At 40.7% G+C, this 57,671-nt stretch carries 54 protein-coding genes, 1 other RNA gene and 2 pseudogenes (2 of these 57 cut by a window edge); 29 read left to right on the top strand and 28 right to left on the bottom strand.

Features of this window, described 5'->3' with window-relative positions:
* The 3 genes from estB to rubA all read right to left on the bottom strand — a co-directional run.
* Positions 1 to 550, bottom strand: the 5' portion of a protein-coding gene (gene estB, locus ABZP31_RS11050) for an esterase EstB (RefSeq protein WP_005019072.1). 395 nt of this gene lie to the left of the window's left edge; 550 of the gene's 945 nt are visible here — the first part of the coding sequence; it begins with the start codon at positions 548 to 550; its stop codon lies beyond the left edge, outside the window.
* Positions 551 to 609: 59 nt separating this feature from the next.
* Positions 610 to 1,788, bottom strand: a complete 1,179-nt coding sequence (locus ABZP31_RS11045; protein ID WP_262463289.1) for an FAD-dependent oxidoreductase — start codon at positions 1,786 to 1,788, stop codon at positions 610 to 612.
* A gap of 70 nt (positions 1,789 to 1,858) precedes the next feature.
* Positions 1,859 to 2,023 carry a rubredoxin RubA gene (gene rubA, locus ABZP31_RS11040; protein WP_005019074.1) on the bottom strand — a complete coding sequence of 55 codons (165 nt, stop codon included), beginning with the start codon at positions 2,021 to 2,023 and terminating at the stop codon, positions 1,859 to 1,861.
* Positions 2,024 to 2,607: 584 nt separating this feature from the next.
* Between rubA and ABZP31_RS11035 the strand changes: the two genes are divergently transcribed.
* Positions 2,608 to 3,150 carry an adenine phosphoribosyltransferase gene (locus ABZP31_RS11035; RefSeq protein ID WP_367156803.1) on the top strand — a complete coding sequence of 181 codons (543 nt, stop codon included), beginning with the start codon at positions 2,608 to 2,610 and terminating at the stop codon, positions 3,148 to 3,150.
* Between the two features lie 26 nt (positions 3,151 to 3,176).
* Here ABZP31_RS11035 and ABZP31_RS11030 read toward each other — a convergent pair whose 3' ends face one another.
* Positions 3,177 to 3,686 carry a YqiA/YcfP family alpha/beta fold hydrolase gene (locus ABZP31_RS11030; RefSeq protein ID WP_005404380.1) on the bottom strand — a complete coding sequence of 170 codons (510 nt, stop codon included), beginning with the start codon at positions 3,684 to 3,686 and terminating at the stop codon, positions 3,177 to 3,179.
* A 245-nt stretch (positions 3,687 to 3,931) separates the two neighbouring features.
* On the opposite strand from ABZP31_RS11030, the gene lysS reads away from it, so the two are divergent.
* From lysS to cysN, 4 genes are all read left to right on the top strand, one after another.
* The gene (gene lysS / locus ABZP31_RS11025) at positions 3,932 to 5,461 is read left to right on the top strand and encodes a lysine--tRNA ligase (protein ID WP_248135176.1); all 1,530 of its coding nucleotides are present in this window, start codon (positions 3,932 to 3,934) and stop codon (positions 5,459 to 5,461) included.
* A gap of 153 nt (positions 5,462 to 5,614) precedes the next feature.
* Positions 5,615 to 7,069: a capsule assembly Wzi family protein gene (locus ABZP31_RS11020; RefSeq protein ID WP_248135179.1), complete on the top strand. Its 1,455-nt coding sequence runs from the start codon at positions 5,615 to 5,617 to the stop codon at positions 7,067 to 7,069.
* A gap of 257 nt (positions 7,070 to 7,326) precedes the next feature.
* Complete coding sequence (cysD, locus tag ABZP31_RS11015; RefSeq protein ID WP_005019079.1) at positions 7,327 to 8,250, top strand: sulfate adenylyltransferase subunit CysD; 924 nt, start codon at positions 7,327 to 7,329, stop codon at positions 8,248 to 8,250.
* A gap of 20 nt (positions 8,251 to 8,270) precedes the next feature.
* On the top strand, positions 8,271 to 9,884 hold the full coding sequence (gene cysN / locus ABZP31_RS11010; RefSeq protein WP_248135182.1) for a sulfate adenylyltransferase subunit CysN: 1,614 nt from the start codon (positions 8,271 to 8,273) through the stop codon (positions 9,882 to 9,884).
* 189 nt (positions 9,885 to 10,073) lie between these two features.
* On the opposite strand, the gene ABZP31_RS11005 is transcribed toward cysN, so the two are convergent.
* Complete coding sequence (locus ABZP31_RS11005; protein WP_248135185.1) at positions 10,074 to 12,476, bottom strand: glycerophosphodiester phosphodiesterase family protein; 2,403 nt, start codon at positions 12,474 to 12,476, stop codon at positions 10,074 to 10,076.
* A 305-nt stretch (positions 12,477 to 12,781) separates the two neighbouring features.
* On the opposite strand from ABZP31_RS11005, the gene ABZP31_RS11000 reads away from it, so the two are divergent.
* Together ABZP31_RS11000 and ABZP31_RS10995 are read left to right on the top strand one after the other, a co-directional pair.
* Positions 12,782 to 13,777, top strand: coding sequence for an NAD(P)H-quinone oxidoreductase (locus ABZP31_RS11000; RefSeq protein WP_248135188.1), 996 nt, complete (start codon positions 12,782 to 12,784; stop codon positions 13,775 to 13,777).
* 167 nt (positions 13,778 to 13,944) lie between these two features.
* Positions 13,945 to 14,451: a hypothetical protein gene (locus ABZP31_RS10995; protein ID WP_005019085.1), complete on the top strand. Its 507-nt coding sequence runs from the start codon at positions 13,945 to 13,947 to the stop codon at positions 14,449 to 14,451.
* A gap of 343 nt (positions 14,452 to 14,794) precedes the next feature.
* On the opposite strand, the gene ABZP31_RS10990 is transcribed toward ABZP31_RS10995, so the two are convergent.
* Both ABZP31_RS10990 and ABZP31_RS10985 read right to left on the bottom strand, forming a co-directional pair.
* On the bottom strand, positions 14,795 to 16,117 hold the full coding sequence (locus tag ABZP31_RS10990; protein ID WP_248133794.1) for a hemolysin family protein: 1,323 nt from the start codon (positions 16,115 to 16,117) through the stop codon (positions 14,795 to 14,797).
* A gap of 124 nt (positions 16,118 to 16,241) precedes the next feature.
* Positions 16,242 to 17,234, bottom strand: a complete 993-nt coding sequence (locus ABZP31_RS10985) for a LysR family transcriptional regulator (RefSeq protein WP_005019090.1) — start codon at positions 17,232 to 17,234, stop codon at positions 16,242 to 16,244.
* A 577-nt stretch (positions 17,235 to 17,811) separates the two neighbouring features.
* Here ABZP31_RS10985 and ABZP31_RS10980 point away from each other — a divergent pair.
* The gene (locus tag ABZP31_RS10980) at positions 17,812 to 19,416 is read left to right on the top strand and encodes an isocitrate lyase (RefSeq protein WP_005019091.1); all 1,605 of its coding nucleotides are present in this window, start codon (positions 17,812 to 17,814) and stop codon (positions 19,414 to 19,416) included.
* Positions 19,417 to 19,493: 77 nt separating this feature from the next.
* Here ABZP31_RS10980 and ABZP31_RS10975 read toward each other — a convergent pair whose 3' ends face one another.
* Both ABZP31_RS10975 and ABZP31_RS10970 read right to left on the bottom strand, forming a co-directional pair.
* Positions 19,494 to 19,991, bottom strand: coding sequence for a copper resistance protein NlpE (locus ABZP31_RS10975; protein WP_248130390.1), 498 nt, complete (start codon positions 19,989 to 19,991; stop codon positions 19,494 to 19,496).
* A gap of 221 nt (positions 19,992 to 20,212) precedes the next feature.
* Entirely contained in the window at positions 20,213 to 20,356 is a 144-nt protein-coding gene (locus tag ABZP31_RS10970) for a hypothetical protein (protein ID WP_005019096.1), read from the bottom strand.
* A 283-nt stretch (positions 20,357 to 20,639) separates the two neighbouring features.
* On the opposite strand from ABZP31_RS10970, the gene ABZP31_RS10965 reads away from it, so the two are divergent.
* Positions 20,640 to 21,221: a 1-acyl-sn-glycerol-3-phosphate acyltransferase gene (locus ABZP31_RS10965; RefSeq protein ID WP_101161161.1), complete on the top strand. Its 582-nt coding sequence runs from the start codon at positions 20,640 to 20,642 to the stop codon at positions 21,219 to 21,221.
* A gap of 242 nt (positions 21,222 to 21,463) precedes the next feature.
* Here ABZP31_RS10965 and ABZP31_RS10960 read toward each other — a convergent pair whose 3' ends face one another.
* Entirely contained in the window at positions 21,464 to 21,787 is a 324-nt protein-coding gene (locus tag ABZP31_RS10960; protein ID WP_248133795.1) for a hypothetical protein, read from the bottom strand.
* Between the two features lie 143 nt (positions 21,788 to 21,930).
* The gene (locus ABZP31_RS10955; RefSeq protein ID WP_005019100.1) at positions 21,931 to 22,692 is read right to left on the bottom strand and encodes a 3-oxoacyl-ACP reductase; all 762 of its coding nucleotides are present in this window, start codon (positions 22,690 to 22,692) and stop codon (positions 21,931 to 21,933) included.
* Positions 22,693 to 23,012: 320 nt separating this feature from the next.
* On the opposite strand from ABZP31_RS10955, the gene ABZP31_RS10950 reads away from it, so the two are divergent.
* The gene (locus tag ABZP31_RS10950) at positions 23,013 to 23,249 is read left to right on the top strand and encodes a hypothetical protein (protein WP_248133796.1); all 237 of its coding nucleotides are present in this window, start codon (positions 23,013 to 23,015) and stop codon (positions 23,247 to 23,249) included.
* A gap of 19 nt (positions 23,250 to 23,268) precedes the next feature.
* On the opposite strand, the gene rsmD is transcribed toward ABZP31_RS10950, so the two are convergent.
* Positions 23,269 to 23,820 (bottom strand): 16S rRNA (guanine(966)-N(2))-methyltransferase RsmD, encoded by a 552-nt coding sequence (gene rsmD, locus ABZP31_RS10945; protein ID WP_248133797.1) that lies wholly within the window; start codon positions 23,818 to 23,820, stop codon positions 23,269 to 23,271.
* Between the two features lie 2 nt (positions 23,821 to 23,822).
* Complete coding sequence (mrdA, locus tag ABZP31_RS10940) at positions 23,823 to 25,835, bottom strand: penicillin-binding protein 2 (protein ID WP_248133798.1); 2,013 nt, start codon at positions 25,833 to 25,835, stop codon at positions 23,823 to 23,825.
* A gap of 238 nt (positions 25,836 to 26,073) precedes the next feature.
* Between mrdA and ABZP31_RS10935 the strand changes: the two genes are divergently transcribed.
* The 4 genes from ABZP31_RS10935 (at position 26,074) to ABZP31_RS10920 (ending at position 29,003) form a co-directional block, all read left to right on the top strand.
* Complete coding sequence (locus ABZP31_RS10935; protein WP_111281859.1) at positions 26,074 to 26,586, top strand: hypothetical protein; 513 nt, start codon at positions 26,074 to 26,076, stop codon at positions 26,584 to 26,586.
* Between the two features lie 60 nt (positions 26,587 to 26,646).
* Complete coding sequence (locus ABZP31_RS10930; RefSeq protein ID WP_005019113.1) at positions 26,647 to 27,960, top strand: hypothetical protein; 1,314 nt, start codon at positions 26,647 to 26,649, stop codon at positions 27,958 to 27,960.
* 106 nt (positions 27,961 to 28,066) lie between these two features.
* The gene (gene adk, locus ABZP31_RS10925) at positions 28,067 to 28,726 is read left to right on the top strand and encodes an adenylate kinase (RefSeq protein WP_005019114.1); all 660 of its coding nucleotides are present in this window, start codon (positions 28,067 to 28,069) and stop codon (positions 28,724 to 28,726) included.
* 91 nt (positions 28,727 to 28,817) lie between these two features.
* A complete protein-coding gene (locus ABZP31_RS10920; RefSeq protein ID WP_367156801.1) occupies positions 28,818 to 29,003 on the top strand; it encodes a hypothetical protein in 186 nt (61 codons plus the stop codon).
* A 7-nt stretch (positions 29,004 to 29,010) separates the two neighbouring features.
* Here ABZP31_RS10920 and nth read toward each other — a convergent pair whose 3' ends face one another.
* The gene (nth, locus tag ABZP31_RS10915; RefSeq protein ID WP_248130387.1) at positions 29,011 to 29,727 is read right to left on the bottom strand and encodes an endonuclease III; all 717 of its coding nucleotides are present in this window, start codon (positions 29,725 to 29,727) and stop codon (positions 29,011 to 29,013) included.
* A complete protein-coding gene (locus ABZP31_RS10910) occupies positions 29,724 to 30,524 on the bottom strand; it encodes an RnfABCDGE type electron transport complex subunit B (protein WP_005406811.1) in 801 nt (266 codons plus the stop codon). The genes nth and ABZP31_RS10910 overlap by 4 nt, the downstream gene beginning before the upstream one ends.
* 336 nt (positions 30,525 to 30,860) lie before the next feature.
* Between ABZP31_RS10910 and gdhA the strand changes: the two genes are divergently transcribed.
* On the top strand, positions 30,861 to 32,204 hold the full coding sequence (gene gdhA, locus ABZP31_RS10905) for an NADP-specific glutamate dehydrogenase (RefSeq protein ID WP_005019118.1): 1,344 nt from the start codon (positions 30,861 to 30,863) through the stop codon (positions 32,202 to 32,204).
* Between the two features lie 67 nt (positions 32,205 to 32,271).
* Here gdhA and ABZP31_RS10900 read toward each other — a convergent pair whose 3' ends face one another.
* The 3 genes from ABZP31_RS10900 to rlmH form a co-directional block, all read right to left on the bottom strand.
* The gene (locus ABZP31_RS10900; RefSeq protein ID WP_248130386.1) at positions 32,272 to 33,375 is read right to left on the bottom strand and encodes an META and DUF4377 domain-containing protein; all 1,104 of its coding nucleotides are present in this window, start codon (positions 33,373 to 33,375) and stop codon (positions 32,272 to 32,274) included.
* Positions 33,376 to 33,533: 158 nt separating this feature from the next.
* Positions 33,534 to 34,310, bottom strand: a complete 777-nt coding sequence (locus tag ABZP31_RS10895) for a class III extradiol ring-cleavage dioxygenase (RefSeq protein WP_248130385.1) — start codon at positions 34,308 to 34,310, stop codon at positions 33,534 to 33,536.
* Positions 34,311 to 34,427: 117 nt separating this feature from the next.
* Positions 34,428 to 34,907 carry a 23S rRNA (pseudouridine(1915)-N(3))-methyltransferase RlmH gene (gene rlmH, locus ABZP31_RS10890; RefSeq protein WP_005019124.1) on the bottom strand — a complete coding sequence of 160 codons (480 nt, stop codon included), beginning with the start codon at positions 34,905 to 34,907 and terminating at the stop codon, positions 34,428 to 34,430.
* Between the two features lie 154 nt (positions 34,908 to 35,061).
* On the opposite strand from rlmH, the gene ABZP31_RS10885 reads away from it, so the two are divergent.
* Positions 35,062 to 36,012, top strand: coding sequence for a M28 family peptidase (locus ABZP31_RS10885; RefSeq protein ID WP_034428966.1), 951 nt, complete (start codon positions 35,062 to 35,064; stop codon positions 36,010 to 36,012).
* A gap of 259 nt (positions 36,013 to 36,271) precedes the next feature.
* On the opposite strand, the gene lon is transcribed toward ABZP31_RS10885, so the two are convergent.
* Entirely contained in the window at positions 36,272 to 38,698 is a 2,427-nt protein-coding gene (gene lon / locus ABZP31_RS10880; RefSeq protein ID WP_248122086.1) for an endopeptidase La, read from the bottom strand.
* Between the two features lie 152 nt (positions 38,699 to 38,850).
* Positions 38,851 to 39,432, bottom strand: a complete 582-nt coding sequence (locus ABZP31_RS10875) for a 5-formyltetrahydrofolate cyclo-ligase (RefSeq protein ID WP_248130384.1) — start codon at positions 39,430 to 39,432, stop codon at positions 38,851 to 38,853.
* Positions 39,433 to 40,298: 866 nt separating this feature from the next.
* Here ABZP31_RS10875 and ABZP31_RS10870 point away from each other — a divergent pair.
* Positions 40,299 to 41,607: pseudogene (locus tag ABZP31_RS10870) on the top strand (amidohydrolase).
* Positions 41,608 to 41,687: 80 nt separating this feature from the next.
* Here the strand turns inward: ABZP31_RS10870 and ABZP31_RS10865 are convergent.
* The gene (locus ABZP31_RS10865) at positions 41,688 to 42,716 is read right to left on the bottom strand and encodes an AraC family transcriptional regulator (protein ID WP_248133799.1); all 1,029 of its coding nucleotides are present in this window, start codon (positions 42,714 to 42,716) and stop codon (positions 41,688 to 41,690) included.
* A gap of 114 nt (positions 42,717 to 42,830) precedes the next feature.
* Positions 42,831 to 44,036: an alkane 1-monooxygenase gene (locus tag ABZP31_RS10860; protein WP_248133800.1), complete on the bottom strand. Its 1,206-nt coding sequence runs from the start codon at positions 44,034 to 44,036 to the stop codon at positions 42,831 to 42,833.
* Between the two features lie 834 nt (positions 44,037 to 44,870).
* On the opposite strand from ABZP31_RS10860, the gene ABZP31_RS10855 reads away from it, so the two are divergent.
* Positions 44,871 to 45,632, top strand: coding sequence for a TSUP family transporter (locus tag ABZP31_RS10855; RefSeq protein WP_034679780.1), 762 nt, complete (start codon positions 44,871 to 44,873; stop codon positions 45,630 to 45,632).
* 187 nt (positions 45,633 to 45,819) lie between these two features.
* Entirely contained in the window at positions 45,820 to 45,930 is a 111-nt protein-coding gene (locus ABZP31_RS10850) for a hypothetical protein (RefSeq protein ID WP_016801167.1), read from the top strand.
* A 193-nt stretch (positions 45,931 to 46,123) separates the two neighbouring features.
* Here ABZP31_RS10850 and ABZP31_RS10845 read toward each other — a convergent pair whose 3' ends face one another.
* Positions 46,124 to 46,654 carry a LysE family translocator gene (locus ABZP31_RS10845; protein WP_367156800.1) on the bottom strand — a complete coding sequence of 177 codons (531 nt, stop codon included), beginning with the start codon at positions 46,652 to 46,654 and terminating at the stop codon, positions 46,124 to 46,126.
* Positions 46,655 to 46,738: 84 nt separating this feature from the next.
* Here ABZP31_RS10845 and ABZP31_RS10840 point away from each other — a divergent pair, with 84 nt between their 5' ends.
* Positions 46,739 to 47,707, top strand: coding sequence for an IS30 family transposase (locus tag ABZP31_RS10840; RefSeq protein WP_014538385.1), 969 nt, complete (start codon positions 46,739 to 46,741; stop codon positions 47,705 to 47,707).
* Between the two features lie 7 nt (positions 47,708 to 47,714).
* On the opposite strand, the pseudogene ABZP31_RS10835 reads toward ABZP31_RS10840, so the two are convergent.
* Positions 47,715 to 47,846 (bottom strand): annotated as a pseudogene (locus ABZP31_RS10835) (LysE family translocator); the annotation flags it as partial.
* A 138-nt stretch (positions 47,847 to 47,984) separates the two neighbouring features.
* Here ABZP31_RS10835 and ABZP31_RS10830 point away from each other — a divergent pair.
* On the top strand, positions 47,985 to 48,455 hold the full coding sequence (locus ABZP31_RS10830) for an Lrp/AsnC family transcriptional regulator (RefSeq protein ID WP_034679778.1): 471 nt from the start codon (positions 47,985 to 47,987) through the stop codon (positions 48,453 to 48,455).
* 42 nt (positions 48,456 to 48,497) lie between these two features.
* On the opposite strand, the gene ssrS is transcribed toward ABZP31_RS10830, so the two are convergent.
* The 3 genes from ssrS to ABZP31_RS10815 all read right to left on the bottom strand — a co-directional run bounded on the left by ssrS (position 48,498) and on the right by ABZP31_RS10815 (position 49,624).
* Positions 48,498 to 48,681: non-coding RNA, 6S RNA (ssrS, locus tag ABZP31_RS10825), on the bottom strand.
* 101 nt (positions 48,682 to 48,782) lie between these two features.
* On the bottom strand, positions 48,783 to 49,067 hold the full coding sequence (locus ABZP31_RS10820) for a cell division protein ZapA (RefSeq protein ID WP_005019143.1): 285 nt from the start codon (positions 49,065 to 49,067) through the stop codon (positions 48,783 to 48,785).
* On the bottom strand, positions 49,064 to 49,624 hold the full coding sequence (locus ABZP31_RS10815) for a hypothetical protein (protein WP_034679775.1): 561 nt from the start codon (positions 49,622 to 49,624) through the stop codon (positions 49,064 to 49,066). The genes ABZP31_RS10820 and ABZP31_RS10815 overlap by 4 nt, the downstream gene beginning before the upstream one ends.
* A 64-nt stretch (positions 49,625 to 49,688) precedes the next feature.
* Between ABZP31_RS10815 and ABZP31_RS10810 the strand changes: the two genes are divergently transcribed.
* The 5 genes from ABZP31_RS10810 (at position 49,689) to ABZP31_RS10790 (ending at position 54,594) form a co-directional block, all read left to right on the top strand.
* Positions 49,689 to 50,318: a UPF0149 family protein gene (locus ABZP31_RS10810; RefSeq protein ID WP_005027221.1), complete on the top strand. Its 630-nt coding sequence runs from the start codon at positions 49,689 to 49,691 to the stop codon at positions 50,316 to 50,318.
* Positions 50,319 to 50,389: 71 nt separating this feature from the next.
* Positions 50,390 to 51,715 carry a Xaa-Pro aminopeptidase gene (gene pepP, locus ABZP31_RS10805; RefSeq protein WP_034679824.1) on the top strand — a complete coding sequence of 442 codons (1,326 nt, stop codon included), beginning with the start codon at positions 50,390 to 50,392 and terminating at the stop codon, positions 51,713 to 51,715.
* A gap of 24 nt (positions 51,716 to 51,739) precedes the next feature.
* On the top strand, positions 51,740 to 52,948 hold the full coding sequence (ubiH, locus tag ABZP31_RS10800; RefSeq protein ID WP_034679772.1) for a 2-octaprenyl-6-methoxyphenyl hydroxylase: 1,209 nt from the start codon (positions 51,740 to 51,742) through the stop codon (positions 52,946 to 52,948).
* Positions 52,945 to 54,186, top strand: a complete 1,242-nt coding sequence (locus tag ABZP31_RS10795) for an FAD-dependent monooxygenase (RefSeq protein WP_034679771.1) — start codon at positions 52,945 to 52,947, stop codon at positions 54,184 to 54,186. Before ubiH ends, ABZP31_RS10795 begins: the two co-directional genes overlap by 4 nt.
* A gap of 147 nt (positions 54,187 to 54,333) precedes the next feature.
* Positions 54,334 to 54,594, top strand: a complete 261-nt coding sequence (locus ABZP31_RS10790; protein ID WP_005019153.1) for a hypothetical protein — start codon at positions 54,334 to 54,336, stop codon at positions 54,592 to 54,594.
* 74 nt (positions 54,595 to 54,668) lie between these two features.
* On the opposite strand, the gene rsmI is transcribed toward ABZP31_RS10790, so the two are convergent.
* Positions 54,669 to 55,511, bottom strand: coding sequence for a 16S rRNA (cytidine(1402)-2'-O)-methyltransferase (gene rsmI / locus ABZP31_RS10785; RefSeq protein ID WP_005406719.1), 843 nt, complete (start codon positions 55,509 to 55,511; stop codon positions 54,669 to 54,671).
* A gap of 12 nt (positions 55,512 to 55,523) precedes the next feature.
* Between rsmI and ABZP31_RS10780 the strand changes: the two genes are divergently transcribed.
* The 3 genes from ABZP31_RS10780 to ABZP31_RS10770 form a co-directional block, all read left to right on the top strand.
* Positions 55,524 to 56,474: a penicillin-binding protein activator gene (locus ABZP31_RS10780; RefSeq protein ID WP_005027209.1), complete on the top strand. Its 951-nt coding sequence runs from the start codon at positions 55,524 to 55,526 to the stop codon at positions 56,472 to 56,474.
* Between the two features lie 20 nt (positions 56,475 to 56,494).
* Entirely contained in the window at positions 56,495 to 56,899 is a 405-nt protein-coding gene (locus ABZP31_RS10775; protein WP_005027205.1) for a YraN family protein, read from the top strand.
* A gap of 81 nt (positions 56,900 to 56,980) precedes the next feature.
* Positions 56,981 to 57,671, top strand: partial view of a BON domain-containing protein gene (locus ABZP31_RS10770; RefSeq protein ID WP_005027202.1) — the 5' portion only. 5 nt of this gene lie beyond the right edge of the window; 691 of the gene's 696 nt are visible here — the first part of the coding sequence; the start codon lies at positions 56,981 to 56,983; its stop codon lies beyond the right edge, outside the window.

Raw genomic sequence — 57,671 nt, 5'->3', positions numbered from 1 at the left:
TGCCAATCAGGCTAAACAGCTGTTTTGGAAAAGGAGGGGGAAGCAAAGGCTGATTATTGCTGGTAAACATCAAGCCTAACTTTTCGACCTTATCCGGATAGCGTGCTGCAAGAATCTGCGCAATCATACCACCCATTGAAGCACCGATAACATAGGTTTTTTCCAGCCCCATTCTTTCAAGCAGTAAAGCTACATCATCAGCCATGTCATAGAGGGTATAAGGTGCTCCCTGATTCTGTAGACCAAGCGCAAAACGTCCCATCAGCTTAAAAGTATTTAAACGTGGACCTTTATGACGTATCTTTGATGAAAGTCCAATATCACGGTTGTCAAAACGAATTACCCGATAACCTTGGTCAATTAATGATTTACAAAAGAAATCCGGCCAATATAAAAGCTGCGCACCTAGTCCCATAATTAACAGAATAGTTGGATGTTCAGGTTTACCGCCAATCTCTACATGAAGTTCGATTCCGTTGCCTAAATCGACCCGAGTTTCATGCATAAAAGAAGAATAAGGTGAAGCTTTAAGTTGAAAATTACTATTCATAAAACCACTTATCTCCCGAAACAGCGGTATTGACTGAAAATCACTTGCTTATTTATGCGCTAAACCTGAGGCGGAATCAAGTCAGGGACCTGTTTTGCCAGGTTCAGGCGCTGCTTGCCTGCTGTTGGACCAAGTAAAACAAAACCACGTAATGTTCCTGAAGCATCTACAGCTTTTGCAATCAGACCATCTTCAAACTCTTCATTTTCCCAGGAGACTTCAATATCTAAAGGGGCAGGAAGAACAGTAAGAGGGGCAGCCGGAGTTTTTACTGCAACGGGCATAGCCGGATAATGGACGTGAGTATGCTCGCCATTTAAGGTTTTAGCCAGAGCCCGTGCCTGTTGCATAATCGGCATGACATAAGGGAGCAGGGTTCCATTTACCTCGGCACAGTCACCTACGGCATAAATATCAGGCTGACTGGTTTCCAGCAGGCCATTTGTAACTATACCGCGACTGGTCTGAATTTGGGCTGCTTTCGCCAGTTCAAGGTTTGGCTGCAAGCCAATTGCAGAAAGCACGATATCAGCCTCCAATACTTTTCCATTTGCAAGACTCACAACATAGTCATCATTTTCAATTTTATTAACCTGCTCTACAGTAGTATTAAACACAAACTTGATACCGGCCTGTTCCAGTTTATGCTGGAATGAACTGGCCACATGCTGAGGTAATAAACGGCCAAGCGGTTGTGAGGACAGATCAATCACAGTAACGCCGTGTCCGGTATGCTGCAAGTCATTGGCAAATTCACAGCCAATTAGACCCGCACCTAAAATCACAACACGCTTATCTTTACGCGATGACAGATTTTCACGGAATGTACGGTAGTCGATTAATGAATTTACGACATGAATATCTTCACTGGCGTTCCCGGCAATATTCAGGCGAACCGGATTAGCCCCAACGGCCAGAATCAGCTTGGAATATTTCTGCTTTCGGGACTGCTGATCTTTTTCAATGAGCAGTTCATGCTGCTCAGGATGAATTTCTTTTACCCAAGTAAAGGTCTCAATCTGCATATTGAGCTGGGCCGCCATTTTCTGTGCATCACCCAATGGAATCTGTTCAGGTGATTTATTACCTGCCAAGGCGTTTGAAAGAGTCGGTTTAGCATAATTTACTGCATCATCGGCACAAATCATCACAAGTTCCTGTTCAGTATTTAATTTACGGAACTCCCGTGCAAGGGTATAGCCTGCCATCCCTGAGCCGATAATGACGATAGGGTCCATATTTTTCTCCATGTTCAATAAATTATGCTCGATGTAAAAAAGACCATGTCGGGCATGGTCTTGGTATTATTTAAACTTCGATCATCTCGAAATCTGCTTTAGATACCCCACAATCCGGGCAGGTCCAGTCATCCGGAATATCTTCCCATTTTGTTCCCGGTGCGATGCCATCTTGTGGCCAACCTTGAGCTTCGTCATAAATCCAACCACAAACGATGCATTGGTACTTCTTCATCTGTATCTCCAAAACTGCTGGGCCAAAAGACCTGGCAGGAAAAACAAGCAGCTATTGTTAAATCTTTAAAATTATAAACATTCAGGAATGTTCATCTTGCCATAAATTTTTACGCTGTTCAGCAGTCAAAGTAAAGCAAATACCGGAGTTTAACCAGTTTGAAAACTGAGGTAATGGCAGAGTAGGTCAAAAGGAGGGGCAAACAGGCAATATTTTGTACTATCTATTCCTAAATGACTGAATCTGTAAGGATATAAAAATATTAATTGTTTTAAAAATTATCAAATATCAAATATAGGATCATTCATTATTTTTAATAAAATATCTAATAACAGACATGAGACTAAAAAAGCAGAAGCGTAGATAATAAGACCATAGTCTACTAGCTAGGCAGCGATGATTCATTTATTTTAAAGATAGGTAAAATTTTATTTAAAAATACCTTTAATTAAAATTAATTAAATTCAGACACTTATATTTTTTATTTTTTTGATTATTAAATATTCTGCATTAGATAACTGGCTATAACCTGAATAAAAGCATAAAATTCATGCATTCTTTTTCGTTTTTCCAGATTCTCTCCCATGACCAGTTTGCATACAACATTGTGGACTCATATCCGCACGGTACAAGATTTCCCTAAGCCCGGTATATGTTTTTACGACCTGACACCTTTATTCATGCAGAATATTGCCGCTTTAACAGATGCTTTAATTGCTAGCATTCCGGCTGAAGCACTAAATGAAGTCGACAGTTTCCTGGCGGTAGAAGCACGTGGTTTTGTTTTGACCAGTCTTTTAGCCCAGCGTTTAAATAAAGGTTTATTACTGGTGCGTAAAGCTGGCAAATTGCCGCCTCCAGTAGTGGGTGTTGGTTATAGTCTTGAGTATGGCGTAGACCGTCTGGAAATGGCTGATGGTATTGCACCACAGAAAGTTATTATTGTTGATGACGTGCTGGCTACAGGCGGTACTTTAAAAGCTGTAAAACAGCTTGCTGAAAAATGTCAGCATCATATTCTTGGAGCAAGTATTTTACTTGACCTGCCAGATTTACATAGTGATTTAGGAGTTAATATCTGGTCTGTTCTGGATGAACGTACCCAGCCTGAAGCACAAGTCGCCTAAAATTTATTCTTATAAAGCCGGATAATTCAAATAGGTTGTAAAAAATGGTTCTCCAGATGATGCAACAGCTGATTTAAATTATCCGGATTAGACAGGCGGTGACAACCACCTTCTACTGCTTCAACCAGCATAAACTGTTCCAGATATTCTTGTGCTTCCAGCATATTCAGCTCTTCATCACCCAGTTCAAGATATGCAATTTTGGGTGCATCAGAATCCAGATCTGTCTCATTAATAGATGGATAATCTGTCCGGAATTGTGGTTTTAAACTGGGATTGGCAACCAGTGCCGGTAGCTTGAATAAGGCCGACATCTTTAATGCCCAGTACGCACCCAGGCTATGTCCTACCAGCACATCTGGCTGAATTTTCTGGATTATTTCCTGGTAAAAGTGAGCAACTGTCTGATAGTTCAGATTACGATAATCCACTGTAATACAGCATTTATTTTCTGACTGAAGTGCATGGAACTTGGTGGATTCCCGTGAGGAATCCAGCCCATGCATAAATAATATCTTTAATGTGCACTTATTCATTTAATTTACTTCAAATCGCTATCCAGAAATATCCAAGATATCCGTTATCTTTTCTTGTCCCTTCCGGTAGGTAGTTTAATTTTGCGCCTGTCGCTTGGCTGTTAGCTATTGGTCTAGATTAGATCAAAGTCTAAGTAAAATGCATTGATGAAATTATTTTGCTTTAGCGTGATGCAAGGCATACGAAAAATGTAACCAATCTGCTATGCTATGTGACTTCTTTTTATACTTGAATCGAGGCAGAGATGACGCAACATAACGCTCAATCGACTTCTGAACACACTATTTCCGAAAACGATTTAATTGCACAGCGTCATGCCAAACTAAAACAGATCAAAGAGCAGGCCGAAGAGACTGGTAAGAGTCCTTGGCCAAATACCTTTAAACGTGAACATTATGCGCAGGATCTACAGGATCTTTTTGCTGGCAAAACCAAAGAAGAAATTGAAGCTGGTGAAAAAGTTTATGTGTCTGTAGCAGGGCGCGTGATGCTGAATCGTGGCTCCTTCATTGTCATTCAGGATATGACTGGCCGTATTCAGCTTTATGTTGCACGTAAAGAATTAGATGAACAGACTCTTGCAAGCATTAAGGGCTTGGACCTTGGTGATATTATTGCTGTACAAGGTTACATTGGGCGTTCAGGTAAAGGAGATCTTTATGTTCATATCGAACATTTTGAATTACTCACCAAATCGCTCCGTCCATTGCCTGATAAGTTTCATGGTTTAAACGATACTGAAGTTAAGTATCGTAAACGTTATCTGGATTTAATTGTTAACGAAGAAACCCGTAAAACATTTGAAATTCGTGCCAAAGTTGTTGCAGGCATCCGTAGTTACCTGAACAGTGAGCGTTTCATGGAAGTTGAGACGCCGATGATGCATGTCATTCCTGGTGGTGCTTCAGCACGTCCATTTGAAACTCACCATAATGCGCTGGATATGCCACTCTTTCTACGTATTGCGCCTGAGCTTTACCTAAAACGTTTGGTTGTGGGCGGCTTTGAACGAGTATTTGAGATTAACCGTAACTTTCGTAATGAAGGGGTATCGACCCGACATAATCCGGAATTTACCATGATCGAGTTTTATCAGGCTTATGCAGATTATAAAGACCTGATGCAACTGACCGAGAATATGCTGGAAAAACTGGCGCTCGATATTCTGGGAACAACCGATGTGCCTTATCAGGGAGAAGTTTTTAACTTCAAAGGGCCATACAAGAAAATCTCGATGTTTGATGCCATTCTTGAGCATAATCCGGAATTTACACCAGAGAATGTTAATGACCGGGAATTCTTGGCAAAATTTGTTTGTGAAGAACTTAAAGAACAGGTGAAAGCTGGTTTTGGTTTAGGTAAGCTGCAAACAATCGTGTTTGAAGAAACAGTAGAAACCAAACTGCGCCAGCCGACTTTTATTACTGAGTACCCGGCAGAAACCTCTCCATTGGCACGCCGTAATAATGATAATCCTCATATTACAGACCGTTTTGAATTTTTTATCGGTGGTCGTGAACTGGCCAATGGCTTTTCAGAGCTGAATGACCCGATTGATCAGGCAGAGCGTTTCCAGGCTCAGGTTGAAGAAAAAGATGCAGGTGATGATGAAGCAATGCACTATGATGCAGAGTTCATTGAAGCTTTAGAATATGGCCTGCCACCAACCGCCGGAGAGGGAATTGGTATTGACCGTCTGGTAATGATTTTTGCAGATGCGCCAAGTATTCGTGATGTAATTTTATTCCCACACATGCGTCGTAAAGATGTCTGATTACTAAAATAAAGAGAAGCCTGCTGAATGCAGGCTTTTTTATATTCCAAGATTTAGTTATAGATATGTAAATAGCCGAATTTACAATGTTGAAAAACCTAAACGAAATCTTTAAGGTTGGTAACAATAATTACACCTGAGCATGACACTACAATGTTTTTAAAAAAAGTTTTGGGCCTTTCCCTTTTATCGGTCCTGTCTTCTCCTGTCTGGGCACAAGGTCTGGTCCTCAATAACCAAGATTTGCGTACTGATCTGAACTGGTTAAACCAACAAGGTGTAATTCAGATCAGTACTTCAACTTGGCCGCTGAGTGGAGATGAAATTCAACGCGCTCTTGCACAAGCTAATATCAAAAATACTACTCAGCAAAAAGTAATTGATTCTGTACTCAATACTCTAAAAGCTGACAATAATATGCTAAAAGCCGGGCTATTTGCTGAAACTGACCAGAAGGTTCTACCACAAGCTTTCGGCGACAAACAGAAAGCCCAGTATCAGGCCGCGCTTGAATTCAATGCAGGAGGAGAAAACTGGGATGCGAAAGTCCGGGTGAATGCAGAGAAAGATCCGCAAATTGACAATGGACAGGATGTTAATGTCGAAGGTTCCTATATTGCTGGTAAACTCTGGAATCAGTGGGTAATTGCCGGTCAGATCCCAAGCTGGTGGGGACCAGGACATGATGGCAGTCTGATTCGTGGTGATGCTAGTCGTCCTGTTATTGGTGTTACTGCTCAGCGTGCAGTACAAGATTCTTTTGAAACACCATTACTTTCATGGATTGGGCCTTGGCAGTATCAGGCTTTCGCAGGTCAACTTGATGATTACTCTGCAGTACCAGATGCGAAACTGATTGGACTGCGTGTGACAGCTCAGCCTTTACCTTATCTCGAATTGGGGGCATCCCGAATGATCCAGTGGGGAGGAGAGGGCCGTCCAGAAAGTTTAAGTTCGCTTTGGGATGCTTTCGTTGGTAATAAAGATAATGGGGGAACAGGTGAGCCTGATCCTTCTAACCAGCTTGCAGGATTTGATGCACGTCTGAATCTTATACCACTTTTAAATACACCGGTAGGTATTTACGGTCAGTATGTGGGTGAGGATGAAGCTGGAGGCTTGCCATCAAAGAAAATGTATTTAGCTGGTGTAGACTACTCATCCGTCTATAAAAACCTGCCATTTCAACTTTATGCCGAGTGGGCAGATACTCGAACCAACGGCGAGGTTCGAGGTGTTTCTTATACTCATAGTACTTATACTGACGGTTACTATCAGCATGGCTATCCTTTAGGACACGCATTGGGAGGCGATGCTCAAATGGTCTCTATTGGTGGAGATATTCGCTTTGATATTATGAACCGTTTAAGTGGACGCGCCCTGGTTGCAAAAGTTAATCAATCTGAACGAGGTGCGAAAAATAATTTAGCTTTTGCACAGGATGATGAAATTAAGGCAGTCGATTTAACCTGGACCCATTATATGCAGCCTGATATTCCTTTAAAACTGAATGGCTGGCTAAGTGATTCAGATGCGAATGGTAATGATGCCGGTGTATCAGTCGGAATCGAGTTTCCGTTGGATCGTGCTTGGGCAGCATTTCGCTAGTTGTGTCTAAAAGAAAAGCCTGCTAAATGCAGGCTTTTTTATTGTTCGCTATTCTAAATAACTGATGAACCCAGTTAGTTCATTGTATAGGTTTTATTTAATGCACAATTTATAACTTCTTATATGAAAACCAAGAATATACATATCACAAAAGAAGCAATAGCCCAGACTGGCAAATCACTATAATGAATATAGTTCGTCAGATGCGTAATAAGCATCGATCCAAGTTTTAATCAAGATAGACATCCGGAGTTGTTATGGCAATCGTTCCTCCAACTGAGGAAAGACTTACACATCTAAAACAGCTTGAAGCTGAAAGCATTCACATTATTCGTGAAGTTGCTGCCGAATTTGAAAATCCGGTGATGTTGTATTCTATTGGTAAAGATTCTGCGGTAATGCTTCATCTGGCTATGAAAGCATTTTATCCAGCTAAGCTTCCTTTTCCGTTACTGCATGTAGATACCGGCTGGAAATTCCGTGCCATGATCAAGTTCCGTGATGAGATGGCGAAGAAACTGGGTCTGGATCTGATTGTTCATCAGAATAAAGAAGGCCGCGATGCCGGAATCAATCCGTTTGACCAAGGCAGTTCAAAATATACTGATATCATGAAGACCCAAGGTTTAAAGCAAGCTTTGGACAAATACCAGTTTGATGCAGCTTTTGGCGGTGCACGTCGTGATGAAGAAAAATCACGTGCTAAAGAACGCGTCTATTCATTCCGCGATTCTAAACACCGTTGGGACCCAAAAAACCAGCGACCAGAACTCTGGAATATTTATAACGGTAAAGTAAATAAAGGTGAAAGTATTCGTGTCTTTCCTTTATCAAACTGGACCGAGCTTGATATCTGGCAATATATTTTCCTTGAAAATATAGAACTTGTACCTTTGTATTTCTCTGCTGTACGTCCAGTGGTAGAACGTGATGGTACACTGATTATGGTAGATGATGAGCGTATGCGCCTGAAAGAGGGCGAAGTTCCACAAATGAAATCTGTACGTTTCCGTACATTAGGCTGTTATCCGCTTACAGGGGCTGTGGAATCTACAGCAGCAACCTTGCCGGATATTATTCAGGAAATGCTTTTAACCACCAGCTCCGAACGTCAGGGTCGCATGATTGACCATGATGAAGCAGGGTCGATGGAAAAGAAAAAGCAAGAAGGTTATTTCTAAAAATTTGTGGAGCGTGATGTATGTCTCATCAGTCTGAACTGATTAGCCAGGATATTCTGGCTTACCTTAAACAGCACGAGCAAAAAGACCTTCTACGCTTTTTGACGTGTGGTAATGTTGACGATGGTAAAAGTACCTTAATTGGCCGCTTATTATTTGATTCAAAGCTGATCTATGAAGATCAGTTACAGGCAGTAACCCGCGACAGTAAAAAAGTCGGCACTACAGGGGATGCACCGGATCTGGCTCTTCTGGTTGACGGTTTACAAGCAGAACGCGAGCAGGGCATTACGATTGATGTCGCTTACCGTTATTTCTCAACAGAAAAGCGCAAATTCATTATTGCCGATACACCGGGACATGAGCAGTATACTCGGAATATGGCAACCGGTGCCTCGACCTGTGACCTTGCCATTATTCTGATTGATGCACGTTATGGGGTACAGACCCAAACCCGCCGTCACAGCTATATCGCCAGCCTGTTAGGTATTAAAAATATTATTGTTGCCATTAACAAGATGGACCTGGTGGACTTTTCTGAAGCCCGTTTTAACGAGATCCGGGCTGAGTACAATGATTTTGTTAATCAGCTGGGCGACCGTAAACCGGCTAATATTATCTTTACGCCGATTTCAGCATTAAATGGGGACAATGTAGTCAATCCATCAGCCAATACCCCATGGTATAAGGGCCAGACCCTGATGGCGACGCTGGAAAATGTAGAGATCAACCGTAATTCTGCTAAGCAGGAATTCCGTTTTCCAGTGCAGTACGTAAACCGTCCAAATCTGGATTTTCGTGGATTTGCTGGTACGATTGCATTAGGCACGGTAAATGTGGGTGATGAAATCATTGCCTTACCATCAGGTAAACGATCAACAGTCAAAGAAATCGTGACCTATGATGGTAATCTTGAGCAGGCAGTTGCAGGGCAGGCAGTCACTTTAACCTTGAATGATGAGATTGATATTTCTCGCGGTAACCTGATTGTTAAAGCAGGTGACCAGCCAGAAATCTCACGTTCTGTACGTGCTACCGTCGTATGGATGACTGATCAGCCTCTTGTAAAAGGCAAGCTTTATAATATTAAGCTAGGCACACAAACTGTTCCAGCCAAAGTCACCGAGATTAATTACCGCGTCAATGTGAATACGCTTGAGCAAACTCAGGTAGAACAGCTTGAACTTAATGCAATTGCCAATGTAACAGTGGAATTTGATGCACCTGTAGTCTTTGACCGTTACCAGGACAGCCGCTATACCGGTGCATTTATTTTTATTGACCGTCTGAGCAATGTGACAGTTGGCGCAGGTATGGTTGAATCTGCCGTTGAGTGGAATGCCAATGGCAAGCCAGTTACTGCAGAAGACCGTGCTGCACGTTTAGGTCAAAAACCTGCGGTTGTGAGTGTAAATACACAAGTACTTGAACATGCTCAAGGGCTGGAAAGTCTACTCATGCAGCAGGGCATAGTTGCACTTGCTAAGGTTGGCTTAACGGCAGAGCAGGCAATCCTGTTACGTGAAACAGGTATTGTAGTGATTACAGATATTACAGAAGGTGCTGATGTTAAGCTCAATTTAGATACGGTTGAAGATCTGGCTGATAAAATTGTCGAATTAGTTCGTCTATAAGACTCAACTATTTTAAAAAAACCCGTCTTAATGGCGGGTTTTTTTATTAAAAGCATACTTATAAAAATATTAAATTTCCGTGTTGAAAACTTTTATTTTAATCGATGGATTTCTAATTTGATTACTTTTACTTATACATCAGAAAAACCAAACCGGCGAACCAGTCTGGTTTTTAATTTAAAAAAAAGATTACTGAACATTTACCTGTACAGGTGGCGCATAAATTGTATATTGACTGGTTGTGTCAATGTTATAGGTATAGCTCGGCATAACGTAAGCTGTCCCTTTCTCAGAGAAACTCAGTTGCCCTTGCGCATTCTGGCTGTATTTTCCGGAAGTAGGTAATAGCAGCATCTGACTCAGAGCAATATTGCTAACTTGGCCTTTCTGCGTAATCTTTTCACCCTTAATACTGACAGGCTTGCCAATGCTGGCATTAACCTGAGCAGGGACTTTGAGTTTTACTACAAAGTCTGATGCATCATGAGCGTAGTCAGTGGTTAAACCATGAGTTCCTGCAATATACATCCGGTTGAAATCGGCCTTATTTGTACGGAAAGTCCATGGCCAGAATGTTACACCCCGGTCTTTGGCCATGTTCATTAAATTGGTAGACAACCCATTATAGGATGGATTAAAGGTAGAGGAATACTGCTGCGTTGCATCTAGGATACGACGTGTATTGACTATATCGCTTTCTGCGGTAGGAGTGTTGGTTAGAAAACCGGTAGACACACCCGGTAAAATATTTTTCATCTTTAAAAGTTGAGACCCATTAAAACTGATCACCACGACTTGATCATAAACATCATGTTTATCTAACAAAGCTTTTAATGCAGGTACAATTTCTGGTTTGGAACTCTTGATTTCAATAAAATGCATCACATTCTTATGAGTTTTTAAAGCGTCCAGAAATTCCTCTAAAGTAGGTACAGTACGGTTATAGCCTAGTGTACGAAGCTGACGTACTTCAGCTAATGTCATATCTTCAATATTACGGTCTACACCAGTTGTGCGTTTCGCTGAACCATCATGCATAATGATAATATGACCGTCAGTAGTCAGATAGATATCGTTTTCAACTGCATCTGCTCCTACTTCAACCGCCTTTAATGCACCTTCTAGAGTATTTTCATCATCAAGTGCCGGTATACCACGGTGACCGGTAATAAGCGGTTTGCGAAGCAGAGTATTTGGTTTCATACTTTTCATGATGTTCTGAAATACATCAGGAGAGGTAGCAATAATTCCATTAACCCCGCTTGTAAGAATCCTGGCAGCCTTTACCGGATCAGTAGTGGTGCTATAAGCCCACGGTGTAAGCAATAACCGTTGTAAATGGCTAACAGTGATATCATTCACAAGCTGCTCAGGTAAAATTATAATTTTTGCCAAAGCCGTATTGGTGTTATGAGTAATAGTGACAATATCTTTTACGCTATTGGTCAGGTTTAGCTGTTTTGAATAATCCAGTGCAGTCCGTACTGTGGGCAGGCTGATACGAGCTTTACGTAGTAGCTCAACGTTGTCTGAACTTAACGTAATGTCTGCAATATCAACTGAATCTGAAAATACCTTTAAATGTTCAATTGTTGACTCGTTTTTAATGCTGAACAGGGGCATGGTGTTACGTTTAGGATCACCTAAATAATCTTTTAGAGAAGTGATTTTTTTATTGGATGCATCAAGAATATTTAACTGATCGTCCAGCTGATAATGAACTTGGCTTACAGCATTTGAAATCACTCCTTGAGTTGAGGCGGGTTGAATCAAAGTGGGTGCCATAGAAACCGGCAGGCTCTGCTCGGCTATAGGCGTAACTTTATTTGATTCAGGCAAGGCATCCAACTGTTGGGTAACCCTGATACTATCTACGCGCATCAAGAGACCCGCAGTTGAGAGCCCTATTCCGCCCTGGTTCAGGTTGTAAGGTAAAGTGGTATCGTGGATCAGATTATTATCCAGATAATGGCGTACCCGGTTGCCGGATACGACTACCGTGGCTTTATAAGTTCTATCACCTTCGATATTTTCTTTATAGGCCCCTTTTTGTAACACATTCCATGCATTGGTAGGCTGTCGTAATGCCAGTTCTACACCACTTGCTCCAGTTGCCTCGGCACGGATTGCAAACTGGTAATAAGGCGTAAATGCCGGTTCACTTAAAGCGTCAGCTGCACGATACATAATACTGCCCCAGCGGGTAGCATTATTTTTTTCAGGGTAGCTAAACTCAATATCGATCCGATAGTCGCGTAATTTATGAAATTCTTCAGGCAAGATAACCGAAGTCATCTGGGTATCATTAGCCCGGCCATCAATAAATAGACTGCTATTTTCTATATAAACTTTTCCTGCATTTGCTTTAGGGGCAATCCAGCCTGCCGGAAGTGCAGACAGCTGGTCAAAATTTTCATCAATGTAAATTTTGGGTTGTGGTACTTCTTCACTTGGGTTAGTGGGGGTTGGAGCTGGAGGAGTCACTACTGGCGTATCATTCGAGCCGTTATTTCCACTTGAGTCGTGATCATCATTACAGGCGACAAGGCCCAGAACCAGCAAGATAGTAAAGCTCAACTTGGCAAATTTCATGAGTAACCTCAGTTTTAGTTATAGTTCGGGCCAGAAGGCTAGAGCACTAAAATGACAAGTAGATGGATTCAGCAGTTATTTAAAAAATTCTTACATATTAAAGTTTTATTAATTTCATATGGATGAGACACAAGTATGCTGATAGCTAATGTTTTATGCGGGGAATGTAAATAAGTGGAGTGAAAACCGGTAATCTGCCGGTTGCTGTTTAAATGTGTACATAAATCCAGCTAAGCTTCATTGTGGCAAATTTATATGTTCAAATAGCAGCTAGAAACTTGAACAGTAACAGATAGGGAAAGATCATGTCACAGCAAACCACCATGCAACAGGTCATTATTACTGAACCGGGCGGCCCAGAAAAGCTGGCCTATGAAAGTGTTGCTATTCCAGTACCAAAAGCTGATGAAGTTTTAGTCAAGGTTCATGCTTTCGGAATTAACCGGCCAGATATCCTGCAACGTCAGGGACTTTATCCGATGCCTGCAGGGGTCACTCCGGTTCCTGGTCTGGAAGTGGCTGGTGTGGTCGAAGCAGTAGGTAAAGACGTAACTCAATTTAAAGTAGGTGATCCGGTCTGTGGACTCACCAATGGTGGCGGCTATGCCGAATATTGTGTAGTACCTGAAACCCAGACCCTGATGGTTCCAGAAGGAGTCAGCCTAGTTCAGGCTGCTGCTATTCCAGAAACATTTTTTACGGTTTGGGCTAACCTGTTTCAGATGGGTAAAGCCAAAGCAGGAGAAACTGTACTGATTCATGGTGGCACCAGTGGTATTGGTACTACAGCCTTAATGTTATGTAAGGCACTAGGCATTAAAACTTTCGCTACAGTCGGCAGTGATGAAAAAGTTGCAGCAATTGCGCATCTGACAGATGCGATTAATTATAAAACCCAAGACTTTGAAAGCTACATTACTGAGAAGACTGACAAGAGCGGTATAGACGTGATACTGGATATTGTTGGGGCACCCTATCTTGAACGTAACTTGAACCTGCTGCGTAAAGATGGTCGTTTGGTTTATCTGGCCTTTTTAGGTGGACGTAAAGCCAAAGAAATAAACCTTGGCCATATTATGATGAAACGTCTGACTATTACTGGTTCGACCATGCGTGCACGCAATACTGCAGAAAAACAGACGATTACTGAAGGTCTAAAACAGCATGTCTGGCCTTTATTGGCAAAAGGTGAGTGTTTGCCAATGATTTATCAGACCTTTAAGTTCGATCAGATACAAGATGCTCATGCAGCAATGGATACGGGCGAACATGTAGGCAAAGTTGTAGTAGAAATACTCTAATCTGTATTTCTGTTATTAAAAAGCCGCCCGTTAGGCGGTTTTTTCTCACCATGAAATTTAAAATAGAGAGAAACATGAATTTAAATACGGTCCCATATCTAAAATCACATTTTCAGAAGTCATTTTATGTCAAAATAAGCGTTTAGTATATTGTCCAAGGACTTTCCATGACTGAACACTCTTCCGAACAGCTTAGCGATATTGAAAAACTGGATATTCTAAATGCCATGAAAAATGATGCCTTAGATACACAGGCAAAAGAAATCATTCGTTCCGGTGGCAAGGCTGGACGTCAGGAAAGTCATCGGGATGCTCTGATTGCACTGAATCAGGCTTTTGAAAATAATTTTGTTGAAGCGGTAACCCTTGCACTAAACCTAAATGAGGCCCAAGCCAAAAAAATTCGCTATAAGAAAGACCGTATTCGTATTCTTAAAGCACACGGAATCGATTATATGGCAATTGATGGGGCACAAACTGCTCAGGTATTGGCACAAGTAGCTCAGGCAATTACTCGCGAAGAAGCAGTAGTGACTCATGACCTGCATAATATCTTTCCATTCTGGAAAGAAGGCTGGCCAATGGTACAGTTTGACAATGCCTATAAAATCTTATCAGAAGATATCCAGATTCATTATGAGGCAGTACTCGATACTTTGCTGAATCTACAATAAATCATTTCATACAAAAAGAGCCAGCTGGCTCTTTTTTAATGTCCTTATAAATATGATTTTATAATTATTTATAATTTATAAAAACTGCATAATTAAATCGGCCAGTTAACTGAAAATCATATAGTTCCAGTTGATTGCTTTAAGGCGGTTAAGCCAATTAGCCGACTGCTTAAGTTTATAACTATATGATGTCAACGAAGCTCAAGAAAAATGAGCTAGCAAGCCGTAAAGCTTAAATAACTTCTCTTTATCTAATCATTTATGCCACACGTTAGATGGCAGAAAAAATTAGAGAAATACAGGTAGGTAAATCGCCTATTATTTTTATTCCTATACAACTCTCTTATTCCTGCTCTGTAGAAGGCGCAGCGTTTGGTTCCAGCATACGAGTCACTAGAAGCTGGTCTATTTTGAAATGGTCAACATCTACGACTTCGAACTTGTAGTTGGTATAAATTACTACATCGGCAGGGCGTGGAATCTTGCGGAGCTGGTACATCATAAAACCAGCTAAGGTTTCATAGTTGTCTTCATCTGGCATTTCATCAATTTCGAGGGCATGTTTCAAATCTTCGATGGGGGTACTGCCATCAATTAACCAGGAATTATTATCCCGTTTAATGATTTGCTGTTCTTCTTCAAGTGGCGTCACCCAATCCCCCATAACAGTAATCATAATGTCACTTAAAGTAATTACCCCGACCACCAAAGCATATTCATTAATAACAACTGCAAACTTTTCTTTGGTTGAACGAAAACGGTCAAGCAGTTCAGAAAGCGTTAGCGAATCTGGTATGGTCAATACAGTACGTATGGTATTTTCATTGAGTTGAAGCAGGGACTGGTTATTTAAAATTCGTACCAATATATCTTTGGCGTCTACATAGCCAATTACTTCATCGATATGTTCATTACAAACCAGAAATTTTGAATAGGGATATTCTGCCAGTTTCTGACGAATGCTGGCTTCGGACTCTTTTAAAGTAAAGTACACCACATTTTCGCGGGTGGTCATACTTGAGGGTACGTTACGTTCTTCTAGCTCAAAAACATTTTCAATAAAATGATGTTCCTGTTTTTGCAGGACACCCGCCTGTGCACCTGCATCCATTACGGCAGAAATATCATCAAAAGTAATATTGTCTTCCCTAGTGGTATTTACTTTAAATAGCCGAAACAAAGTATTGGCAATTGCATTAATAAACCAGGCCAAAGGTTTACAGATCTTGATAAAAATCTGTATAGGGTTAATCACCGAAACAGCAATTTTCTCAGGCGCAATCATGGCCAAACGTTTTGGCATAAGATCTGCGAACAGAATAAAAAGTGAAGTTACCAGCGTAAAGGAAAGAGCAAAACCTATCGTTTCTGTCCAGGGCCCTTCATAAAAACGGTCAATCAGATTTACAAAATAAGGGCGGAAAGCTGCCTCACCCAAAATACCACCTAAAATTGCTACCGCATTTAGACCAATTTGGGAGGCTGCGAAAAAGTCTGCCGACTGCTCTTGTAACATTAAAACTTTAGTTGCGCGCTCGTCTCCGGATTCTGCCAGAATCTTGAGCTTGACCCGACGAGCGCCAGCCAGTGCAATTTCAGTTAATGAGAGAAAACCTGCACCAATGATCAGGAGAATAATGATGACAATATTTTGAAAAAGGCTCACAAGACACCTGTGTGATTCATCGTTATTATGAAATTGTTTTAACACAAAAAAGGCTTAAGGAATAAGAATTCTCCTTAAGCCTTAGAGTATAAACCGAAAAATAGAAAATAAAGAAATTTACTCTCTAGTAATGAGGTGATAATTGTGAATTATTCATCAGAAATTCTCGGTTTTCATCTTCAATCATCTGACGGGCTACATATAAAATTAACTGACGTAACCAGCGATGGGCAGGGTGATGATGCAAAAGCGGGCACCATGCCATCTTCAGCTCAAACTCAGGAATATAAAATGGCGGATCTTTAATAATCAGATTTTGGCTTTTCGCCTGTAGACGTGCGATACGTGTTGGTAATGTCGCAATCAGATCAACATTTGCAGCCAGGAGCGCCGGCATCTGGTAATGCCGGGTAAAAACTGAAATCTTGCGTTTCTGGCCAATACGTTCTAAAGCTTGATCAATCCAGCCCAGCCCGGCCTGCTTCTCAGGATTCACCCCAAAACCAACGCCCATACCTGTTTTAGACACCCAGATATGCTGGGCATCCAGATAACTTTTCAGGTTCAGATTGTTCATGGCGGGATGCTTGTTATTCAGCAGACAAGAATAACTGTCACGCCACACCAGTACCTGATGAAAACTCTGTGGAATCTCATTAAAACGGTTAATGGCCAGGTCAACTTTACCTTGCTCCATATCACGGTAAGACACATCGCTTGGTGTTAAGAAGTCCAGTACAACATTGGGTGCTTCTGAACGCAAGGCCTTGACCAGACGTGGCACCAAGGTTGCTTCAGCATAATCTGAAGTCATAATACGAAATACGCGATTAGACGTATAAGGACGAAATTCGGTACGTGGCTCCAGAATCATGGAAAGATCAGCCAGCGCATCACGAATACGCGGCTGTAACTCTAGAGCACGTTCAGTCGGGGTCATACCCTCAGATGAACGGATCAGCAGTGGATCATTGAACAGGTTACGTAAACGACGTAAAATATTACTCATGGCGGGCTGGGTTACCCCGAGTTGTTCTGCTGCACGAGTTACATTTTTTTCGCGAAGAAGGACATCAAGATAAATTAGTAGATTCAGGTCTACCCGCTCAAGATTCATAAAATAAATACCGAAAATAAAAATGTTAAATCATATTGAATTATGCCACAGTTAAATATATTTGTGCTAAAAGCACTGAAAAATTCAGATAAATAATCTGAATAAGTTTAAAAGGTATTAATCAGTAAAAATCCAATTTTATTGATTAGAATAATTATTTAACTTTAAATGGAGTAAAAATTTAAAAGTTCAATCTATATACAAATGTATTTTTATAAAAAACCTTAAATGATAATTTTTTCTCTTAATTTGTAAGCCCTGCTTGGAACTATAAAAGCACTCCACTTAAGTCTAATAAACAAAAAATGGCTAAATACTAAACATTAAAAGTCAAATCTTATTTTAAATAATTTAATAAAAACAATGATATAATATATTGAAACATAATTATAATACGACTTTGATCTAGGTATTTTCTAAAAAAATATTGAAAATCAATGGAGAATATTGGATTAATTTTTTTATCACCACTAAGCTGTGTTCATCGTAACGAAGTGTTCTAAATCTAAACAAATTATACCGAGTATGATTTAGTACCTCGATTGATGAACTCCTAAAATGAATACAGGAAAATATCATGACTACATATCAAACAGCGATAGATGCAGTACGTGAATTAAAAGCTAAATTTGGCGACACTTGGCGTGATATCAGCCCAGAAGATGCTGCTCGTATGCAACTACAAAACCGTTTCAAAACCGGTTTAGATATTGCTAAATATACAGCTGCTATTATGCGTCGTGATATGGCTGCTTATGATGCTGACTCTAGCAAATATACTCAATCTTTGGGTTGCTGGCACGGTTTCATCGCACAACAAAAAATGATTGCGAACAAAAAATACTTCGGTACAACTGAACGTCGCTATATCTACCTTTCTGGTTGGATGGTTGCTGCACTTCGTTCAGAGTTCGGTCCACTTCCTGACCAGTCTATGCACGAAAAAACTTCTGTTCCTGCATTGATCGAAGAAATTTATACGTTCTTGCGTCAAGCCGATGCGAAAGAACTGAATGATCTGTTCCGTGCTTTAAATAAAGCTAAAGAAGCGGGTGATTCTGCAAAAGTTGCTGAAATTACTAGCCAGATTGATAACTTCGAAACTCATGTTGTACCAATTATTGCTGACATCGATGCTGGTTTTGGTAATGAAGAAGCAACTTACCTGCTTGCCAAGAAAATGATCGAAGCGGGTGCTTGTGCACTTCAAATTGAAAACCAGGTTTCTGACGCAAAACAGTGTGGTCACCAAGCTGGTAAAGTAACAGTTCCACATGAAGACTTTATTGCGAAAATTCACGCGCTTCGTTATGCATTCTTGGAAATGGGTCTTGAAGACGGTATCATCGTTGCACGTACTGACTCTGAAGGCGCTGACCTGACTCAAAAAATTCCAGTGGTTAAAGAGCCAGGCGACATCGCTTCTCAATACATCAGCTACCTAGATACAACTGAAATTGATATCTCTGAAGCTCAAGAAGATGAAATCCTGATTAAACGTGATGGTAAATTACACCGTCCTAAACGTTTGGCATCTGGTCTGTACCAGTTCCGTGAAGGTACTCAAATCGACCGCGTTGTACTTGACTGTGTAACCAGCCTGCAAAACGGTGCTGACTTGCTGTGGATCGAGACTGCAACACCAAACGTTGAAGAAATTGCATACATGGTTAACCGTGTGAAAGAAGTTGTTCCAAATGCGAAGCTTGTTTATAACAACTCTCCATCGTTCAACTGGACTTTAAACTTCCGTCAACAAGCTTACGACCGTTGGGTTGCTGAAGGTAAAGACGTTTCTGCATATGACCGTGCTAAATTGATGAGCGCTGAGTATGACGATTCTGAACTGGCTGCCGAAGCTGATGCGAAAATCCGTACCTTCCAGGCAGATGCTTCTCGTGAAGCAGGTGTATTCCATCACTTGATCACATTGCCGACTTACCATACAGCTGCGCTCTCTACTCATGAGCTGGCTCAAGGTTACTTCGGCTCTGAAGGCATGTTGGCTTATGTTGCTGGTGTACAGCGCAAAGAAATCCGTGGTGGCATCGCTTGTGTGAAACACCAAGCAATGGCGGGTTCTGATATCGGTGATGATCATAAAGAAATTTTCGCTGGTGATAACGCGCTTAAAGCGGGCGACGATGCGAAAAACACAATGAACCAGTTTGCTAACCACTAAGGTTTAAGCTGATTCAAAAAAACCCCGCTTCTGCGGGGTTTTTATTTGATCGACGTTAAAAAACTAAAATAAATTTTTTAAAACTCTTTCTTCAAGGTGTAATTCAGCTTGCTATCTATTTTTTCACCAGTAATGCGATCGCGCAATTCAGCAAAGCTTTCACCAATAAAATATTTACGCTGATCACCAGCTTGGTCCAGTACAACTAAAGAAGGGTTGGCAGCATCAAAATGGAACAGCCCACGCACCTTAAATTTGTTATTTGGCCCTTTACCTAAATATTCTTCTGTCAATTCATAAGTTTTATCGGCATGCAGTTCCAGCTCTGTTTTAATGCCTTCGCAGTCAGCACAAGGTAATATACCTTCATATTCACCCTCCCAGTCGAGTGAGTTTTCAACATTATGGGCGCTATCCGCCATTTGAGCTTTACGAGAAGTCGATGGAGTAGGCGTCATTACAGTAATAGCATGTCGATCATTATCTTTTTCAGAATGTTGAGTAGCCTGCTCATTTGTACTACAGGCCGTAAAGAAAATAGATGAGATCGTAAAAATACAGATAGTCTTTTTCATTATTCCCTCTTGGCAGTTCGTGAATAAATAATTTATATAGATAAATTGATATAAATATTTTAATAGAGTAAGTATTTCGACTTATAGGTCATCATTAGAAATTACTACAACACTGTAAATAAAATGCTACTAAAATAGTTACAGGCCAAAACTGGCCTGTCTTTAACTAATTTTGTTATGTTGGAATGATCTGGTCAACTAGATAGAAGCTTGGTACAAAGTTATTTCTGCTTCTGAGGAATTCCTTTATCAATTTCTTTCTGCTGTTGTTCTTTCTGTTGTTCTTCTTTTTCAGAGAATTTTTCATGAGTATTGTCCGTATGCTGAACATGCGGATTATCATTCGCAGCGTTTGGTGTAGTCATAAGAATTACCTCTAACATGGCTATTTTATAGGTTCAATATAGAAGTATTAAGTCTGTGTCACGAGTAGAGATCTGTATTTAAGTGTTAAGCAATGTTAGGTCTAAAATAACGCTATTTTATTTCGCAAATTATTCTTATATTAGTCTTGGATCAGATGAAAATTAAATTTATACATATATATATTAATTGCATGTATTTTGATCAAATTTAGATTTAATCTCCCTCTTTTATACAGAATAAATTGTTAGAATCTGCCTCCTTTTAGAAAGTGGGTAAGCTTGAGTGTTAAGAAAAATTGCAGAATATAGCTTGGGCCTGATGGGGTGGGAAACAGATAATCAATGGCCACAAGGTCTTGAACAGTGTGTAATGATTGCTGCGCCGCATACCAGTAATTGGGATGCTGTTTATGCCCGGCTGGCCTTAAAAGTTTTAGGGGTTAATGTACGTATTACTATTAAAGACAGTTATATGAAGTTTCCTCTAGGGCCGTTTGTTCGTGCTATGGGCGGTATTGGTATTGACCGCAGTCCAAAAAAAGAAGGACAAGCCCGTGCAAGTATGGTGCAGCTGATGGCTGACCTGTTTAAAGAGCATCCTCATCTGGTAATGCTGGTAACACCAGAAGGCACACGAGCCAAGCAAGAAAACTGGAAAACTGGTTTTTATCATATTGCAATGACTGCCGGTGTTCCAATTGCGCTTGCTTATATGGACTATAAAAAGAAACGGGCAGGAGTCGGTAAAATCATTTATCCGACTGGAAATTATGAGCAGGACATGCAGGAAATTATGCAGTTTTATGCCAATATCGAGCCTAAATTTCCAGAAAAGTTCAGTGTTGATGTACGTTATCTAAATTAATTTTGTTTACTATTTCCTGAATATAGAAAACAGACTCAAGTCTGTTTTCTATAAAATATATTTTAATTGTAGTCCTAATGGCCTGTTCTAGCATAATAAAACCAGTTTAGTTGGTTGAAGAGTGATTACGTTATTTTAGCACCAAGTATAAGCAGCAGAGAGCTTAACAATAATAGAATCCGTTATTTTTTAATATGGGCATGGTATTAAGTCTTAAAACCTTAATTATAAATTCTCTCACTTTATTCATCTGGACTAATTCCTCCTAACGATTCGCAAGCCGCCTTATAAAGTTGATATTGTTGTGCTACAACTTCATCAAGAGGCATATCGAGCTCTGCTTCTCCATCCTTATAATTTTCTATATAGCTTCTTACTTTGGCTTTAGTGGCTCCAAGAGTCTGCTGGTGATAAGTATTAATATCGCTATGGGTAATCTGAGTACTTTCAATATTATTACATTCAAACTGGCTGAACAGCTTTTCTGCTCGTTTAAGCTCAGCGGATGAGCCAAATGAACAGCCAGTCAAAAGGATTAGGCTGGAAAATAATGCTAAAATTTTCATTACTTTTTCATGCAGCATAAAAAGGGCGGTATTGTAACGACTTCCTGTTTATACTGCTGTTGAGAGCAGTAAAATTTTCTGGATTTTGTGTTTGCTTGTTGAATAAATCAGCAGTATTCCTAAATTTATTAAACAGAGTCGTCTTATCCTTTAACTAATCCACCATCCACAATCAGATTCTGGCCCGTCACTGCACGTGCAAATGGGGACAAAAACATTAAAATGGCATCTGCAAATTCTTGAGGTGTAACCACCCTTCGTAGTGGTGTAGAGGCTGCGATAAGTTGAAAGACTTCATCTGGTGTGGCTCGGCTGGCGTCTGTAGCTTGTAACAGGCCGCCAGAAAGCATATTTACATTAATACCATATGGCCCTAAATCATGTGAAGCAGTGCGGGTAAAGGCTAATAATGCAGCTTTTGCAGTAGTATAGTCATGATAGGGGACTACCGGATTCTGAACCAGATTAGTACCAATATTGATAATACGGCCAAAATGTTCGGCTTTCATATCAGTAAATGCAGCTTGCGTAGTATTTAGTGCGGCCTTCACTGCACCTTCAAACTGGCTTTGCATTGTCTGCCAGCTTAGCTCTTCTATTTTGGGACGCGCATCGCCATTAAACTGAAATTGAACCAAGGCATTATTGATGACCGAGTTAACTGCCTGCCCGAAATGCTGTTTAGCAGCTTTAAACATGGCCTGTACCTGAGAAGAATTGGTCACATCAGCCTGATAAATAAAAATCTGTTCTGGAAAATTTTGTTGTAACTGTCGTGCTGTTTCATGACTGCTCATATAGTTAACTACTACACGGGCTCCCTGACTCACTAATGCTTGAGTGATCGCTAAGCCTAAACCACGGGCACCTCCCGTCACCAGTACTACCTGTTCTTGAATATTCATATAACTTTGTCCTGTAACTTTTTAGTTAAAATAGCAATTTATGGGTAAAAGATAAAAATGAAAGCTATTTTAAACCCTGTTGAAATCGCATTCGGCCTGTAATGGGCTGATATACGCCATTGTAATTCTTCTTTTAAATTAGAAGTTGGAAATAATATTTTAAATATCTGTAATTTAATATAAAAATAAATAATGAACAAAAAGTGAAGAAAGTTTGCAGAGCTTAAAGAGACTGAAAGATTCGGCAACATTGTATTGGCTGATTCTTCATAAAACCCTTTCATACTCATTTTTTATTAATAAGTAATTCAGGAGGTAAGATGAAACAGCTGTTCTTACTATGGTTAACCATGGCGGTATTCAGTGGAGCTGTTGCGGCGCATATGAATGATTATCCGGAACAGTCTGTAAAATCTTCTTCACCGGTGTACCATTTTAATTTACAGGCTGGAAACAGCCGGATGACTGAAGATGTTAAAAATGGCCGGCCACGACCTAATCTTATCCAGTCTGGTCGGGGGAACCGTTTACAGGGAAACCGTAAGCTACGGCCATAACAATAGAACTAGCTCTACGTTATTTACTCTGTTTCTGGTAAAGACCAGCTCTTACTGTACCAGCCCTAGTTTGCTTAAGCAGTTGCCAGTTCGCAGGCAACTGGAGCCACTGTAACTCCCGATCTGCTTCTACATAAATATAAGCCTGATCTTTAATGAGTGGATCAGCTAGCTCAGCAAGTTCCTGCCACAAGTCCAAGCTATAGGGAGGGTCTAAAAACACTACATCAAAGCTTTGTTGAAGTGTAGGTAAAACCTGTTGTGCAGTCGCAATCTTGAGCTGGCTGTTTTCAGCTTTTAACAGCTGACGGTTTTGCTGAAGGAAGCTGGCCTGTATAGTGTTGGGTTCAATCATAACAACTGAAGCGGCACCACGTGACAAAGCCTCAAAAGCAAGTGCACCAGATCCTGCACAGATATCTAGAATATGGGCATTCTGGATTTCCCACATGAGCCAGTTAAACAGCGTTTCACGTACCCGGTCTGGAGTGGGCCGTAAGCCTTCAATACTGGCAAATGGCAGCTGACGCCGTTTCCATTCACCACCAATAATGCGGAGCTGGTTTTTCATCTTTAATCACTCTCTACATTTTGTACGCGGCTAGCCATATTGGATTGAACAACAGGCTGGTTTGAACCAGATGCTGTTTCAGGTGCAGGGATACCTGTAGTACCACTAGGTAGCTCTGCCGGTTTAATACCAGCAGTCATCAAGCCACCGCTGATCTGGTGTGCACTTGGGCGGATCGGATTTTTCTCTTTTTTGACCAGCCAGTAATCGAAAATGGGGCGGGCGAGCTGTGCAGCGGAACCACCATGACGACCATTTTCCCAAACTACCGCAATGGCAATTTCAGGATTTTCAGCAGGTGCAAATCCTACAAATAAGCCATGATCAAGCTGGCGTTCAGTAAGCAAGGATTCATTATAACGCTTGCCTTGTGCAATACTTTTAACCTGTGCTGTCCCTGTTTTTCCTGCAATATGATAAGACAGGCCACTACGGATTCCTTTACCTGTACCGGTTTGAATTACGTCCACCATGGCCTCACGCATCTTGATCCAGTCTTCAGGTGTTCCATTAAACTGGATTTTTCCATTGGTGCCGTTATGCACATGGTAAGTTTTGGTCCCGCGGGTCTCACGTAAAACATGAGGCGTTACCCGGGAGCCCTGATTGGCCGTAATAGCTGTGGCAAGAGCCAGTTGTAGGGGAGAGGCAGTAAATGCACCCTGACCAATACTGACTGAAATTGTTTCACCTTTAAGCCATTTTGCTTTACGGGTACGCATTTTCCATTCAGGATTAGGATACAGACCTTCGCTTTCGCTAGGCAGATCTACGCCAGTTTTTTCACCAAAACCAAACTGACGCATCCAGGCATTCATTTTCTCAATACCCATACGGTAAGAGAGCACATAGAAGTAAGTGTCGCATGATACATTTTGAGCTTTATGCAAATTTACCATGCCATGGCCAGTTTTTTTATGATCACGGAAACGGTGGCTGTCACCGGGCAAAGTAAAGTAACCCGGATCAGAAATAGCAGTATTCCAGTCGACATAACCATAATGAATACCACCTAATCCAAACATGGGTTTGATGGTTGAACCCGGAGGATAAGCTCCCTGTACGGCACGATTATATAAAGGCTGGTCCAGATTATCACGGAGACCGCTATAGTCTGTATGGCTGATACCAGTTACAAATAAATTCGGATTAAAGCTGGGACTGGAAACTAGCGCCAGAATTTCACCAGTACGAGGATCAAGGGCAACAATGGCACCACGACGGCCAGCCAGCTGTTCCGTGGCAACCATTTGCAGGCCATAATCAATAGAGAGATAAAGATCATTACCACGAACCGGGTCTTTACGTCCCAAATTGCGTAACACATTACCATGTGCATCTGCCTCAACTGACTCGTTCCCGGGAATACCATGCAGCAGTTCTTCATAGGACTTTTCAACACCAATTTTTCCAATCAGGTTAGTGCCGGCATACAGATCTTTATCAATTTTCTTAAGTTCTTTATCATTAATCCGGCCCACATAACCAATAACATGGGCAAATAGGTCACCATGTGGATAATAACGAGTCATCTGGGTTTCAATATTGACTCCCGGAAACTGATATTTTAATTCGCTAAACTTGGCAATATCTGTCTCGGTCAGATTCATTTTGATTGCCACACGTTCAGTTTTTCTGGAAGCTTTGATTCGGCTTTCAAAACGGGCAATATCTTCAGGAGTCAGACTTAAAACTGGAGTAAGACGCGCCAGCGTAGCCTCAATATCTTCGATATCTGCACGGCTCATGGTTGCTGAAAATACCGGATAATTATCAGCCAGAAGAATACCGTTTCGGTCATATATATAGCCGCGGGCAGGTGCAATCGGTTGCAGGCGAATACGGTTTTTATCTGAAGCTGTACTGAATTCGTCATAATGCGCAATCTGCAAATATGCGTAATGTCCTGCGAGTAAAAGTAAAAAGAACGCCACAATACCCATTGTGATGAAAATGCGGCTACGATAAATCCGCTTTTCCTGCTGTTCATTTTTAAGGGGGAAATGCTGCTTCATACGGCGTACTTTGACCAAACGTACAGGGAGAACAAATGACCGGCTATTTTAGCCTATCATCATTTGGAATGATCAGTTATTTTTAAATAAAGTAAAAAATAAATAAGCTGCCCATTCTTTGACTTTATAGACAGCAAAATTCTAAAGTGCTGTATATAACAAGCATATTAATTCTGTTAAAGTCAGGAATTAGGCCAGCTGGACTGCTGTTGTTTTTACAGGGAAAATGGAGAAAATAATGAGAAAAATCTATCCCTTACTGGCACTCTTTGTGCTGGTAAATGCTGCCCATGCCCAAAATTTACTTCAGGCCAAGCTGGGAGCAAAGGACGCTGCTAGCTGGAATGTAGGCGCAGGGATAACCCAAGAGCTTCTTCATCTAAATGCTGAATGGGTTAATCAATATGGTATTGCTTACACTAAAGCTGGTGTTTTTCTGGACGATGATAATCCGTTTGGTGCCCAAGTTGGCTTCCGTTATCCATATTATTTCACCGGAGAAGCTAAAAACGGTTACTATATCGGTGCCTATCTGGGACATCTCGACAGTCAATTTAACAATAACGAGTACAAGTCTCGTTTAGGTGCGGGTATAGATTTAGCATATGTCTGGCTCAGTCCTGAACGGATCAGTACTTTAAGTGTCGGACTGGGAGCGGCAGAAAAGTTTAAGAACCAGGCGGGTGAAGTAACTGCCGATACTGAACCTCAACTACAATTTTCTTACACCCTGAGTTTTGGCCTGAAGTAAAAATAGCGAACTTGATAACGTGAATAATTTAGCGAATAGAAATAAATACGAGAGTCATGCATGTTAGAGTACGTCAGTGAACTGTGGCAAACCTTTTCAAATCGACCTGATTTTTGGGCCGTGCTCAGCATTATTCCTGTCACAGCTTTTGTTACTTGGGCCCATGTCTGGATGGCACTGAAAATGGTGTTTTATCCAATCAATTTCTGGGGCTTTTACTTAGGTCCTATTCCAATTGGCTGGCAAGGAATTGTGCCGCGTAAAGCTGGCCGTATTTCGGGCATTATCACTGACAATACCTTATCTAAACTTGGGTCGCTTCAAGAGTTTCTCGAGGCAATGGACCCAGCCGATATGGCACGTATTATTGGTGAGCAGGTTGGTTTTGAACTGGAACACCTGATTGATGAGGTTATGCTGGACCGTAATGCTGTGCTCTGGGAAAACCTGCCGTATTCAATTAAACGCCGTATTTACGCACAGGCCCACAAGCAGCTTCCGGTTGTTCTGCATGACTTGGTCACTGAGCTTACCCTGAATGTAGAATCTCTAGTCAATATGCGTGAGATGGTAGTTCGCCAGATGGAAGGTGACCGTTTGCTCATGGTTCGCATGTTTCTGAAAGTTGGCCAGAAAGAGATTAACTTTATCTGGCATATTAGTGCCCTGATTGGTATGTTTTTTGGTATCTTCCAGATGATTGTCTGGTTTGTAGTACCTTGGCACTGGACAGTTCCTTTCTGGGCATCCATCTGGGGGTTCCTGACCAACTGGATTGCAATCTGGATGGTGTTTAACCCGGTAGAGCCACATTACATTCGCTATCCACAGTTATTCCGTTTAACTAAAGACCGTAAATTCCCGTGGATTGTACCTGTCTTGCGTATAGGCCGTTATAATATGCAAGGCGCTTTTATGAAGCGTCAGGATGAGGTCTCTGATGTATTTGCAAGAGTAGTGACTGAAGACCTCATTACTTTAAAATCGATTATGACCGAAATGATGTACGGTACCCGTAGAGAGAAAACCCGTCGTATTGTAAAACGTCATATTAATGAAATTATGGAAACTCCGCTGGTTCGGACATCGTTACAGCTGTCTTTAGGGCCAAAAGAATACGCAAGACTCAAGACAGACTTGATCGATCGCTCAATTGAAATTACGATGGTGCCTGTGTGTGACCCGGCATTCAATGCGAGCCGTGCACAGAAGATCTATCAAATGTTTAGAGACCGTATTCGCGAATTGACGCCTAAAGAATTCCAGAACCTGTTACGCCCTGCGTTTCAGGAAGATGAGTGGATTCTGATTGTATTGGGCGGTGTAACCGGATTTTTCGCTGGTTTAATACATTTGTTTGTCGCCTTTTTATAATTGTTGATGGCTTCCTTCTTATAAAGAGTCGCCACAAGAAATGACAATTACAACGCTAGTTATTATGTAAATGTCGAATACATTGTTAAAATGAGGATGTTTTTTTATGCGCATTATCTTACTCGGACCACCTGGAGCAGGCAAAGGCACTCAGGCTCAGTTGATCTGTAAGCGCTACAATATCCCACAAATTTCAACCGGTGATATGCTCCGTGCTGCAATTCGTGAAGGTACTGAATTAGGTCTTAAAGCTAAAAGTGTGATGGATGCTGGTGGTCTGGTGTCTGATGAGCTGATCATCGGACTGGTTAAAGAACGCATTGCTCAGCCAGATTGTGAAAATGGTTGTATCTTTGACGGCTTTCCTCGTACCATTCCGCAAGCTGAAGCGCTGGAAAAAGAAGGCATAGCCATCGATCATGTCATTGAAATCGATGTACCGGACGAAGAAATTGTAAAACGTCTCTCTGGTCGCCGTCAGCATCCTGCCTCTGGCCGTGTATACCACATCGTCTATAACCCGCCTAAAGTAGAAGGTAAGGATGATGAAACTGGTGAAGATCTGGTACAGCGTCCGGATGATCTTGAAGAAACTATTCGTAAGCGTTTAGGTTCATATCATACTGAAACTGAGCAGCTGGTAGGTTTTTATCAGGGCCGTGCCGCCTCTGGTGAAAATGCGCCAACTTATAATAAATTAAATGGTTTGCGTGCTATTGATGAAGTTCAGACTGAACTGTTTGCTATTTTAGACCAGACCAAATAAAACTCGGGTAAGCTCGAGATTCTTTTGACTTTAAAAGGGTCCTAAGCCATATTAGGGCTCTTTTATTTTATGCAGAGCAGAGGATGGATCAATGCTGAAAATTGGCTTGATTATCTTAGTTATTGTTTTTTTTATTATCTTGCTGGCCTTGCTTTATCAAAGTCAAAAAATATTACGTGCTGTAGAAAAGCAGGAAGCTCAGGAAAAAGCCAACAGACCAGCGCCTAAACGTCGACTGCATCCTAAACTTCAGGCACAGCAAAAGCAGAAGAAATAAAAATATCTTACTTATCTGAAAGTTGTGGAATTAATGTGGTGATGGCTTGTTCTGCGCCCAAGGCATAACGGTCCGGCCAGTTACATACATCGGCCACCACACATTCAAAACATTTTGGCTTACGTGCTATGCAGATGTAACGACCGTGTAAAATCAGCCAGTGATGTGCATCAACTATAAATTCTTTCGGTATTACTTTTAATAGCTGCTGCTCGACTTCTAGTACGTTCGTACCTGGTGCGAGGCCAGTCCGGTTACCTACTCGAAAAATATGAGTATCTACAGCCATGGTCGGTTGCCCAAACGCGGTATTGAGTACTACATTGGCTGTCTTACGGCCTACACCAGGCAAAGCTTCAAGCTCTGCACGAGTTTCTGGAACTTGGCCATTATGCTGTTCAATCAGAATTTTACAGGCTTTAATCACATTTTCTGCCTTGGCATTATAAAGGCCAATCGTCTTGATATAGGCTTTTAAACCCTCGACACCTAAGGCATAGATTGCCTCCGGCGTATTAGCCACAGGAAAAAGTTTGTCGGTTGCTTTATTTACACTTACATCCGTAGCCTGAGCCGAAAGTGTAACTGCAACCAGTAGCTCAAAAGGGCTAGAAAACTTGAGTTCGGTGGTAGGGTGAGGACGCTGCTGGCGTAAACGCTCAAAAAAAGTATAAACCTGTTTTTTATTCATTTTTTTTACAGGTTTGCTAGTTACTGTACTCATTTTGATGATTCCTGTAGAGCCTGTAACTGCCGGTTTAATTCTGTCAGCTGTGTCTGTTTGTGTGCATCTTCACGTACAGAGAGCTGTTTTTCCAGTTTTTTAATCTGGGTACGTATTTTGGCGAGTTCAATTGTTGTCTGTGCACTTACCGTGTTCTGAATAGATATATCTTTCTGTTTTACTTCAATCGCTGGAACTGCATCAGTCTGCTGTGAAAAGCGTGCAAACAGTTCACTGTCAATCTCCGCACGTACAACAGGACCTTTCCGATACATCCGTCGAGTTTCCTCACGTTGGATATGCGCATAATAACGACGGCGTAAATCGTTCTGCTCCTGAATCCGTAAATCTTCTGTAGGCAAGGGCTGAACATCTTCAATCAGGTCAATACAGTCAACTGGGCAGGGGGGAATACACAATTCACAGCCTGTACACAGGTCAGTCAATACAGTATGCATGAGTTTACCACTGCCTATAATGGCATCCACTGGGCAAGCGCTAATACATTTGGTACAACCAATACATTCATCTTCACGAATTACTGCTTTCATGCGTTGCGGACGTCCATCCGCCTGAATTGGCCAGACACTTTCTTCAGCTTTTAGTGCTCCACGATCGAGCAGTTTTGCCAAAGCATCTGCTACCGGCTGCCCCCCAGGAATGCATTTATTGGCGGCTTCACCTTCAGCAATAGACTGCGCGTAAGGCAGGCATCCATCACGATGCCCACATAGTCCGCATTGGGTTTGTGGTAAAAGGGCATCAATTTGGCGAATCATGGAAATGGTTGAATTCATGGTCAAATCATAAGTGCACAGCAAAAAAACAGGAAAAGCAGAAAAATGCCTGATCGGAAATAGTATTTTAACATATCTCAGCGCTATAATTTGCCGAGTTTCACTGTAATGTTTCAGTAGATAGATAATATTGACAAGTGATTAACTGATCGGAATTATGATTAAAAGTGATGTAATTCATAAAAAAAAGTAATTTAATTATCATTTTAATTAAACTTTTTTTAAAAAAGTCTTGTGCTAGCAGTGTAAACGATATTTAATAATTTGCGCCAAAATATATCACTTTGAGTAAATTTTTGCACAATTTTGAATCACCTTTCTGCAGAGGACTAAGCGTTGAAATATAACAGCCTTAACGACTTCTTAGACTACGTCAAAGCACGTGATCCACATCAACCAGAGTTTTTACAAGCTGTAGAAGAGGTGATGACCAGTTTATGGCCTTTTATTGAAAAGAACCCAAGTTATGCAGAACATGGCCTGCTTGAGCGTTTAGTCGAACCAGAACGTGCTATCCAGTTTCGTGTTTCCTGGGTAGATGACCAAGGTCAAACTCAGGTTAACCGTGCATTTCGAGTACAATATAATTCGGCAATTGGGCCATTCAAAGGTGGAATGCGCTTCCATCCTTCTGTAAACCTTTCTATTCTTAAGTTTCTTGGTTTCGAGCAAACTTTTAAAAATGCATTGACCACATTACCAATGGGTGGTGGTAAGGGCGGTTCTGATTTTGACCCTAAAGGTAAGTCAGAAGGTGAAATCATGCGTTTTTGCCAAGCATTAATGATCGAGCTTTATCGTCATTTAGGCTCAAATACCGATATTCCTGCGGGGGATATTGGAGTAGGCGGTCGCGAAGTTGGCTACATGGCCGGCATGATGAAAAAACTCAGCAATGACACTTCATCTGTATTCACGGGTAAAGGTCTGTCATTTGGTGGCAGTCTGGCCCGTCCCGAGGCTACCGGTTACGGTACTGTATATTTTGCAGAAGAAATGCTTAAAACCCGTAACGAGGTTTTTCAGGGTAAAGTGGTTGCAATCTCGGGTTCTGGTAATGTTGCCCAGTATGCTGCAGACAAGGCCATGTTCTTGGGTGCTAAAGTAGTATCCCTGTCTGATTCAAACGGTACTGTCTACGTAAAAGATGGCTTTACTGATGAATTACTTGCAGAGGTCATGGAACTTAAAAACGTGAAGCGTGGCCGTATGTCAGAATTCGCTTCCAAGCATGGATTTGAATATCTTGAAGGTAAACGTCCTTGGGGAATTAAATGCGACATCGCACTACCATGTGCTACACAAAATGAACTCGATGGTGATGATGCACGTCAACTGTTAGCCAATGGAGTGATGTGTGTGGCCGAAGGTGCCAACATGCCTTCTACCCTTGAAGCAGTAGAAGAGTTTGTTAAAGCAAAAATTCTTTATGCACCAGGCAAGGCATCAAATGCAGGTGGCGTGGCTACCTCAGGTTTAGAGATGTCTCAGAATGCACTGCGTTTAGGCTGGAGCTTTGAAGAGGTAGATGAGCGTCTGCATGCGATCATGAAAGAGATTCACCGCAACTGTGTAAAATATGGTACTCAGGAAGATGGTACTGTCAATTATGTAGATGGTGCTAACATTGCTGGTTTCGTAAAAGTTGCTGATGCCATGCTGGCACAGGGCGTATACTAAGTTTTTCTAAAATTACTTATAAAAAACCGATGCATTGGCATCGGTTTTTTATTATTTAGATATAAACTTAAGGCTTTTTAATAGTTTCCTGTTCTACAGTCATATCATGCACATACGCATATTTTGATTGATCGGCAGCAACATTTTTACGTTCATAGCGCTTTACCCGTACGATGACTCGCTGGTTAGGGTCATGCTTAAAACCTTCAATATGATCATAAAATAGTGTCCAATCTTTATCGACCTGCGTTTTTATACCTTTATCATCATATTTGATTTCACGGACCTGCAGACAGGTTTGTGGCGCAACTCCTGTACATGACTTGGTTTCAGGTGCTATTTCTAGAAAAATAGTTTCACCTTGAGACTGATATTGAGCTTCAGGGGTCATGTTACCCTTAAATGTATAACTTTGACCTTGGGTATCTTTCAAGATCAGGGTGGGCTGTTCAGGGTTCGCCAGATTGAGTTCAAAAGGAATACTGCGTTTTTGAAATAGGGAACTGGAGAACTGCTCCTGTTTCATTAATACCGGATCACATGCCATCTGCGTTGAAACTAAGTCACCAGTTAATAGCTGACCATTTTCAATTTTCCAGCTTGTACCCTGACGGTTACATCCGGTATCAATTCCAATCCGGTCATTGGAAAAATTCAACAGGATAGGTTCTTTGGAACCCTCCGGTTGATAGGTCCAGTTATAAGAAGTTAAAGCACTATGTTCAAGCATTTTACTACCTTTAAACACGTGCTTTTGTCCCTTTGTATCTGTAATGGTTAAAATGGCCTGACCATTCGCTAAGCTAATATCAAAATTTGAACGTGCTTCATTGAAGATACTGCTAGAGAGCTGTTCCTGTTTCATTAAGTCTGACTGGCAGGCCATCATGGTTGAGATCAGATGAGAAGTTACCAATTTACCTTCTTCAATTTTCCAGCTGCCGCCTTGTCCGTTACAGCCAGTCTGTATAGATAACTGATGATTATCTATAAAATTGATGACTAGAGGTTTAGAAGCTTGAGAATTCTGGTAAGTCCAGCTATAGGCAGAGAGCTGCTGCTCAGTATCGGCTTGTTGTGAGACATGTGGCTGCTTTTGATGCGGCTGAATAGATTGGCAAGCCATTAAAGAAAAAGGAAGCAGGGCAAGAAACAAATATTTCAATTTCATTTTAAATCTTTTGTTACAACTAAATTAGAGCATAGCTTAAGGCATCGTTCAGCTCATAAAAACCGGACTGGTTAGGTTTTTAGTTTTAAAACGTATTGTTTTGTAACTTCAAATGAGGGTTTCAAATGAAGTTTTTCTAATCATAGTGAATATTTGTACTAATCAAACCTGTAAATATCCATTCCTAGAGCCCCCATAGAAAAACTGCTATGAACCAGACTGAATCTTGAGCCAGTTCCCATAGCAAAGAAAAGGGGAGCTAAATGCTCAAGAGTGGGATGATTCCGTGCAATATAAGGCAAATGTTGCCATTCAAGTACTTCATCATAACTGCTATGGCTGAGTTTACTCACCACATGGTTGCGAAAAGTCGAAGCCCATTCAGGTACTTCAGACGTATTACCGTGCCAGTTTAACTCGGCCAGATTATGAGTAATGCTACCTGAACCAATCAATAAAATTTGTCGTTCACGTAGAGGCGCCAGCACTTGCCCAATTTGATAAATCTCATCAGCACTCATGCCCATAGGCAGCGAAATCTCGATTACCGGAATTTCTGCTTCGGGATACATGTGCAATAAAGGCATCCAGACACCATGGTCACGCGGGCGGATATTGTTTGCATGTGCCTGTATCTGTGCTTCAGCAAGCAGATGCAAAATTTCTTCGGCCAGTTCCGGGTTACCCGGAGCACGATAGTGAATTTCATAAAGTTCGGCTGGAAAGCCACGAAAATCATGCCAGGTTTCGGGACGCGTTGCTATACTCACTTCCAGGGCCTGACTTTCCCAGTGAGCCGACATTACAATAATAGCTTCCGGTTTAGGCAGGTTAATGCTCAAACGTTCTAAGGCAGGTCCCACCTGTTCCGGATCAAGAGCGAGCATGGGGGAACCATGCGAAATAAATAAACCGGGGAGAGTCTGTAAATTCATGAGCGCCTGACCTGAGCAATTTAAATTAAACTTCATGATGCAGAAAAAAAGCCGCTTATTAAAGAAGCTTTATTTCAACGGTATGTTTCAAAAATGCAATTATGGGATTAAGAGCATTCAAGCGCGGTGATAAGGATGATTATGATTAATACTCATTGCCCGATAAAGCTGTTCGATCAACATCACCCGGACTAAAGGGTGAGGTAAGGTCAGCTTGGAGAGTGACCAGTGCCAAGCTGCTGTTTTACGGACTTGATCTGAAAGCCCATCCGGTCCACCGATTGCCAGAGCTATATCGTGTCCTTCAAGCATCCAGCCTTTCATTGTCTCAGCCAGCTTCTCGGTGCTGAGTTCTTTTCCACCCACTTCTAGTGCAATCAGGATTTCGCTGGGTTTAAGGGTAGCGAGAATACTTTCACCCTCAATCTGGCAATATTTTAATATATCTGCGTCTGAGTCATTCTTGCCGCGTTTAGCCATGGGTAACTCAATGACCTGAGTTTGTACAAACGGTTGAATACGTTTGAAGTAATCTTCAAAGCCAGTCAAAACCCAAGCTGGCATTTTTTGACCTATGGTTAAAATACGGATTTTCATAACTGCTGTTTGGTATCAAAGTAACATTATTATAACGTTGAAATGCTATCTGTACTGATACAAAAAGACATAATGAAGCTGGAAAATAACCAGAAGGACAGGTTGCCCATACGAACAACAAGCCTGTCATGATAACAAATGGAAAAATAAGCGAATGTGGAATCGGTTGATATACAGATACTTAATTTTAATTATAAGCGGTTTTTTTTCATGTGTAGCAGCAGCTGATCTAAGCACATCTTTTAAGCAGGCAGATCCTTCTAATCTAACAGTTTACATGAACCAGATTATTCGGCCGGGAGTTGCACGAAATTATAAAAATGTAGAGGAACTTAATCGGATCTCAGCAGGATTAAAAGAGCAGATGCGTCTGTTCGGTATACCCTGTAACTATCAGACTTATGAAGTATACGGAAAAAATTATCGAAATGTCTTGTGCTATATCAATGTTGGCCGCTCAGATAAAATGATTATCGGTGCGCATTATGATGCTTTTGAAAAAACTTCTGGAGCAGATGCCAACGCCTCCGGAGTCGCCGGTGTACTTGAAATAGCACGCATTCTGGCAGCAGAGCGCTCTTCCTTAAAGCATAATATCGAATTTGTCTTTTATACCTTAAAAGAGCAGCCATTTTTTAAAACTGCACAAATGGGAAGTTATATTCATGCCAAATCGGTACAGCAGCAAAAAGAGCAGATTAAGGCAGCTTTCATACTTGATATGATAGGCTACTATGATATTAAAAATGTACAGCAGTATCCGGCAGGCATGAAATGGATATATCCAAGTCATGCCAATTTTATTGCAACCTTAAGTAATATACAGTCAAGCGATATCGGGAATGCTTACTGCGAATCAATGCAGCAGTTAAACCAGCTGGATTGCCAACGTATGGTAACACCTTCATTTCTGGCAGGGGCTGATTTTTCTGACCATTTTAACTATTGGCAATTTGATATTCCGGCAATTCTGATTACAGATACCGGAAAATACCGCAACAAGTTTTACCATACACAAGAGGACCGTATTGATAAGCTTGATACTGTAAAGATGGCTCAGGTAATTAACGGCTTAGCCTCTACCATTCTGGAATCTAACTTCTAAAATTAAAGTATTTAAGACAAAAAAACGCAGTCCTTAAAAGGGGCTAAAAGGACTGCGAAATAGGCCATCCGTCTGGAGATACAGATGGCCATCTAGTGTACGTTGTGAGAGAAAGTAAAGCCCACAGAACCGTATATCTATACTGAATAAGATGGGGAAACTACTCAGCTTTTTCAAGCTAGAATAAAGGCCACACATACTATATATACATTTTTTAACACAAAAAAGAGAGCCGAAGCTCTCTTTTTCTTATTTACCCTTAGTGGCGGGCTGTATTTGACTCTTCAACTGGTTTTACCAGAGGTTGCTTTGGAAGAGGTTTTGGCATAGAGGTTAAAGCAAGTGGCAAGATCTCATCGATACTTTTCACTGCCTTGATTTCTAGCCCTTCCTTCACATTTTCTGGAATTTCTGCAAGATCACGTACGTTCTCTTGTGGAATGAAAACCAGCTTGATACCTCCACGGTGGGCAGCAAGCAATTTTTCTTTCAACCCACCAATACGCATTGCACGACCACCCAGACTGGTTTCACCTGTCATTGCAATATCTGCTCGAATTGCAATACCAGTAAATGCTGAAACAAGTGCAGTAGTTAAAGCAAGACCGGCAGATGGGCCATCTTTTGGTGTTGCACCTTCAGGCAAGTGAACGTGTACATCTGTTTCTTCAAAACGCGATGCCTCAATTCCAAGTTCATCTGCACGGGTACGCACTACTGTCATAGCCGCAGTAATCGATTCTTTCATAACATCACCCAAAGAACCGGTAGTAATGAATTTACCCTTACCTTTAACTGCTGCAACTTCAATAGTCAGTAATTCACCACCGACTGAAGTCCATGCCAGACCATTTACACGGCCAACTTGAGCTTCTTCTTCCGCCATGCCAAAGTCAAACTTGTGTACACCCAGATAATCTGGCAAGTTTTCTGCAGTAACATCAACATGCAGATTTTTGGCTTTCTTGCTCACGGCTTCTTTCACGACTTTTCGCGCAATTTTGGAAACTTCACGCTCAAGACTACGTACACCTGCTTCACGAGTATAACGACGTATGATGTCACGAATCGCTTCTTCATGTACTGTTAACTCTTTAGCACGTAACCCGTTATCTTTAATCGCTTTAGGTACCAAATAACGATCAGCAATATTTACTTTTTCGTCTTCGGTATAGCCCGGCAAACGGATGACTTCCATACGGTCAAGTAATGGACCCGGAATATCCATACTGTTTGCAGTACAGATAAACATGACTTCAGACAGGTCAAGATCCAAATCAAGGTAATGGTCATTGAACTTGTGGTTCTGCGACGGGTCAAGCACTTCAAGTAATGCAGAAGCAGGGTCACCTCGATAATCCTGTGCCATCTTGTCAATTTCATCAAGCAAAAACAGCGGATTCTTAACGCCGACTTTTGTCAGGGACTGCACAATTTTACCTGGCATCGCACCAATATAAGTACGACGGTGTCCACGTATTTCAGCTTCATCACGCACGCCACCTAAAGCCATACGCACAAATTCACGACCTGTAGCTTTAGCAATAGATTCACCAAGAGAGGTTTTACCTACACCTGGAGGGCCAACCAGACAGAGGATTGGTCCACGCAGCTTTTTCACACGCGACTGTACTGCAAGATACTCAACGATACGCTGTTTTACTTCATCTAGGCCATAGTGGTCAGCATCCAGGATTTCCTGAGCTTTATTCAGGTTAATACTAACTTTGCTAGCCTTGTTCCACGGTGTATCTAAAATAACTTCCAGATAGTTACGTACCACAGCCGCTTCACTTGAAGCCGGTTGCATCGCTTTTAGCTTACGGAATTCAGCTTCAGCTTTTTTGCGTACATGTTCTGGCAGATCAGCTTCTGCGAGACGTTTTTCAATCTCGGCCACATCATCTTCAGCGCCACCATTCATGTCAGAGAGTTCGCGCTGAATAACCTTCATTTTTTCATTCAGGAAATATTCACGCTGATTCTTTTCCATCTGGCGTTTAACTGAATCATGCAAGGTCTGTTCTAGCTGTTGCTCTTCAGATTGCTGAAGCAGATAAGTCATCAGTTCTTGCAGATGAACTTCGAACTCATCATGTTCAAGGAACTTCTGTTTCACTTCAATATTAAGTGGAACTCGAGTCGCAACAAAGAATAACAGTTGCAGCAGATCTTCAATTTTATTGGCCGCCGCAATCAGCTCCCGCGCATTACGCAATTTTGCTTCAGCATACTGGGCAAACAAGGTACGCAAATCTTGCAGGCGGGCATCTTGCTCTTCCTCGCTAGACTCTACAGTCATTGGACTAAGAGTATGCTCAGCGCTCAGATATTCTTCTGAGTCAATAATACGGGTAAGTTTAGAGCGATGCAGGCCTTCAATCAGGACTTTAATACAGTTTTCATCATTTTCATGATTCACAACTTGCACAATCTTCGCGACAGTACCGTATTGATAAAGGTTGTCGTGATCAATTTCTTCTGTAAGCGAATCTCTTTGTGCAACTACAAATACTAAATTGTCACTGTTACGAGCCACATCAACTGCATTGATCGATTTTTCACGACCCACGAATAACGCAATTTGCATGTGTGGATACACCACCACATCACGTAGCGCTAATAGTGGTAATACACTTGGAACCTGAGGCTCTAAGGTTTGTTCATTCATAAGATATTCGGACATGGGCACTCCTAATGAGTGACAACGGTGTTGCCATGACTTTTATAGTGATGGGTAATTTAAAAAATACAAGGGCCCATGCAGATAAATTGTTTTATTTTTAGATGAGATATGAAAAGTTCATAATTTTAAACAAGTTAAAAGTATAGTTAAGATTAAAAATAATGTATTTTCGTAGGTGTAACTAATGCATTTAAAGGTTGATCCCATTTTTCCCGCTTTAATCTTGAGGGAATAAACTGGAAATCATGTGCTATTCCTAACCGGTACGGATACTGTGCAGCATGAGCCAAGGTACGATCATAATAGCCTCCGCCCATACCAATGCGTGTCCCGCTAGAGTCACAAGCAAGCAACGGCATTAAAATTAAATCTAATACAGTAACATTACAGCCCCGGCCTGCCATGGGCTCCTTCATGCCTAATGGATGATAGGCAAAGCACTGATTGCGATACTGATCACGACTTATAGAAACCCAAACCAGTTTTTGACTCATGTTGCAGATCATAGGTAAGTAAACTTTCTTACCTTTTTTAAAACAGTACTCAATAATTTTACGTGTATGGATTTCACCAAAAGCATTCAGGTAAATACCGATTTTATCAGCATGTTGAAACCTTGGCATTTTTATAAGATGTGTCAGCACTTTTTGTTCAGATTGCCGATGCTCAAAAATACTGACTTGGCGACGTTGAGAACGCAGAGATCGCCGTAAAGAGTGAAGAGAAGTGGACATAATAATTTCAATTACTTTCCAAGTTAAATCGATTTAAAGACTGATGATCTATAAACTGATCAGACAGCTATCTTATTATTAACATGTTATATTGTCCCAATAAGATAATTTGGCTCTGTACCCTTAACCAGACTTTATACTATCACAATCTTATTTTAGTATCAGCTCGCAGCTATAACAGAGCAACGGAAAAATTCTGCTATTACGGCAGTGATTAAAAAATGATAGACTGTAATAATAGATTATTTAATATTATTATTAAATTTGATTCATTATATTCTTATCAGTCATATGTATATCCACTTTAGAGTAAATCTTATATAAATAAAATGATGTTATATTCTGAATATTATAAAACTTGAAGTTGCAATAAACTAATTGTGTGTCACACATGTTATAATAGTTATTATAGTAGTAAACTAAAAATTAGAAAAGTAAAACTAGCTAATAATTATGGCTTTGAAGGATTATAAATATGTGGATTAGTTTTCTAAAGTCTTGAGAAATTTATTGAAATATATAAAATAATTATTATTGATCTAGAATCTATTAATTATACTATAACATAAATTTAAAACTACTATTTTATTTTCCTATAAAAATTTTTAATTAATAGTTTAATTGTATTTATAATAATTTTTTTATTAAAAAACAACTTGTATTTTTTGGTTAATCTTATGCATCTTGGAACCTTGTGATTATATTTTTATATATAGAAGGTGTTAAAAGTGGTTAAGAATAAAATATAATTTATTATAAAAAACCGTAAGATATTTTTTATTAATTTACTTTAATTTTAAATATCGAAAAATGAACAATTTTAACGATTAAAATAGGAATATTTCATATATTTAAAAAAGAGTTTTATAATTATAAATCTTATATTAGGTATACAACATTTAGCCTATGCAGACTGGATTAACCAAGCCGCTATGAAAGTTGAACCTCATACTATCCAGTTAAGACACTATATTCATGCAAATCCCGAGTTGGGAAATTTAAAATTTAAAACCTCTGAACTGGTACAAAAAGAACTTAATGCCTATGGTGCTGAGGTGAAAAAAGGCTTCGCAATAAACAGATGTTATAGGTGTACTGAAAGGAGGAAGACCCGGACCGGTCATTGCACTACGTGCCGACATGGACGTTTTACCTATGCAAAAAAAGGCTCCGGTTTCTTTTGCCAGTCAGGTCACAGGGTTATATGAGGGTAAAATAACGCCAGTTGCCCAAGCATGTGGCCATGATGCTCATACTGCTATGTTATTGGGTGCTGCGCAAGTTTTGGCTGAACATAGGGAAAAAGTTGCAGGTACAGTTGTATTTGTTTTCCAGCCTACCGAAGAAGGGAGAGCAGATATTGATAATTTTAGTCAGGACGAACAGGTGGGTTCAAGAAAAATGATCGCAGATGGTGCATTGAGTAATTCAAAGCCAGAAGTGATTTTTGGATTGCATGTTATGGCAGGTATGCCAAGTGGCCACTTATATTATAAAGATGGTGCTGTCTTAAATAGTGCTGATGGTGTCCGGATTACTTTAGACGGCCAACAGGTTCATGGTTCCATGCCATGGAAAGGAAGAGACTCGATTGTTGCTGCGGCAGACATTATTCAGAACATGCAAACACTGGTATCGCGTCGTACTGATCTTGGCAAGGGCATGGACGTTATAAGTATAGATCAGATTCAGGGAGGAACCAGTGGCAATATTATACCGGAACAGGTATCGATGACCGGAACTATCCGCTCCAATCATGAATACATTGGCCAGAATATTTTAAAGAGCTTGCCTAAAATGATTGATCGTACTGCAAAGGCCAATGATGTTCAGGCCAAGATAGAAATTTCTGCTTATGCTCCTATGACACTTAATGATAAAACTTTAACTCACCTTATGGCTTCCAGCTTAAAGTCAGTTGTAGGGGAGAATAAAGTTCATGTGCTGGAACAAAATGAAAGTGCCAGTGAGGACTTCGCGTATTATGGCCAGATCATACCAGCTTTATTTGTATTTCTAGGGGCTACCCCAACCGATCAGGACATGCACAAGGCAGCCCCTGACCATAGTCCCTATTTTATGGTAGATGATAAAACCTTAAAAATAGGAATAGTTTCACATATACGTTTTGTGATGGATTATCCAAAAATTGCCGGTCAGATTCAAGCTGCCTAGAGAGCAAAAAAATAATAGAAATTCATATAGAAATCAGAAAATAGAGATAATGATCCCTATTTTTGGATGATAGAGATTCTTTATTGAAATTGCTGTCGATAAGCTTCTGGCGTAAGACCTACTAAAGCCTTAAAGGCACGGGAAAAATTAGAAGAAGATGAATAGCCGAGTTCATAGGCAATCTGGGTAATGCTGGCAGATGAATGAATTAGTCTCTCTTGTGCTTTTAATATGATAACTTGTTTTTTTATTCCATTGAAATCAGCATTTTTTCTATGTAACTGTCGTTGTAAGGTTTTGGTTGAAACATGCAGTAATTCTGCACATTCGGTAAGAGTTGGCATTTGATAAGTATTTAAGAGAATCATTTTGATCCATTCAGGGAAATCCTGACTTTGGGTAATCTCCTTCATTTGTTCCTGACATTTAAACTCTACTGCTTTTAAGGTCATTTCATCTGCTAATGGCAGTTTATAAGCCAATAGCTCCTGACCGAGAGTAATTTTTAAACCAGGGCGGTTAAGGGCATTAAAGTGAAACCTGACCTGCTTTAACTGGTTAATTTGTTTAAGATGAGGCGGTTCAGGCAGAGATAAAAAAATAGAAAAGGATAAGAAAGGTGAATCGATTAAGTCATTAAGATTATTATGTAGGGCGATAGCAATCGCTTCAATGTGAAAATTCAACACAGATTGATCCATGTCTAGTTCAGGCTCAATCAGCCATTCGGCCTGCTGATTTTTATTGAAATAAATTGATGCTTTAAAACTTGGCATAATCAGACTGAAGTATCTGGTCACCAGCTTAAGAGCATGTTCAACTGTCTTGGAAGTTAAAATTGCATAACCTACCAAGCTATGTGAACTTAAGTGTAACGAGCGGCCAAGTTCAAAGGCCAGATCAGTATTTACCGGGAACCTTAAACAGTACTGAATTATTTTTTCTACTTGAGAAATACATACTTTCAAGTCCGGTTGAGCCAGATACTGTTCTATATCGATATGCAGTTCGTCCAGAAATACCTGTATAGGAATATTTCTGGCTATGAGCAGTTCGACCAGTTTCAAATAGTAACGTACAGGTATAAGTGGAACATTCTTATTAATCATTTTAACACAGCTCTGGTCTCCATACCGATAAAAACTTAAGCAATTCTCTCTATTATTTTCTAAAACTATAAGGAGAACTGGCAGTAACTTTATTTTCTGTATTATTTAATCAGTTTAAGATCGTTCAGTTCTGGTTTTAAACAAATGCACATATTTACCTAAAACCTTTTCTCGGGCTTTAGGATAAAAATTAATCTTATCTATATGACCATCATAGTGTTTAATCACACGTTCATCCATTAATTTAAACCACCATTTTGGAATTAGAGCGGGGAGAACCATACTGGCATAACCCGCGGGTAACTGTGGAACATTATCGTAATGGCGCAGGGACTGAAAGCTGCGGGTCGGATAGGCATGATGATCCGAATGGCGCTGTAGCTGATAGAGCAGTACGTTACTGAACCTGCTGTTATTGTTCCAGCTGTGTTCTGGCCGGGTACGGGCATACCGGCCACTACCTAAATCCTCACGTTTTAAGCCATAATGTTCCATGTAATTAACGACTTCAAACAACGTGATACCACAAAATGACTGCGTAAGCTGGGTTGGAATAATTCCTGCTCCAAACAGCTTTAGCATAAGCATGTGATAGGCAGCAGTTATTGTCCATCCATGAAACAGCTCGTTCTCTAGAGACCAAAATGTTTTCCCTTTGCGGCCCAAGCGTCGTGTTTCAATTTCTATGGCTGACTTAAAGCTTCCAGTTACAGTTCTTGGCCAGAACTGCCAGAAACTTTCACCTAACTGCGAAGAAGCCGGATCTTCAGGGGTAGCTACACGACGGTGATGCCCATAAGGATGTTCAATACGGAAATGGTTATACCCTGTAGGGGCAAGACAAAGATGCGAAAGGTAATGTTCCAGCTTGCCTGACTTATGGCTCAGCTCATGTGCAGTATTAATTGCTACACCATTGACCAGACCAAGAATATGGCCAAAAAGAATACGCTCTTCCAGTGAAACTGCTTTTTGACTGACAAGATAATTACCATACAGATTGGCAATTATCTGTAAAGGAATAAATAATTTAACAACCCGTGCATAATAGGGATCATTCTCCAGATCAGTTACAGCTTCTTCAGGCGGATTTTCCGGGTCTTCTCCCATATATTTATCAATGGCTGGAATGATGATATGTAATGCCAGAGGGCCCATATAGGTAAATAATTTCTTAGTAATTTTAGGGCCAAACTGATAACCCAAAAAGGTAGCATTGGCAATATTGGGTACAACCAGACCTAACAGCCAGAGTTTACGTTTTTTATCTGTGAATTTAACGGGCTCTGTGATCTTGTCTACTTGAGTAATTGCATTCATCATCTATTCCATGAGTTATTTTATTTATTGATAAACTCAAGTATGACTTTAAAAGGTTGTAAGCAAAATTCATTAGCGGACATTTATCATTCATTTTAAGACACTAAAAGAGTGGCTACTGACTTACCTTTATAAAAATAATAGTTTTTATGAGGTAATATCTGGTGATTAAAATAATTAAGATCTTTCTTAAGAAAAATAGAAGTATTGTTTTAGTAAAACTATAGAATATTGTCTACTATTTTAATATTACTTAAATTTTTAGGATCATATTTAATCTTAACTTTATTTCCGACATGATAAAGTGGGATATCCTTTTTATTTATAATGACTTTGATATTTGGACTTTCTACTACACCGGATGATATTTTAAATTTGAATCTCATATAAAATAGAGGGCGATACTGTACATAAATAGCAGAATCTAGTACATAACTGAGCTCAGCAATTGTAACTACTCCTCTTCTATAGAGAACTATTTTATAGAATAAATCTTTTAAAATTATTTTCCAGAAAATATAGGCAATGAAAAGCCCGAACCATAAGGAGAAAATAACATAAAATATTTCTTTTAAATTCATTTGGTTGTAAAATATTTTGTAGTTTAAAAGCAATATTTAATATACTTTGATTTCTGAGATAAACCAAGTAAAAATATAATTAGATATATTGATTATAAAAATTCAGATTTTTTATTATATTTTAATGCCCTGCTTTAATTAAATTTTACTTCTAGGGCGATATTGATATAGGGAAGTAGAAAGATATTTATAAATAACTAAAGCTAAAGGCTGGTCATAAAAAGTTAAAAACTAATATTTGAGGAGGGCTGTATTGGATATTACTCTTATTCTTTTAGGCTTGTTTGCCTTTTGTGGAGGATTAATTGATGCGGCAGTGGGCGGCGGTGGCCTCGTTCAGTTACCGGCACTAATACATGCTTTACCCCAATATAGCTTGGCTACCGTATTTGGAACTAACAAGATTGCTGTCCTGGCGGGCACTTTCTCATCTATTTTTACTTATATAAAAAGAGTGAAAATAGTTTGGAAGCTGATATTTCCAATCATGATTTCAGCTTTTACCTTTGCTTTTCTAGGGGCAATGTCTGTTTCCCTTATTCCTAAAGAATTAATGAGATATATTGTTTTTTGTCTGTTGATTCTGATTGCAATATATACTTTTATTAAAAAAGATCTAGGAAAAACTCATACTGAGCTACAGTATGGTAAAAAAGAAATTGGTCTGGGCATACTTTTTGGTGGATTGATTGGCTTTTATGATGGAATTTTTGGTCCAGGCAGTGGTAGTTTTTTAATTTTCCTGTTTGTTAGAATTTTTTCATTCGATTTTCTTAATGCTTCAGCATCTGCAAAGCTTGTAAATCTGGGAACATTTACTGCCTCATTATTGTTTTTTATTCCTGCAGGCCATGTATTATGGAAAATTGTTGCCTTTGTAGGCGTCTGCAATGTCTTAGGCTCCCTGGTCGGGACTATCTTGGCATTGCGATATGGTAGTGGTTTTATCCGTATATTTTTTCTTGTTCTTCTTATATTTTTGATTGGGCGAATGGGTCTTGAGCTTTTTAAATAGCCTAAAAAACAATCTGAAATTAAAAACAGACTAGTTTGAGTCTGTGGCTACTGTTAAAGATAAAAAAATTAAGCTTCATCTAAAGTGACCAGAGAATTTAGATGCTGAACAGGACTTTTTATGGTCGCGCTAATCTATAAAAATGCGTTAAGATGGTGCAAATCGGGTTAAAGGCTGGGATATCAGTATGAATTTTTTTAAAAAGAAAAATAAGGCAAGCTTTGTATTTTTTATTATTACGCTTTATGCACTGATCGGCTTTAGTTTAGGGTATTTCATATGGGAAGACCTTTTATAGCAGAAATGAATCAGGCGATAGCGCTATGATTGATCACTGCTTAAATCAGTCGGCTAGCTGGAATCTGTTCCTCATGTCCCCATATCTGGCCAACAAATATACCTAGGCGTTTTGTTAGCTTTGTATAGCGACTTAAAACAATGTCTATAGAAAGCTAACCTGAAGATCTAGAAGTTATTTATAAATCAATTCGTTAATTTAGCAGAATAACCTCTTTATAAAGCATGACTACAGCTAAGAAGCTCATCATTAAAGAAAGGCTTTTCAACAGTATTCTTTGTATTTTGATATTTTTAAGAATTTTCTTTATCTTCCATGAGAAAAATATATAGAGACTGCCAATAATGGAGAGAGTAATAACCGTGATAATAATAAGTAATAAACTATACTGTTGAAGCGAGTTTAACCCAAAAATAGCAGGGACCAAGGCAAGATAAAACGAAATGGTTTTAGGATTACTAAGAGTAATCAGTAAACCGTCTCTATAGGTTGAGAAAGTTTTATTTACATCCAGGACAGCCTGTTCTTGAACAAGATTTTCATTGAACATCCAAAATTTATAGGCGATAAATAATAAGTAAAAGCATGAGATAATGACAATATAGGCTGAAAAATTGGAACTCAATTGAGTAAGATAAGAAATAAAAAAAATAGAAATAGATAAAAAAATAATATCTCCTGTAATCAGACCTAGAAGGGCAGAGTAAAACTTGAAGTGCGACATAAACCACCTAATTAATTTAAAGGGTTTATGGAGTATATAAAATTGTCATACCATCATCTTAACTTTGAAGATCGTACTGCATTAATGCTTGAGTCAAGAAAAGAAGGCTTTTCAGCCAGAAAATTTGCTGAACTCATTAAAAGACATCCTAGTACGATCTATCGTGAGCTTAAAAGAAATAGCATCAATGACGTTTATCAAGCTCGATATGCTTCTGATAACACCTTCGCTAGACGTAGACGTGGTCACAGAAAACTCAAAATCGATTCAATCCTCTGGAAATTTATTGTTGAAGCGATCCGTTGTTTATGGTCTCCTCAGCAAATAGCAAAGCGTTTAAAGACATTTCCTGATTTGGATCAAACAATGAATGTAAGCCATACAACGATTTATTCAACGATACGCGCATTACCAAAGGGTGAGTTGAAAAAAGACTTATTATCCTGTCTGCGTCATGAAAATAAAAAGCGAAAAGCTAACGGTGAACCTAAAAAAGATTCTATATTACAGGATATTAAAACTATTCATGAGCGCCCAGCCGAAGTTCAAGAAAGAAAAATACCGGGTCATTGGGAAGCTGATTTAATTAAAGGTAAAGACAATAAAAGTTCGATAGCAACACTTATTGAACGAAATACACGGCTCTGTATCTTGGCAACATTACCTGATGCAAAGGCAGAATCAGTGCGCAAGGCTTTAACTGAAGCTCTGAAATATTTACCTGCAGAACTGCGTAAAACGTTGACCTATGACCGTGGACGCGAGATGGCAGAACATAAAATACTTGAAGAAGATTTAGGCATAGATGTATATTTCTGTGACCCACATTCACCCTGGCAAAAAGGCACATGCGAAAATATGAATGGTTTAATTAGGCAATATTTACCTAAAGGGATTGATTTAAATCAGGCAGATCAGCATTATTTAAATCAAGTTGCCATGTCACTGAATACTCGTCCTAGAAAAGCGTTAGATTGGCTTACACCATTAGAGAAATTTGCTCAGCTTGTTGATTATCATAAGACTTTTCAAACTGTCGCACCTCATGTTTGAATTCGCCAAGCATCAATATGCCACTCCAATAGCCTTGGCTAAGTGTCTTAAACATTAACCCTGTCATGCCTGGTCCAGGCAGGAAAGCTGCCAATGCTAGCGTTAAACTGTAGGTGAAAATCTGGGTTAGAATATCCATACTATAAAGAATCAAATAAGAACCTGGTTTTATTTTTCTATAAAATCACAGAAAAAAATGATCTATTTATTCTATTAAAATTAAAAATTAAGGTATAAATTTAAGTTTTATTATATTTATTGGAAATATTATACCTATATGCAAATCGATAAGACAGATGCCAGAATTCTGGAGCGTTTACAGGCAGATTCACGAATTACCAATTCTGAACTATCGGAATATATTGGCATGTCAACATCGCCGTGCTGGAGAAGAGTGAAGCAGCTAGAAGAAGCACAAGTTATTAAAGGTTATGGCGTGCTTATTGACCGAAAGAAAATAGGTCTGGGTGTGATGGTTTTTATAAGGGTTTCTATTGATAGCCATAGTGAAAAAGAGGCAAGGAAATTTGAAGAAGAAGTAACCGCTTTAGAGCATGTAGTAGCTTGTTATAGTATTGGTGGGGATGCAGATTTTTTATTACAGGTCGTTTCTCCCGATCTGGATACTTACGCTGAATTTTCAATGTCAGTGATCAGACGTTTACCGGGTATAAAAGAAATGCAAAGTATGTTTGTATTAAAAGAAATAAAACCTTTTCTGTCTTTTCCAGTCAGAAGTCAAAGATAGTTTTTATAAATTATTAAAGCTTAAATTATTTTAGAGAAAACTGGTGTCTCCGGTGATGCCGCTGCATGTCGTTACCCTTGAACCCTAAAGTTCAAGGTGGACGCGACGCATACTTGCTGGGTTTCCTGCTTAGGGCAGGCATACACTCTAAATATGCAGAACGCAATCCTAAAGTGATGATATCGGCTCAGGGGAATAGACTCGCTGGCGAACATCTCAGAGACAAGTTAAGTATAACTGATCTGAAGCTGATGGCAATTGAATAAACTTTTAGGAGTGTAAAGTTAATTTTCAATTGACGAGTATTTATACGTAATCATGTATATATCAGACAATTTTCTCGACATCTTGCATAATCGTACTCAGCAAACGTTCACAGTGTGCATATTCCTGAAGTGATTTATTTAAAGTCAGTACTTCCTGCATTAGGGAAAGCGCTACCATAATAACCAGTTTGTTATGTTCAGTCCGTGGAGCATTACGGCGTATTTCATGAAATTTTTCATTTAACAATTGCCCGGCACGCTCCAGTTCTTCCTTTTTGTCCGCAGTAGTTGCCAGCCGGAAAGTCTGTTCAATCAGACGCAGTTCAACCATTACCGGTTCACTCATGTCGAAGACTCCTCACTCATATCCGTGTTTGGGTGGGCAAGCTGCTGGATTTCCTGCGCATGCTGATCCTGACTGGTTCCTAAAATGGCCAGACGCTGAATAATGGCTTCTACCTTGTGTTTAGCCAGTTCGTTTTTCTGAAGCAGCCGCTCACGCTCCTGCTGAAGATCATGTATTTCCTGCTGGGCCTGACGTTGCTGGGCCTGTAACTGCTCTTTAGTCGCACGGAGTTCATTCCGTTCGCTTAAAATTTCCTGAAAACGATTTTTAAGGTCAGTACAGCTTTTTTCTAGACGGCTATACCGATCTGCCAAAGCAGTGGCATCTGTATTGAGCTGTTTAAACTGACTTTCTACACTGCCCAGTTTCTCTGTCAACTGGTCAATTTCTTCTTGTTTTTGGGTAATGATGCCATTTTTTTGCACAACTTGAGCGTGATGATGCTGATCACTCTCTTCTTTGGCTTGAACGAGCGAACTATTTTCACTCTCAAGATGATGAAGCCGTGTTTTTAAAACACCAATATGCGCCTGTAGACGCTGTAATTCTTCTAACATAACGAGGTCGCACAGAATTGCAATCAAAGGTAATATATAAGCAGTATAAAGATTGGAAAAGCGAATGCAAGACGATATTTCAGGTTGGACAGACTGGCAGCAACAATTTAATGGAATTGAAGAAATTTCGAGCCCAAGTGAGTTACATGGCTTACTCACAGGTATAGTTTGTGTTACAGAGGCGCCTACTCGAGATGAGTGGATGAATATTCTCGCAACTCTTCATGTACCTGCTTTAAATGATGAAGCACTGGCCATGCTGGCAGAGGAAGCAGAAGATGTATTTCATGCGCTATCAGAAGATGAACTCGACTATTTACCTTTACTGCCTGATGATGAGCATATGCTGGCTGATCGGGTACAGGCACTGGCAGACTGGTGTGCAGGTGTAGTGCTGGGGTTTGGCCTTGCATCAGGGCATATTCGATCTGACGAAAAAGAACTGATTGAGCACTTACAGGATGTAGCCGCAGTTGAATTTGAAGAGTCAGATGATGATGAAGAAGGCGAGGAAAGCTATCAGGAGTTATATGAGTTTGTACGTCTGATACCGGTTAGCCTTTCGATTGGACGTAAAAAAATTACAGTCTCAGAAAGCTCATTATTGCAACATGTTCAGGCTCAGGCTAAAAAGACCGCCTTATCTGATAGCCAAAATGTAGTTGAAATGTTTACGCCGCACCGCCCGAGTTAACTCGGACCTGGTGTTTGGTTAATACCAGCCGTGTTATATCCCATACTTTACAATTAAAGATTACCAGCATGATAAAACTGACTCAAGAAGACTTTCAACAGCGTCGCGACTGTCTGGCTGTACATATGGGGCCAAACAGTATCGCCATTATTGCCACCAGTCCGGTCGCCTACCGTAACCGGGATGCTGACTATAAATTCCGTGCCGACAGCAGCTTTTACTATCTGACCGGGTTTGCAGAACCAGAAGCAGTGGCAGTCATTGAAACCTTTGAGACAGCAGATGACTACACTTACAGCCTGTTTTGCCGTGAACGTAACCGGGAAATGGAAATCTGGAATGGATACCGTGCTGGTATTGATGGCGCAATTGAAGATTATGAAGCTGATGAAGCTTATGCGATTGATCTGCTTGATGAAGAGATTATTGAAAAGTTGCTGAATAAAGCACGTCTGTACTATCGTATTGGACACAATGCCGAATTTGATGCCCGGGTCAGTCAATGGATTAAGCAGGCTGATACCCAGCAGCGTCGTGGCGATGGCTCTCCATCACAGCTTTTACAGCTGGACCGTATTTTAGATGAAATGCGCCTGATCAAATCTGCCAAAGAAATTGAGATCATGCAAGCCGCATCTGTAATTAGTGCACAGGCCCATACTCGTGCCATGCATCAGGTACGGCCGGGCATGATGGAATATGCTCTGGAAGCAGAGCTAAATTATGTATTTGGCCAGCATGGTTGCGTACCGTCCTATAACAGCATTGTCGGTGGTGGAGCTAATGGCTGTATTTTACATTATGTAGAAAATAACCAGCCACTTAAAGATGGTGATCTGGTACTGATCGATGCCGCTTGTGAATATGAGCATTATGCCTCTGATATTACCCGTACATTTCCGGTAAATGGTAAATTTAGCCCTGAACAGAAAGTCTTGTATGAAATTGTATTAAAAGCTCAGCTGGCTGCTATTGACGCAGTACGTATCGGGAATTCTTACCGTGAACCGCATGAGCGTGCAGTTTGTATCCTTACAGAAGGTCTGGTAGCACTCGGACTTTTAAAAGGTAATGTAGATGAACTGATCGAAACTGAAGCTTACCGCCAGTTCTATGTGCATGGTACCGGCCACTGGCTGGGGATGGATGTGCATGATGTCGGGTCTTATAAGAAAGATGGGGAGTGGCGCAGTTATGAAGCTGGTATGGTGGTTACTGTTGAGCCCGGATTGTACATTGCTCCAGACGATGAAACCGTAGACAAAAAATGGCGGGGTATTGGGATCCGCATTGAGGACGATGTAGTGGCTACAGAACATGGTCCACTGATTTTAACAGCCGAAGTCGTAAAAACAGTTGCAGACATTGAGCATTTAATGGCTCAGGCCCAGCATTAATCTGCCAGAAATAAGGAAACTGTTATGCAGCAACAAGTGATTATTGTTGGTGGGGGGATGGTCGGCTTAAGTCTTGCTTTAATGTTGGCTAAAGCCAAAATCAGAGTCAAGTTGCTCGAAGCTATTCGCTACCCTGACTACACCGATACAGAAAGTGTTCCCTATCACTCAAGTTTCGATGCACGTAATACGGCACTTTCACGCCGGAGTGTACAGATTTACCAGAAGTTAGGGCTGTGGGAGGCTCTTCAACAGCATGCTACACCTATTCTGGAAGTTCATATTACAGAACAGGGAAGTTTTGGTAAGGCTCGTCTGAAAGCTGAGCAGGAAAATGTTGAGAGCTTTGGACAGGTGATTGAGAATGCCTGGCTTGGACGGGTACTTCTAACTCAAGTGCGCCAGCAACCTTTGATAGAATTAATTGATGGAGTACAGGTTAAGGCATTAACTCAAGATACAGAACAGGTCTACATTAAGGCAGAACGAGAAGGTCAAGAACTGCAACTTACTTCAAAACTGGTGATTGCTGCTGATGGCCGCGATTCTTTTTGCCGACAGGCCTTGGGTGTTGGTGTAGATGTGCATGATTATGACCAGGTGGCAATTGTCACCGCGGTACAGACATCCAAACCGCACCGTCAGGTTGGTTTTGAGCGTTTTAGTCCTTTAGGACCGTTGGCGCTCTTGCCACTTCCGGGTGAGTATCGACGTTCTGTGGTCTGGCCAGTCAAAAAGGGGACTGAACATGAGTGGCTGGGTGAAGAAAATGATCAGCATTTTTTAAATGCCTTACAACAGACTTATGGTGACCGGGCAGGGAAATTTGAAAAGACCGGAAAACGCTTCAGTTATCCATTGTCACAGGTTCTGGCCCATAAACAGGCAGTTGGCCGGGTAGTTTTGATGGGCAATGCTGCACATACACTCCATCCTGTGGCCGGTCAAGGTTTTAATCTGTGCCTGCGTGATGCGGATGTCTTGTTGCGTTTTCTCGGCAGTCATCTGACAGTATCTGATGATCTGGGTGAGCTAGAAGTTCTAAAAGCTTATGAACAGGCCCGCCTGACCGACCAGCAACGGGTCATCAAGTTTTGTGATTCGGTAGTACGAGGTTTTAGTAATCAGAATCCGGTTCTGAAACTGCTACGCAATACCGGTCTGATTGCTTTTGATATAGTCCCGGGAATAAAACCTCTAGTAGCCAATTATGCAATGGGGCTAAAAGCATGAGTGAAATTCTAGATGTGGTTATTGTCGGTGGCGGTCTGGTTGGTGGTCTAACAGCATTATTATTGGCGCAAGGTGGAGTTCAGCCTACTGTACTGGATGCGGCACCGGTCTTGGCAGAAGCGCAGGTATTGCCTGTAGTAAATCCCAGGGTATTGGCACTGAGCCAAGCGACCATTCATCTTTTAAAAACAGTAGGTGTGTGGAAAGAAATCGTCAGACATATGCCCTATACCGGTATGCAGGTCTGGAATAAAAATGGCTATGGCGAAATAGCTTTTGGTCATGAATCACAGACCTTTCCGCCAGAAGATCAGTGGCTTGGCTCAATGGTCGAGCCGAGTATACTCAACCTTGCGATTCAGAAAAAATTGCTGGAAAATGTACAGGATTATCGTACCCAAATTAAAGTCACTCACATTGAACAGGGTATAAATGGCTGGCATCTACAGCTTGCTGATGGTTCAGCAGTATATACCCGGTTACTGATCGGGGCAGACGGTGCTCAATCCTTTGTACGTGAACAGGCTATGATCGATCTGGACGTGCTGGACTACAAACAATCAGCGGTTAGCTGTGCCATTAAAACCGCCCAGCCACATCAGCACGTAGCACGCCAGATCTTTTTGCCCACTGGCCCGCTGGCTTATCTGCCTATGGCCAGTATAAAACCTGAAGAATATGGCTACTGGCAATCCATTGTATGGACTTTGCCAGAAGGTTATGCCGATGAATATTCGGCTCTAAGTGATGAAGAATTTGCCCGGCTTTTAACTAAAGAAAGTCAGCATATGCTGGGAGAAGTTCAAATAGTGCGTTCAAGGGCCAGCTTTCCTTTAAAAGCGCGCTCCGCTCAGCGCTATGTAAAAAAAGGACTGGCATTGATAGGAGATGCTGCTCACGTGATCCATCCGTTGGCCGGTCAGGGAGTAAATATTGGTTGTCTGGATGCTGCCATACTTTGTGATGCATTATTACATGATGCTAAACGGGGAGTATGGGCACATGAGCAGACATTGCTACGTTATGAGCATCGCCGTAAAGGACAGAATGCAGCTATGATGCATGGCATGTCAGTGTTGGGCTGGCTTGAAACCCGAGAGCTGTTTCCAGTGATCTGGGCACGAAATCTGGGGAAAAAGCAGGTTAATCAGCAGCTATTATTTAAAGATCTTTTTATGATGCAAGCTAGTGGCCTGATTCACTTAAAAGATACACGTTATTGTAAAACTGGCGAATAAAAACACTTTCGTGCATTTCTTTTATAATTGATTACGAATTTGATTAAAAAAGATACGTTTTTTCTGCTTTTGGCTCTTTGCGAATTCGCTAGAGATTGCTAAATTCCAACCTAAATTACCACGGTTCACCATGGAATATAGGCATTTATGGGGAGTGAGAAAACAGATATGAATGATTATGATGATGTAGAAGATGTAGCAGTCGATGAAGACGAAGCAAAAGCAGCTGAGAAAGGTGCAGTTGACGAAGAAGCGGTTCTTAACGACACAGATCTGGCGGAAGCTGAAACTCTGACCGTCACTGCAAAGCAGAAGAAACGTCAAGCTTTGGAAGATGAAATAGCACGCTTTTTGGCAAGTGGTGGGAAAATTACTGAAGTCCCGCCTGATGAAGGTGTACGCAGCTAATCGCATTGAACAGAGTTAATCTAAAAAAGCATCATTCGTGATGCTTTTTTAGTTAGGACATTAATTTCAATAACCTATCCGGTTTGAGACTGCAATTCCAAGGCGCGCTGGTAAGCCACTTTCTTTTTAATACCAGTCAAGTCCGCAGCAAGTTGAGAAGCAGCTTTAACTGATAAATCCTGAAGCAGGCGGCTCAGAAGCTGGTCGAGTTTCTCTTGATCAATATCTTTTTGCTGGATAGAGCCTCCTACCACAACGACAATTTCACCCTTTTGCTGATGATGGTCTGCTTCAATAAAAGTGACCAGTTCACCTAGGGTCATTTTTTTGATGGTTTCAAAGGTTTTGGTAATTTCCCGTGCAAAACCGACCGGACGCTCTGACCCAAATACCTTTGCCATATCCTGGATGCTGTCCAAAATACGGTGAGGTGCTTCATAAAAAATTAAAGTTTGCGTTTCATCTTTCAGTTTTTCCAGCTGCGCCAGACGCTGTGAAGACTTGGAGGGCAAGAAACCTTCAAAACTGAAACGGTCACTAGGCAGACCAACTGCACTTAAGGCTGCAATTGCAGCACAGGCGCCAGGCACCGGTATCACTCGAATACCTTTTTCTTGAGCCGCACGTACCAGTTTAAAACCAGGGTCACTGATCAGGGGAGTACCTGCATCACTGATCAGCGCCATATTTTCACCTGATTGTAATTTTTCAATTAAATAATCAATTTTATTATTTTCATTATGATCATGACATGCAGTAAGAGGCGTGGTTATATTATAATGTTTTAATAATTGGGCAGACTGTCGTGTATCTTCTGCTGCGATCAGAGCTACAGATTTAAGAACATCAATTGCTCGATAGGTCATATCATCCAGGTGCCCAATCGGCGTTGCCACTACAAATAATTGAGCACTCATAAGGGTGGTTCCATGATTAATAATAAAAAAGTTTTGCTGTTGATCAGTTTGTTCAGCTTCATGCAGACAGTGCAGGCAGAAGTTCTGGTTATTCTACCTGAAACCGGCCCGCTCGCGCGAGCTGCCTCCAGTGTGAAGCAGGGGTTTATGAGTGCTTATGAAGCATCTGGCAGTCAAGAACAGCTTAAATTTGTAAACTCATACGGACAAAACATGAAAAGCCTGTTCGCCAAACATATAAAACCCAAGACTCGGCTAGTTGTAGGGCCATTGAGCCGTGAAAAAGTAGAAGAGGCCGTCAGGCTTAATCCAAAAGTACAGGTACTGGCTTTAAATGAAATTGGGCAGCATCATAACAAGGTATTACAGTTTAGCCTGTCTAAAAATGCAGATGCAGCTACTATGGCCGCGCTTATGCTTCGTGACAATATCCGTCAGGTGTCAGTTTTAAGAGAACCGGGCATAGAAGCAGATAGTGAAATCTTTTTAATTGCACTGATGTCACAACTGGATTATCCGGTTCAGATCATTGAAGTTTTGCCTAAAAAACTGCCGAAACAGCAGGCACTTTTACTGCTGGGTAAGACTGACTGGCTCAATAGCATGGTTAAATTACCAAAAACAGGTATTTATGCCCATGCGATTGCGATTGAAGAGGGAGCAAAAATTCCGGAGGGCTTGAAATTCTGTGATGCTCCGGCACTTTATGAAGCAAAATGGCCAGAAATGATCATAGCTTATCAGCAGCAGCCGGTTAACATGGCTTATCAGCGTCTACTGGCTTTTGGTGGAGATGCATGGACTTTGGCAGAGCATTACTTACAGCAGCCCAAAAATATTCCCATAGGTGACTTCAGTTTTGAAGGACGAACAGGACAGATCCATGTAGAGACCCGGCAGATAAAGCGCACTCCACAATGTTATCAGCAGGTGCAGGGTAAGTTGCAGCGAATAGCATTATAAAATCTTTGATTATTATAAAAATGGTTACTTTTACTAAACAGTTAGGGCAGTGGGCTGAGCAGCAGGCCAAGATATTTCTAGAGCAGCAGGGCTTTGTATTTTTGAATCAGAATTATCATTCCCGGTACGGAGAAATAGATCTGATTGTATGCCGGAACCAGGAACTAATATTTGTTGAAGTCAAAGCCCGTAGTATGACAGGTTATGGACGTGCCCAAGAAGTCATTTCCAGAAGTAAACAAAAAAAGATTATTCAGACGGCAATGTCTTTTATAAGCCAACATCCTGTTTATGAAAATTATTACTGCCGTTTTGACGTGATTTGCTTTAACTTCTCTACACAAATTGCAAAAAAGGTACAGCAAGACTTTTATAAGCTACCGTATGATCTTGAGTGGATTGAAAATGCATTTACTTTAGATTGAGAGTTCTTTACTCTGTCATACAGTCTGGGAAAATGAACCTGTCAATAAAGATCAGATCTAAAAATTAGGGAGTCTTGCTGAGTGTTTAATCGTTTCACTTTGGCTTTGCTATGTGTGGCAAGCTTATCTGGATGCGCAAGCTTTATTTCAAATGGTACTGGTGCTACTCCTGTTGGTACTGATAGTGGTGTGCGTTCATTGGGACAAGTTTTTATTGATTCTTCAATTGAACGTACTGCCAATATTAATCTTTATAAACTTGATCCCCGCTTTAAACAGTCACGTATTAATGTCGAAAGCTTTCATGGCAATGTCCTGCTTACAGGACAAGTACCTGATGTTTATCTGAAACAGCTAGCAGAGGACAATGTGCGTGCCATGTCTGATGTCAAAACCGTGCATAACTATATTACAGTGGGTGATAAAGTCGGTTATAACACTATCATGCAGGACGCAGCCGTTACCGCAAATACGCGCGGACTGATTATGAAGGCCAAAATGGTCTCTGACAGCAAAGTACTGGTGCATACAGAAGATGGCGTACTTTATGTAATGGGTCGTCTGAATAATGCTGAAATAAATGATCTTAATCAGGTTTTACAGCAGGTAGGCAATATTACCAAAATCGTTACCCTGATTGATAATGTCGAGCAGGGTTCAGGCCCAGTTGCCAGTTCTTCTCTCGCAAGTCCAGTAGCAAACAACTATGCAGCACCGGAAGTCGAAACTCCTGTTGCCATTGATCCTGATCAGCCTGAACCGGTCTCTATTC

It is taken from the genome of Acinetobacter sp. FL, from assembly GCF_040744925.1.
GTDB lineage: Bacteria > Pseudomonadota > Gammaproteobacteria > Pseudomonadales > Moraxellaceae > Acinetobacter > Acinetobacter radioresistens.
The sequence above is the reverse complement of the archived record's forward strand: the minus strand, read 5'-3'. Positions and strand labels throughout refer to the sequence as shown.

Excerpts from the sequence above, each read along its gene's own strand:
- ABZP31_RS11045 (WP_262463289.1), bottom strand. The coding sequence starts at position 1,788 with ATGGACCCTATCGTCATTATCGGCTCAGGGATGGCAGGCTATACCCTT.
- rubA (WP_005019074.1), bottom strand. The coding sequence starts at position 2,023 with ATGAAGAAGTACCAATGCATCGTTTGTGGTTGGATTTATGACGAAGCT.
- ABZP31_RS11035 (WP_367156803.1), top strand. The coding sequence starts at position 2,608 with ATGACCAGTTTGCATACAACATTGTGGACTCATATCCGCACGGTACAA.
- ABZP31_RS11030 (WP_005404380.1), bottom strand. The coding sequence starts at position 3,686 with ATGAATAAGTGCACATTAAAGATATTATTTATGCATGGGCTGGATTCC.
- lysS (WP_248135176.1), top strand. The coding sequence starts at position 3,932 with ATGACGCAACATAACGCTCAATCGACTTCTGAACACACTATTTCCGAA.
- ABZP31_RS11020 (WP_248135179.1), top strand. The coding sequence starts at position 5,615 with ATGTTTTTAAAAAAAGTTTTGGGCCTTTCCCTTTTATCGGTCCTGTCT.
- cysD (WP_005019079.1), top strand. The coding sequence starts at position 7,327 with ATGGCAATCGTTCCTCCAACTGAGGAAAGACTTACACATCTAAAACAG.
- cysN (WP_248135182.1), top strand. The coding sequence starts at position 8,271 with ATGTCTCATCAGTCTGAACTGATTAGCCAGGATATTCTGGCTTACCTT.
- ABZP31_RS11005 (WP_248135185.1), bottom strand. The coding sequence starts at position 12,476 with ATGAAATTTGCCAAGTTGAGCTTTACTATCTTGCTGGTTCTGGGCCTT.
- ABZP31_RS11000 (WP_248135188.1), top strand. The coding sequence starts at position 12,782 with ATGTCACAGCAAACCACCATGCAACAGGTCATTATTACTGAACCGGGC.
- ABZP31_RS10995 (WP_005019085.1), top strand. The coding sequence starts at position 13,945 with ATGACTGAACACTCTTCCGAACAGCTTAGCGATATTGAAAAACTGGAT.
- ABZP31_RS10985 (WP_005019090.1), bottom strand. The coding sequence starts at position 17,234 with ATGAATCTTGAGCGGGTAGACCTGAATCTACTAATTTATCTTGATGTC.
- ABZP31_RS10980 (WP_005019091.1), top strand. The coding sequence starts at position 17,812 with ATGACTACATATCAAACAGCGATAGATGCAGTACGTGAATTAAAAGCT.
- ABZP31_RS10975 (WP_248130390.1), bottom strand. The coding sequence starts at position 19,991 with ATGAAAAAGACTATCTGTATTTTTACGATCTCATCTATTTTCTTTACG.
- ABZP31_RS10970 (WP_005019096.1), bottom strand. The coding sequence starts at position 20,356 with ATGACTACACCAAACGCTGCGAATGATAATCCGCATGTTCAGCATACG.
- ABZP31_RS10960 (WP_248133795.1), bottom strand. The coding sequence starts at position 21,787 with ATGAAAATTTTAGCATTATTTTCCAGCCTAATCCTTTTGACTGGCTGT.
- ABZP31_RS10955 (WP_005019100.1), bottom strand. The coding sequence starts at position 22,692 with ATGAATATTCAAGAACAGGTAGTACTGGTGACGGGAGGTGCCCGTGGT.
- ABZP31_RS10950 (WP_248133796.1), top strand. The coding sequence starts at position 23,013 with ATGAAACAGCTGTTCTTACTATGGTTAACCATGGCGGTATTCAGTGGA.
- rsmD (WP_248133797.1), bottom strand. The coding sequence starts at position 23,820 with ATGAAAAACCAGCTCCGCATTATTGGTGGTGAATGGAAACGGCGTCAG.
- mrdA (WP_248133798.1), bottom strand. The coding sequence starts at position 25,835 with ATGAAGCAGCATTTCCCCCTTAAAAATGAACAGCAGGAAAAGCGGATT.
- ABZP31_RS10935 (WP_111281859.1), top strand. The coding sequence starts at position 26,074 with ATGAGAAAAATCTATCCCTTACTGGCACTCTTTGTGCTGGTAAATGCT.
- ABZP31_RS10930 (WP_005019113.1), top strand. The coding sequence starts at position 26,647 with ATGTTAGAGTACGTCAGTGAACTGTGGCAAACCTTTTCAAATCGACCT.
- adk (WP_005019114.1), top strand. The coding sequence starts at position 28,067 with ATGCGCATTATCTTACTCGGACCACCTGGAGCAGGCAAAGGCACTCAG.
- ABZP31_RS10920 (WP_367156801.1), top strand. The coding sequence starts at position 28,818 with ATGCTGAAAATTGGCTTGATTATCTTAGTTATTGTTTTTTTTATTATC.
- nth (WP_248130387.1), bottom strand. The coding sequence starts at position 29,727 with ATGAGTACAGTAACTAGCAAACCTGTAAAAAAAATGAATAAAAAACAG.
- ABZP31_RS10910 (WP_005406811.1), bottom strand. The coding sequence starts at position 30,524 with ATGAATTCAACCATTTCCATGATTCGCCAAATTGATGCCCTTTTACCA.
- ABZP31_RS10900 (WP_248130386.1), bottom strand. The coding sequence starts at position 33,375 with ATGAAATTGAAATATTTGTTTCTTGCCCTGCTTCCTTTTTCTTTAATG.
- ABZP31_RS10895 (WP_248130385.1), bottom strand. The coding sequence starts at position 34,310 with ATGAATTTACAGACTCTCCCCGGTTTATTTATTTCGCATGGTTCCCCC.
- rlmH (WP_005019124.1), bottom strand. The coding sequence starts at position 34,907 with ATGAAAATCCGTATTTTAACCATAGGTCAAAAAATGCCAGCTTGGGTT.
- ABZP31_RS10885 (WP_034428966.1), top strand. The coding sequence starts at position 35,062 with ATGTGGAATCGGTTGATATACAGATACTTAATTTTAATTATAAGCGGT.
- lon (WP_248122086.1), bottom strand. The coding sequence starts at position 38,698 with ATGTCCGAATATCTTATGAATGAACAAACCTTAGAGCCTCAGGTTCCA.
- ABZP31_RS10875 (WP_248130384.1), bottom strand. The coding sequence starts at position 39,432 with ATGTCCACTTCTCTTCACTCTTTACGGCGATCTCTGCGTTCTCAACGT.
- ABZP31_RS10865 (WP_248133799.1), bottom strand. The coding sequence starts at position 42,716 with ATGATTAATAAGAATGTTCCACTTATACCTGTACGTTACTATTTGAAA.
- ABZP31_RS10860 (WP_248133800.1), bottom strand. The coding sequence starts at position 44,036 with ATGAATGCAATTACTCAAGTAGACAAGATCACAGAGCCCGTTAAATTC.
- ABZP31_RS10850 (WP_016801167.1), top strand. The coding sequence starts at position 45,820 with ATGAATTTTTTTAAAAAGAAAAATAAGGCAAGCTTTGTATTTTTTATT.
- ABZP31_RS10845 (WP_367156800.1), bottom strand. The coding sequence starts at position 46,654 with ATGTCGCACTTCAAGTTTTACTCTGCCCTTCTAGGTCTGATTACAGGA.
- ABZP31_RS10840 (WP_014538385.1), top strand. The coding sequence starts at position 46,739 with ATGCTTGAGTCAAGAAAAGAAGGCTTTTCAGCCAGAAAATTTGCTGAA.
- ABZP31_RS10830 (WP_034679778.1), top strand. The coding sequence starts at position 47,985 with ATGCAAATCGATAAGACAGATGCCAGAATTCTGGAGCGTTTACAGGCA.
- ABZP31_RS10820 (WP_005019143.1), bottom strand. The coding sequence starts at position 49,067 with ATGAGTGAACCGGTAATGGTTGAACTGCGTCTGATTGAACAGACTTTC.
- ABZP31_RS10815 (WP_034679775.1), bottom strand. The coding sequence starts at position 49,624 with ATGTTAGAAGAATTACAGCGTCTACAGGCGCATATTGGTGTTTTAAAA.
- ABZP31_RS10810 (WP_005027221.1), top strand. The coding sequence starts at position 49,689 with ATGCAAGACGATATTTCAGGTTGGACAGACTGGCAGCAACAATTTAAT.
- ubiH (WP_034679772.1), top strand. The coding sequence starts at position 51,740 with ATGCAGCAACAAGTGATTATTGTTGGTGGGGGGATGGTCGGCTTAAGT.
- ABZP31_RS10795 (WP_034679771.1), top strand. The coding sequence starts at position 52,945 with ATGAGTGAAATTCTAGATGTGGTTATTGTCGGTGGCGGTCTGGTTGGT.
- ABZP31_RS10790 (WP_005019153.1), top strand. The coding sequence starts at position 54,334 with ATGGGGAGTGAGAAAACAGATATGAATGATTATGATGATGTAGAAGAT.
- rsmI (WP_005406719.1), bottom strand. The coding sequence starts at position 55,511 with ATGAGTGCTCAATTATTTGTAGTGGCAACGCCGATTGGGCACCTGGAT.
- ABZP31_RS10780 (WP_005027209.1), top strand. The coding sequence starts at position 55,524 with ATGATTAATAATAAAAAAGTTTTGCTGTTGATCAGTTTGTTCAGCTTC.
- ABZP31_RS10775 (WP_005027205.1), top strand. The coding sequence starts at position 56,495 with ATGGTTACTTTTACTAAACAGTTAGGGCAGTGGGCTGAGCAGCAGGCC.